This window comes from Gordonia sp. LMA484, from assembly GCF_058129505.1.
Window position 1 is genome coordinate 1,952,587 of the sequence record NZ_CM176700.1, and the last position, 57,671, is coordinate 2,010,257.

Annotated in this window: 48 protein-coding genes and 1 riboswitch (2 of these 49 only partly in view); of the genes, 23 read left to right on the forward strand and 25 right to left on the reverse strand. The window is 67.7% G+C overall.

Annotated features, from left to right (window positions below):
* The 3 genes from AC4AMJ_RS08470 to AC4AMJ_RS08480 form a co-directional block, all read right to left on the reverse strand.
* On the reverse strand, positions 1–675 hold the 5' end (the start) of the coding sequence (locus AC4AMJ_RS08470) for a UvrD-helicase domain-containing protein (RefSeq protein ID WP_489917787.1). 2,778 nt of this gene lie to the left of the window's left edge; the window shows 675 of its 3,453 coding nt (coding positions 1–675); the start codon lies at positions 673–675; its stop codon lies off the left edge, out of view.
* Complete coding sequence (recC, locus tag AC4AMJ_RS08475) at positions 672–4,082, reverse strand: exodeoxyribonuclease V subunit gamma (protein ID WP_489917788.1); 3,411 nt, start codon at positions 4,080–4,082, stop codon at positions 672–674. The genes AC4AMJ_RS08470 and recC overlap by 4 nt, the downstream gene beginning before the upstream one ends.
* 71 nt (positions 4,083–4,153) lie before the next feature.
* The gene (locus AC4AMJ_RS08480) at positions 4,154–4,585 is read right to left on the reverse strand and encodes an acyl-CoA thioesterase (protein ID WP_489917789.1); all 432 of its coding nucleotides are present in this window, start codon (positions 4,583–4,585) and stop codon (positions 4,154–4,156) included.
* 167 nt (positions 4,586–4,752) lie between these two features.
* On the opposite strand from AC4AMJ_RS08480, the gene AC4AMJ_RS08485 reads away from it, so the two are divergent.
* The gene (locus AC4AMJ_RS08485) at positions 4,753–5,394 is read left to right on the forward strand and encodes a GNAT family N-acetyltransferase (RefSeq protein WP_489895864.1); all 642 of its coding nucleotides are present in this window, start codon (positions 4,753–4,755) and stop codon (positions 5,392–5,394) included.
* 222 nt (positions 5,395–5,616) lie between these two features.
* Positions 5,617–7,059 carry an NAD(P)/FAD-dependent oxidoreductase gene (locus tag AC4AMJ_RS08490; RefSeq protein ID WP_489917790.1) on the forward strand — a complete coding sequence of 481 codons (1,443 nt, stop codon included), beginning with the start codon at positions 5,617–5,619 and terminating at the stop codon, positions 7,057–7,059.
* Positions 7,060–7,067: 8 nt separating this feature from the next.
* On the opposite strand, the gene AC4AMJ_RS08495 is transcribed toward AC4AMJ_RS08490, so the two are convergent.
* From AC4AMJ_RS08495 to AC4AMJ_RS08530, 8 genes are all read right to left on the reverse strand, one after another.
* Positions 7,068–7,781, reverse strand: coding sequence for an urease accessory protein UreD (locus AC4AMJ_RS08495; protein WP_489917791.1), 714 nt, complete (start codon positions 7,779–7,781; stop codon positions 7,068–7,070).
* 4 nt (positions 7,782–7,785) lie between these two features.
* The gene (ureG, locus tag AC4AMJ_RS08500; protein ID WP_489917792.1) at positions 7,786–8,472 is read right to left on the reverse strand and encodes an urease accessory protein UreG; all 687 of its coding nucleotides are present in this window, start codon (positions 8,470–8,472) and stop codon (positions 7,786–7,788) included.
* 61 nt (positions 8,473–8,533) lie between these two features.
* Positions 8,534–9,190: an urease accessory protein UreF gene (locus AC4AMJ_RS08505; protein ID WP_489895872.1), complete on the reverse strand. Its 657-nt coding sequence runs from the start codon at positions 9,188–9,190 to the stop codon at positions 8,534–8,536.
* A 28-nt stretch (positions 9,191–9,218) separates the two neighbouring features.
* Positions 9,219–10,940, reverse strand: coding sequence for an urease subunit alpha (locus AC4AMJ_RS08510; RefSeq protein ID WP_489917793.1), 1,722 nt, complete (start codon positions 10,938–10,940; stop codon positions 9,219–9,221).
* Positions 10,940–11,269: an urease subunit beta gene (locus AC4AMJ_RS08515; protein ID WP_489917794.1), complete on the reverse strand. Its 330-nt coding sequence runs from the start codon at positions 11,267–11,269 to the stop codon at positions 10,940–10,942. The genes AC4AMJ_RS08510 and AC4AMJ_RS08515 overlap by 1 nt, the downstream gene beginning before the upstream one ends.
* Before the next feature lie 20 nt (positions 11,270–11,289).
* A complete protein-coding gene (locus AC4AMJ_RS08520; RefSeq protein WP_489895878.1) occupies positions 11,290–11,592 on the reverse strand; it encodes an urease subunit gamma in 303 nt (100 codons plus the stop codon).
* A gap of 150 nt (positions 11,593–11,742) precedes the next feature.
* Positions 11,743–12,990 (reverse strand): DUF6986 family protein, encoded by a 1,248-nt coding sequence (locus AC4AMJ_RS08525; protein WP_489917795.1) that lies wholly within the window; start codon positions 12,988–12,990, stop codon positions 11,743–11,745.
* Positions 12,987–13,442, reverse strand: a complete 456-nt coding sequence (locus tag AC4AMJ_RS08530) for a PaaI family thioesterase (protein ID WP_489917796.1) — start codon at positions 13,440–13,442, stop codon at positions 12,987–12,989. Before AC4AMJ_RS08530 ends, AC4AMJ_RS08525 begins: the two co-directional genes overlap by 4 nt.
* A gap of 388 nt (positions 13,443–13,830) precedes the next feature.
* Between AC4AMJ_RS08530 and AC4AMJ_RS08535 the strand changes: the two genes are divergently transcribed.
* From AC4AMJ_RS08535 to AC4AMJ_RS08575, 9 genes are all read left to right on the forward strand, one after another.
* On the forward strand, positions 13,831–14,229 hold the full coding sequence (locus AC4AMJ_RS08535) for a BlaI/MecI/CopY family transcriptional regulator (RefSeq protein WP_489895884.1): 399 nt from the start codon (positions 13,831–13,833) through the stop codon (positions 14,227–14,229).
* An 86-nt stretch (positions 14,230–14,315) separates the two neighbouring features.
* The gene (locus AC4AMJ_RS08540; protein WP_489917797.1) at positions 14,316–15,275 is read left to right on the forward strand and encodes a M56 family metallopeptidase; all 960 of its coding nucleotides are present in this window, start codon (positions 14,316–14,318) and stop codon (positions 15,273–15,275) included.
* A gap of 54 nt (positions 15,276–15,329) precedes the next feature.
* Positions 15,330–16,799, forward strand: coding sequence for an NADP-dependent phosphogluconate dehydrogenase (gene gndA, locus AC4AMJ_RS08545; protein WP_489895888.1), 1,470 nt, complete (start codon positions 15,330–15,332; stop codon positions 16,797–16,799).
* Positions 16,800–16,818: 19 nt separating this feature from the next.
* Entirely contained in the window at positions 16,819–18,252 is a 1,434-nt protein-coding gene (gene guaB1 / locus AC4AMJ_RS08550; protein ID WP_489895890.1) for a GMP reductase, read from the forward strand.
* A gap of 3 nt (positions 18,253–18,255) precedes the next feature.
* On the forward strand, positions 18,256–19,650 hold the full coding sequence (locus tag AC4AMJ_RS08555) for a hemolysin family protein (protein ID WP_489895892.1): 1,395 nt from the start codon (positions 18,256–18,258) through the stop codon (positions 19,648–19,650).
* Positions 19,643–20,719, forward strand: a complete 1,077-nt coding sequence (locus tag AC4AMJ_RS08560; protein ID WP_489895894.1) for a hemolysin family protein — start codon at positions 19,643–19,645, stop codon at positions 20,717–20,719. The genes AC4AMJ_RS08555 and AC4AMJ_RS08560 overlap by 8 nt, the downstream gene beginning before the upstream one ends.
* Before the next feature lie 4 nt (positions 20,720–20,723).
* On the forward strand, positions 20,724–21,629 hold the full coding sequence (locus AC4AMJ_RS08565) for a 3-methyladenine DNA glycosylase (RefSeq protein WP_489895896.1): 906 nt from the start codon (positions 20,724–20,726) through the stop codon (positions 21,627–21,629).
* Positions 21,630–21,748: 119 nt separating this feature from the next.
* Positions 21,749–23,953: a malate synthase G gene (locus tag AC4AMJ_RS08570; RefSeq protein WP_489895898.1), complete on the forward strand. Its 2,205-nt coding sequence runs from the start codon at positions 21,749–21,751 to the stop codon at positions 23,951–23,953.
* A 148-nt stretch (positions 23,954–24,101) separates the two neighbouring features.
* Complete coding sequence (locus AC4AMJ_RS08575) at positions 24,102–25,367, forward strand: hypothetical protein (RefSeq protein ID WP_489900911.1); 1,266 nt, start codon at positions 24,102–24,104, stop codon at positions 25,365–25,367.
* Here AC4AMJ_RS08575 and gcvP read toward each other — a convergent pair.
* The 8 genes from gcvP to secA2 form a co-directional block, all read right to left on the reverse strand.
* Positions 25,364–28,234, reverse strand: a complete 2,871-nt coding sequence (gcvP, locus tag AC4AMJ_RS08580; RefSeq protein ID WP_489917798.1) for an aminomethyl-transferring glycine dehydrogenase — start codon at positions 28,232–28,234, stop codon at positions 25,364–25,366. The genes AC4AMJ_RS08575 and gcvP overlap by 4 nt on opposite strands.
* A 160-nt stretch (positions 28,235–28,394) precedes the next feature.
* Positions 28,395–28,496: riboswitch (glycine riboswitch) on the reverse strand.
* A 64-nt stretch (positions 28,497–28,560) separates the two neighbouring features.
* A complete protein-coding gene (locus AC4AMJ_RS08585; RefSeq protein WP_489895902.1) occupies positions 28,561–29,223 on the reverse strand; it encodes a MerR family transcriptional regulator in 663 nt (220 codons plus the stop codon).
* A 247-nt stretch (positions 29,224–29,470) separates the two neighbouring features.
* A complete protein-coding gene (locus tag AC4AMJ_RS08590) occupies positions 29,471–29,977 on the reverse strand; it encodes a bifunctional nuclease family protein (RefSeq protein WP_489895904.1) in 507 nt (168 codons plus the stop codon).
* Between the two features lie 117 nt (positions 29,978–30,094).
* Positions 30,095–30,820, reverse strand: coding sequence for a transcriptional regulator FtsR (ftsR, locus tag AC4AMJ_RS08595; RefSeq protein WP_489900913.1), 726 nt, complete (start codon positions 30,818–30,820; stop codon positions 30,095–30,097).
* A gap of 4 nt (positions 30,821–30,824) precedes the next feature.
* Positions 30,825–31,280: a glycogen accumulation regulator GarA gene (gene garA / locus AC4AMJ_RS08600; protein ID WP_489895906.1), complete on the reverse strand. Its 456-nt coding sequence runs from the start codon at positions 31,278–31,280 to the stop codon at positions 30,825–30,827.
* A gap of 318 nt (positions 31,281–31,598) precedes the next feature.
* On the reverse strand, positions 31,599–32,003 hold the full coding sequence (gene gcvH / locus AC4AMJ_RS08605) for a glycine cleavage system protein GcvH (protein ID WP_489895908.1): 405 nt from the start codon (positions 32,001–32,003) through the stop codon (positions 31,599–31,601).
* A gap of 118 nt (positions 32,004–32,121) precedes the next feature.
* On the reverse strand, positions 32,122–32,736 hold the full coding sequence (locus tag AC4AMJ_RS08610) for a CDP-alcohol phosphatidyltransferase family protein (protein ID WP_489917799.1): 615 nt from the start codon (positions 32,734–32,736) through the stop codon (positions 32,122–32,124).
* A gap of 23 nt (positions 32,737–32,759) precedes the next feature.
* Entirely contained in the window at positions 32,760–35,234 is a 2,475-nt protein-coding gene (gene secA2, locus AC4AMJ_RS08615; RefSeq protein WP_489917800.1) for an accessory Sec system translocase SecA2, read from the reverse strand.
* A 271-nt stretch (positions 35,235–35,505) separates the two neighbouring features.
* On the opposite strand from secA2, the gene AC4AMJ_RS08620 reads away from it, so the two are divergent.
* Positions 35,506–37,023 carry a hypothetical protein gene (locus AC4AMJ_RS08620; RefSeq protein ID WP_489895913.1) on the forward strand — a complete coding sequence of 506 codons (1,518 nt, stop codon included), beginning with the start codon at positions 35,506–35,508 and terminating at the stop codon, positions 37,021–37,023.
* Here AC4AMJ_RS08620 and AC4AMJ_RS08625 read toward each other — a convergent pair.
* Positions 37,017–38,201, reverse strand: coding sequence for a hypothetical protein (locus AC4AMJ_RS08625; protein ID WP_489917801.1), 1,185 nt, complete (start codon positions 38,199–38,201; stop codon positions 37,017–37,019). The genes AC4AMJ_RS08620 and AC4AMJ_RS08625 overlap by 7 nt on opposite strands.
* A 41-nt stretch (positions 38,202–38,242) precedes the next feature.
* Between AC4AMJ_RS08625 and AC4AMJ_RS08630 the strand changes: the two genes are divergently transcribed.
* The 5 genes from AC4AMJ_RS08630 to AC4AMJ_RS08650 all read left to right on the forward strand — a co-directional run bounded on the left by AC4AMJ_RS08630 (position 38,243) and on the right by AC4AMJ_RS08650 (position 42,947).
* Positions 38,243–38,842 (forward strand): META domain-containing protein, encoded by a 600-nt coding sequence (locus tag AC4AMJ_RS08630; protein ID WP_489895915.1) that lies wholly within the window; start codon positions 38,243–38,245, stop codon positions 38,840–38,842.
* A gap of 30 nt (positions 38,843–38,872) precedes the next feature.
* The gene (locus AC4AMJ_RS08635; RefSeq protein WP_489895916.1) at positions 38,873–39,865 is read left to right on the forward strand and encodes a malate dehydrogenase; all 993 of its coding nucleotides are present in this window, start codon (positions 38,873–38,875) and stop codon (positions 39,863–39,865) included.
* Between the two features lie 26 nt (positions 39,866–39,891).
* Positions 39,892–40,728, forward strand: coding sequence for a polyphosphate kinase 2 (gene ppk2 / locus AC4AMJ_RS08640; protein WP_489895917.1), 837 nt, complete (start codon positions 39,892–39,894; stop codon positions 40,726–40,728).
* Between the two features lie 43 nt (positions 40,729–40,771).
* Positions 40,772–42,019: a polysaccharide pyruvyl transferase family protein gene (locus tag AC4AMJ_RS08645; RefSeq protein ID WP_489917802.1), complete on the forward strand. Its 1,248-nt coding sequence runs from the start codon at positions 40,772–40,774 to the stop codon at positions 42,017–42,019.
* A gap of 631 nt (positions 42,020–42,650) precedes the next feature.
* Entirely contained in the window at positions 42,651–42,947 is a 297-nt protein-coding gene (locus AC4AMJ_RS08650) for a DUF503 domain-containing protein (protein WP_489895919.1), read from the forward strand.
* A 4-nt stretch (positions 42,948–42,951) separates the two neighbouring features.
* Here AC4AMJ_RS08650 and AC4AMJ_RS08655 read toward each other — a convergent pair whose 3' ends face one another.
* Positions 42,952–43,518 carry a mismatch-specific DNA-glycosylase gene (locus tag AC4AMJ_RS08655; protein ID WP_489917803.1) on the reverse strand — a complete coding sequence of 189 codons (567 nt, stop codon included), beginning with the start codon at positions 43,516–43,518 and terminating at the stop codon, positions 42,952–42,954.
* Between the two features lie 113 nt (positions 43,519–43,631).
* Between AC4AMJ_RS08655 and AC4AMJ_RS08660 the strand changes: the two genes are divergently transcribed.
* From AC4AMJ_RS08660 to AC4AMJ_RS08670, 3 genes are all read left to right on the forward strand, one after another.
* Positions 43,632–46,832: an ATP-binding protein gene (locus tag AC4AMJ_RS08660; RefSeq protein WP_489917804.1), complete on the forward strand. Its 3,201-nt coding sequence runs from the start codon at positions 43,632–43,634 to the stop codon at positions 46,830–46,832.
* A gap of 154 nt (positions 46,833–46,986) precedes the next feature.
* Positions 46,987–48,420 (forward strand): FAD-binding oxidoreductase, encoded by a 1,434-nt coding sequence (locus AC4AMJ_RS08665; RefSeq protein ID WP_489917805.1) that lies wholly within the window; start codon positions 46,987–46,989, stop codon positions 48,418–48,420.
* Positions 48,421–48,600: 180 nt separating this feature from the next.
* Positions 48,601–49,011 (forward strand): PIN domain-containing protein, encoded by a 411-nt coding sequence (locus tag AC4AMJ_RS08670; RefSeq protein WP_489895923.1) that lies wholly within the window; start codon positions 48,601–48,603, stop codon positions 49,009–49,011.
* Positions 49,012–49,254: 243 nt separating this feature from the next.
* On the opposite strand, the gene AC4AMJ_RS08675 is transcribed toward AC4AMJ_RS08670, so the two are convergent.
* From AC4AMJ_RS08675 to AC4AMJ_RS08685, 3 genes are all read right to left on the reverse strand, one after another.
* Positions 49,255–50,319 (reverse strand): fatty acid desaturase family protein, encoded by a 1,065-nt coding sequence (locus tag AC4AMJ_RS08675; protein WP_489895924.1) that lies wholly within the window; start codon positions 50,317–50,319, stop codon positions 49,255–49,257.
* A gap of 158 nt (positions 50,320–50,477) precedes the next feature.
* Complete coding sequence (locus AC4AMJ_RS08680; RefSeq protein ID WP_489917806.1) at positions 50,478–51,344, reverse strand: alpha/beta fold hydrolase; 867 nt, start codon at positions 51,342–51,344, stop codon at positions 50,478–50,480.
* A 219-nt stretch (positions 51,345–51,563) separates the two neighbouring features.
* A complete protein-coding gene (locus AC4AMJ_RS08685) occupies positions 51,564–52,379 on the reverse strand; it encodes a shikimate 5-dehydrogenase (protein WP_489917807.1) in 816 nt (271 codons plus the stop codon).
* 57 nt (positions 52,380–52,436) lie between these two features.
* Here AC4AMJ_RS08685 and AC4AMJ_RS08690 point away from each other — a divergent pair, with 57 nt between their 5' ends.
* Both AC4AMJ_RS08690 and AC4AMJ_RS08695 read left to right on the forward strand, forming a co-directional pair.
* The gene (locus AC4AMJ_RS08690; RefSeq protein WP_489900914.1) at positions 52,437–52,832 is read left to right on the forward strand and encodes an SRPBCC family protein; all 396 of its coding nucleotides are present in this window, start codon (positions 52,437–52,439) and stop codon (positions 52,830–52,832) included.
* Between the two features lie 150 nt (positions 52,833–52,982).
* Entirely contained in the window at positions 52,983–54,353 is a 1,371-nt protein-coding gene (locus AC4AMJ_RS08695) for a glycoside hydrolase family 183 protein (protein WP_489918399.1), read from the forward strand.
* A 19-nt stretch (positions 54,354–54,372) separates the two neighbouring features.
* Here the strand turns inward: AC4AMJ_RS08695 and AC4AMJ_RS08700 are convergent, their stop codons facing one another.
* On the reverse strand, positions 54,373–56,727 hold the full coding sequence (locus AC4AMJ_RS08700; protein WP_489900918.1) for a Tex family protein: 2,355 nt from the start codon (positions 56,725–56,727) through the stop codon (positions 54,373–54,375).
* 168 nt (positions 56,728–56,895) lie between these two features.
* Between AC4AMJ_RS08700 and AC4AMJ_RS08705 the strand changes: the two genes are divergently transcribed.
* A protein-coding gene (locus tag AC4AMJ_RS08705; RefSeq protein WP_489917808.1) for an FAD-dependent monooxygenase crosses the window boundary here: on the forward strand, positions 56,896–57,671 show its 5' portion. It continues 838 nt past the right edge of the window; 776 of the gene's 1,614 nt are visible here — the first part of the coding sequence; it begins with the start codon at positions 56,896–56,898; its stop codon lies off the right edge, out of view.

Sequence of the window (57,671 nt, forward strand, 5' to 3'; positions counted from 1 at the left end):
GGCTGCTCCGCCTGTCGAATCGAGATCGATGTCGGTGGGCGCCAACCGGGCCCCCGGTTGCCGCACGGCGTCCCGGGCGATCGACGTCGCGTCGGCCAGCGAGATGTCGGGCCGGTCGGCGCCCGCGTAACCACGCAGATAGAGATCGAGGGCGGCCTCGTCGACGAGATCGTCCACGTCCTCGACGATCTCGTAGATCAGTTCCCGCTCCCCCAGGAATCCGAGAGCGTCGAGCATGCGATTGCAGAACGTGTGCGTGGTCGCGATCGTGGAGGCGTCGAAATCGGACAGCGCACGCACGAGCCGCTCCCGACGACGCGTGACCTCCGCGGCGTCGCCGCCGGCGAGATGGCGGACGAGCGGGTCGTCGTGCGTTGTGCATTCGGTTGGATCAGAGAGCGCGGCAACGAGTTCGGACACGCGATCGCGCATGCGCTCGCGAAGTTCGGCCGTGGCGGCGCGGCTGAACGTGACCAGCAGCAGTTTGTCGATCGGCACGCCGTCGGCGATGAAGCGCGCGCCCAGACCGACGATCGCATACGTCTTGCCGGTGCCTGCGCTCGCCTCGAGCACCGTGGTGCCGGTGGGCAACGGGGCCGTGATATCGAATGCGACGGGTACGGTGGTCTCCTCGACCCGGGGCGCGCGCGTTCGCGCCTGATCGCGCGCCGTCATGTCACGGTCTCGTGATCCATCAGCGGTTCCCACACCAGCCGCGCCAATCCGGCGAACACCGCATCGCCGGCCTCGCCTGGTAGTTCGAGCCCACACCACGTCCGATCGGGCCCGACGGTCTCCGTGAGCAGCATGTCGAAGCCCGTCGGCGCGGTCACATCACCACCGAACGCCAGCCGTAGATAACGATCCCGGCCGGCTCCGAAATCGCCGTCGAATGCGCGTCGCGCCGCCGGCAGCGCCCGATCGATCCGGCCGCTGCGTCGGTGGTGATCGGTGAACTCGGCCGCCGGGTCGGACGGTAGCGGCAGTGCCCGGCGGAGTCCGGTGTCGCGCAGTGCGATCAGTTGCATGAGGACCGCGAGCGGGTCGTCCGGGACGGCGAACAGCGCGCGGGCCACACCTCCGGACCGGCCGGGTCGTCGGGCGACGACCGCCGCGGCCCGGATGTCGGTGGACATCGCGTTGCCGTGCTGCGCGGCCGCAGCCAGCGCCAACAACCGTATCCAGGCGACGACACGCTGCTTGGCCCGCAACTTCGAGTAGGTCGCGGTGACGACGGTGCCCGCGTGGATGTCTCCGATAGTTCCGAAGAGCCGGCGCCCGTCCGGCAGCGGGACCACGATGTCCACGGTCTGAGGTGATCCCACCCGCGCCGCAGCCGCCGCTTCGAATACCGCGCGAACGTCGCGGGAGATGTCCTGAAGTTCGCGGGTGCCGAATGCGAACGGGGGCAGCGTGCCCCGCCGGAGCTCGGCGGCCTGGCATGCCTCGAGGTCGGTGCCGCCCAGCATCCGGGACAGGAAGCGGTCGCCGATCGCCCAGCGGTCCAGCGGCGGGAGTTCGACATCGAGTTGGTCGGGGTGCGGACGTTCGTCATCGGGGATGCGCGCTCCGAGCCGCTGACGGACGAACCCCTCGATGGGGTTGGTCACAAAGCTCACCAACGTCGCGAGGTCGATGTCCCCGGGCTCGGGCGGGTCGAGAACGATATCGGCGATCCGCGCAGTCGTCACCGCTGCCGTCCCCAGCGCACGCGCCCCGGCCAGCAGTGCGGTGTCGTAGGAGAAGGGACCAGCGACGCCCGCAACCGCGTCGGGCCGGAAGTTGGTGTCGTCGAACGCGTGCAGGGTGTGCTGCCGGGTGCACACACCGCCACCGGCGTCACCACCGGTCAGACCGTGCACCGTGTCGACGAGTTCGCTGACCACCACGGCCGGCGGAACCCGTTGGCCGGACACGGGATCGGCACCGCTGTAGTAGACGTGCAGGTTCTCCTCCGCGGCGCCGATCGCGTCGAGGAAGAGTTGTCGATCCTCGTCGCGTGGATTTCGCTCCCCGATCAGCGGGGAACGGCCGAGGATGTCGTCGCCGTCGGTGCGCTGGGCCCGGGGAAACGCGTCGCCGTCGACGCCCAGCAGCACGATGACCCGATGCGGCACCGAGCGCATCGGCACCATCGAACACACGGTCAGCTCGCCGGTGCGAAAGTTGGCGCGCGTCGGCGACGCGGCGACCAGACCGGCGATCAGATCGCGGATGTCCCCCAGCCGCAGGGTCAGCGGTTCGCCGTCCGGATCGTCGGCGTCGTCGGGAAAGACCGCGACGATCGATCGGATCGCCTGTGCCCGTTGCCATTCCTCGTCAATTCCGGGTCGTGCCAGCGCATCGACCGCGCCGACGACCACGTCGATCCAGTGGTGAACGGGATGCGCGCCGGTCAGCGTGTCGAGTGTCACCGACAGACGTTCGACGAACTCGGCGAACCGGCCCGCCAGGTCGATCTCGGTGCTCTCCACCCCGGCCAGTGGTAGTGCCGTGTCGAGCCACTCCCCGTCGGATTCCTCGGCGACGGCACCGAGCAGGATTCGATCCAGGCCGGCATCGAACGTGCCCTGGCCGAAGCCGGACAACCCGAACCTGGATCGCTGCGCATCGTTGATGCCCCACCGGATGTTGCTGCCCGTGAGCCATTCCCGCACGATGTCGAGATCGTCGTCGGTCATGTCGAAGCGCTGCCGCACCGGTGCGCGGCCGAGTAGGTCGAGGACGGCGCCCGCCGACACGCGTCCGGCGGCGAGTTCGACCACCGCCGCCACCACGTCGAGCACCGGATTGGTGTGCCGCAGCCCGCGGTCGGCGAGGCGGACCCGGAGTTCGAACGCGGGGTGCCCGAGGCCGGGTTGTCCGAAAGCACCGCGGATGAGCGGGGCGAATGTCTCGACATCCGGGCACATGATCAGCACATCGCGGGGTTGCAGTGTCGGGTCGTCAGCGAACAGGTGCAGGAGGCGGTCACGCATCACCTCCACCTGGCGTTCGGGCCCATGACACGAGTGGATCTCGACCGACGAGTCGGCTGCCACCACAGCGGTGTCGAGTCGGTCGTCGCGCAGGCCGGACTGCAGTGCGGCCAGCACCGACGGCGCTTTTGTGCCGGCGGGCGGATGATGCACGACGCGGTCCGCAACGGTTTCGACGCGACGTTGCAGTTCCTGCACATCTCGGGACAACCCGGCCAGCAGCGGATGGGCGAGGGCGGGCGGCGGGTGATCCACTCGCCGGCCACCAGGTGTCGGCACGGTGTCGGCCACCGCGTCCCACAACGCCGGACTCGGGTGCGGCACGAACAGGTGGACGTCGCGGTGCACCGATACCGCCGCCAGGACGGCAAGCAACGATTCGGTGACACGGGTCGGCCCGAAGACCGAGAGCCGCTCCGGCAGGTCGGTGACCGTCGGGTCTTCGCGCAACGTCTCACAACATCCCGCCAACAGCTCGGCCGGGTGGGGCCGGCCGATCTCGCGGCGTACAGCCCGCCAGACGTCGGGCTGCCAGAGGAGATCGTCGGGAACGGCTGCCCCGGCCCCGTCGGTGTCGTCGCCGATCGCCCAGGCGGCGAGCATGGCGGGTCGCTGCCGCCCATAGCCGTCGAACAGCTCCGCGACCTGGCGTGCGGTGGCGAATCGGCGTCCGCGGCGATGTTCGTCGGTGCCGTCGCCGTCGGCCCCCACGTGCCGGGCGAGCACGGCCAGTCGCGGATCCCCGATCATGCCGTCGAGCACGCGCAGGACCGCCCAGGTCATCGCGGCCGGTCGCCACCGTTCGCCGGCCGCCGCGGGGTGTTTCGCATCGCCGGGGCGCCGGTGCTCGGACCCGGCAACGTCGGCGATGATGCGGTCGGTCAGGGCCGCCGGAGAGGCGAAATCGAGGTTCGCGGCCACCCCGTCACCGTCACGCGTGGCACCGAGCCGGGTGGCCAGCCGCTGCTGTAACCAGCGTTCCACGCCGGGGGCGGGAACCGCCACGATCTCGGTCGTCATCGGGTCCGTGAGCGGCACCGCCAGCAGATCCGCCAGGGCGTCGGCGAGAGTGTCCGTCCGTTCGGCCCGGTGGAGGTGGAACATGTGATGCCGCCCTTACAGAGTGTCCGTGTCGGGGTGTCCTCGTCATGGTGTCCGCGACGTACCGGCGATGGTCAGGAACGTACCGGCAATGTGGCCTCGGCGATGAGGTGTGATTCCAGGATCGCGCGGACCTCGTCCGGGATCGGCGTCGGCCGACCGGTCTCCGTGTTCACCGACACCATCGTCGTCGCGGCGACCGCGCACGTGGTTCCGGTGGGATCCATCAAGGTGAGCGAGAGGTGGAAGGACGTGTTGCCGATCCGGCTGACGCATGACCGGACGGTGACCGGCTCGAGCGAGTACTCGAGCACCGCGGTGAACACGATCTCCTGACGGGCCACCAGCACCGAGAACCCGGCCGGCCGTTCGGGCAACCACGTCGCGAAGGATCGAACCCGGGACTCCTCGAAGATCCGCGCGAACTGCACATTGTTGATGTGGTTGTTGATGTCCATGTCGCCCCAGCGCAGCTGGATCGACAGATCGAGGTGTACGTCTGCCACGATCGGCAACCCTAGCGCCTGCCGCCGACATCGGGCCGACCGGACGAGTCGGCCGTCGCGACCTCCGGGCCCGGACCCCACCGGAGGAACACACGACTCGGGGCTCCCCGTGTTCCGGGCCGCGGGACCGTACACTCACCGCAGGCAGTACAGGCGAGGGGGAGATCGTGATCCTGGAGACCGTTCGGTTACGGCTACGTCCGGTCGCGATGTCCGACGTCGACGCACTCGTGGAACTCGACAGCGATCCGGCGGTGATGCGGTTCGTGACCGGCGGCGCGCCGACGTCGCGTGAGGTGATCGAGGAGTGGGTGCTGCCCCGCGCCGAGGCCGAGCGACGGGCCCACCGCACCGGGATGTGGACGGCGCTCGACCGCCGCACCGCCGACTTCCAGGGCTGGTTCGCGCTGCGCACACCCCGGCACAGCCATCGGTCCGAACTCGAACTCAGCTACCGGCTGCGCCGGGAGACATGGGGTCGCGGGCTGGCGACCGAAGCCGCACGGGCCTTGCTGTCGACCTCTTTCCGGGACATCGGCGCCGATCGGGTGTTCGCCAGCACCATGTCCGCGAACACCGCTTCTCGCCGGGTGATGGAGAAGATCGGCATGCGGCTGTCCGCGATCCGCATGTGCGACGACGAGCTCATCTCCGGTTCCGGGGCCGGAGAGGTCGAGTACGAGTTGCTGCGCAGTCATTGGGAGACGATGACGATGAGCTGGTCGCAGGCGCCCGGCCGGCCCTGGACACCGATCCCGACCGCGTCGTGGTCGCCTCGCCATCAGCGCGTGCCCGACCTCACGGCCTGAGTGATCGGGCGGGCGGCTGAAATGCGCCCCTGAGGAGTCCGACGGCGGCGAATCGCCGACGTCGGGCCGGACGTGGGCGGTTTTCAGTGGCCGGCGGATTCGGACAGATCCGGCGGTGGGAAACCCGGGTGGGGTCCCTCGTCCGGAGGTTTCGTCGTTGATTGACTACCGTGAGTGGTGCGAGGCCCGCAGCCCCCTCCCACGACAGGAGATGTTCTTCAGATGAGCAGCCCCACTCCGACCACATCGCGCCCTCATGTCGTCATCGTCGGATCCGGTTTCGGCGGACTCTTCGCGGCACAGCGCCTGGCCAAATCCGATGTCGACGTCACCCTGATCGCGAAGACGACCCACCATCTGTTCCAGCCGATGCTGTACCAGGTGGCGACGGGCATCATCGCCGAAGGCGAGATCGCGCCGGCGACCCGGATCGTGCTGCGCAAACAGAAGAACGCGAAGGTCCTGCTCGGCGATGTGTTCGACATCGATCTCGAGGGCAAGAAGGTGACGTCGCGACTGCTCGAACGGGTCACGGTCACCCCGTACGACAGCCTCGTCATCGCGGCAGGCGCCGACCAGTCCTACTTCGGCAACGATCACTTCGCCGAATACGCACCCGGCATGAAGACCATCGACCATGCGCTCGAGCTGCGTGGTCGCATCCTCGGCGCATTCGAGCAGGCCGAACTCTCCGACGACCCCGAGGAGCGGGCCAAGCTGCTCACCTTCGTCGTCGTGGGTGCCGGCCCGACCGGTGTCGAACTGGCCGGCCAGATCGCCGAGATGAGCGACAAGACGCTCAAGGGCACCTTCCGCAACATCGATCCGACCGAGGCCCGGGTCATCCTGCTCGACGCCGCACCTGCCGTGTTGCCGCCGTTCGGCCCCAAGCTGGGCTCGAAGGCCGCCAAGCGGTTGGAGGGCATGGGGGTCGAGATCCAGCTGAACGCCATGGTCGTCGATCTCGATTACGACGGGTTGGTGGTCAAGGATTCCGACGGCAGCACCCGCCGGATCGAATCCCAGTGCAAGGTGTGGTCCGCCGGTGTCCAGGCGAGCCCGCTGGGCAAGCAGCTCGCCGAACAGTCCGGGGTGGAACTCGATCGCGCCGGTCGCGTGAAGGTGCTGCCGGATCTGACCATCCCGGGCAATCCCTACGTGTTCGTCGTCGGCGACATGATGGCCGTCGACGGGGTGCCCGGCGTCGCCCAGGGCGCGATCCAGGGTGGCCGCTATGCGGCGGACGCCATCAAGGCCGGTCTACACGGGCAGACCCAGGAACAGCGCAAACCGTTCCACTATCACGACAAGGGATCGATGGCCACGATCTCGCGGTTCAGTGCGGTCATGCAGGTGCCGATCCCGGGCTTCAAGAAGAAGTTCGAGACCGAGGGCTACTTCGCGTGGCTGGGCTGGCTGGCGTTGCACCTGGTGTACATCGTCGGGTTCCGCAACCGTCTCAACACCCTGATGAACTGGTTCTTCGCGTTCACCACGCGTGGCCGCACACAGCTGGCGGTCACCGAGCAGCAGGTCTACGCGCGGACCGCGCTCGGCGCTCTGTCCGAATTGGAGAACAAGCCGGCCCCCGAGGTCGTGGCACAGGTCGCCCAAGGCGACTCCCCACCGTCGGACGGCGAGAAGGCCGAAGCCGAGGCCAGCTGAGCGACGTCTCAGCCGGGCGTCGTGGCCAGCTCCAGATCGTCACACAGCACGCGAGCGGCGTGCGTGGAGTCGGCGAGCGCCGTGGTGAGCGTGGCCCCGGCGATTCCCTCGGGGCGGGCGAGTTCCAGCCGGGAGGCATACGCCGTCGACGACACCTCGGCCGGGCGGGCGTCGGGGTAGCGCAGAATGCTGCTGACGGCGCGGTGGCCGGTGCTCGCGCGCCCGCCCAGACCGAGCCGATGACGCAGGACGGGCGATCCATCGACATCGAGGTGCAGCTGGCCCTGCCAGCGGGCCCGCGCGATGTGCTCGGCCGACTCCTCGGATCTGCCCAGTTGGGCGTGTTCGGCGATGATCACGGTGCCGGTCCGGTCGCAGCGCACTCGCGTCGACGTGTGGTGTGCTGCGCCACCGGCCACCACCGTGGGTTGCGGATCGACGTGGAGGCGCGCACCGGCGGCGACCTCGATGGTCCAGTCCATTCGCGAGTCGATCCGTTGCCGCGACGGCAGGGCGAGTGTCGCGGCCACGGTCTTGAGGTGCAGGGTCGCACCGGGTTCGACGATCACACGGACGTCGATCGTGTCCCCGCCCAGGGGCGTGGCGGCGGTGCTGATCAGGTGGACGGTGTCGGCGCCGGTCTGGCGCGCGGCGAGGCCGCCGATCGCTCGCACGCGCGGCGAGCGACCGACGGCCGCCACGATCTCGATCTCGGTGCGCACCGGGTCAGCCGGCCACCGAGATCTCGGCCAGCTGAGTACGCACCCAGGCGAGCACGTCGGTGGCCGTCGGATCGTCGTTCAGGGAGATCATCGCCGTCGGACGTCCCTCGCGAACCCGCTCGGCGTCACGGCGCATGACGTCGAGGTCGGCGTGCACCCGCTCCGCCAGGTCCGTCTTGTTGATCACCAGCAGATCCGAGTAGGTCACACCGGGCCCCCCCTTGCGCGGCACCTTGTCCCCGCCTGCGACGTCGATCACGAAGATCTGGACGTCGATCAGCCCGGTGGAGAACGTCGCGGTGAGGTTGTCACCCCCCGACTCGACCAGGATCAGGTCCAGCGGCGGGTTGGCCGCGACGAGATCGTCGATGGCGTCGAGATTGGCGGTGATGTCATCGCGGATCGCGGTGTGCGGGCACCCGCCGGTCTGCACGGCGGTGATCCGCTCGTCGGGCAGCACCGCGTTCCGTCGGAGGAAGTCGGCGTCCTCGGTCGTGTAGATGTCGTTGGTCAGCACCGCGACGGAGAGTTCGTCGCGCAGCTGCCGGCACAACGCGGCCACGAGTGCGGTCTTGCCCGAGCCGACGGGACCGCCGACACCGATGCGCAGGGCCTCACCGGGTTCGCGGCGCCGGCGCGGTCGGCCGTGGTCGTGGCCGTGGGGTTGTCCGTCGATGAGATGCGGGGACATGTCGTCCTCTCGGATTCGGGTGCATTTTCCTCAGAGTGGGCGCCACCATCGGCGCCCCGCGTCAGGACATGAACAAAGGCATGTCGCGGCGCTCGTGACGTTCGGCGAAGACGTCGAACGTCGGGTCGGACAGGTCGGCGAGTTCCACTGCCGCCGCCGCGGCGACACGTTCGCAGTCGACACCGAGGTCGGCGATGACGACGGCGACGTCGGCGGGATCGAGGGCCAGTAGCCGCTGACCTGCGGTCGCCGCCCCACTCATGGTCGTGTAGGCGAGGATCAACGCCGTGTGGAACCCGGACAGGCGGCACACCCGACCGACCGCACCGACGATGACCGGCTGGTGTGTCTGCGGGGCGTGTTCGGACCAGTCGACATCCGGCCACATGCGGCGGGCGAGCCGCAGCATGCCCCTCCCCTGTGCCAGCGACGCCCGCCGTGCCGCGGCCGACGGTGTGCGCGCATCGGTCTCCCGTTGCGCAGCCGGAACCTGCAGGGTGTCGTCGGCGACCGCAGCCGCGATCGACGCGGCCACCAGCCCGGTGGTCGCGACACGTCGGTGCAGGAACTCGGCCAGACTGCCGGCGTCGGTGACCACGCGGTCGGCGATGGCCTGCTCGACCCCGCCGGAGTGGACATGACCGCCGACCGGCAGGCGGGAGTCGGCCAAGGTCAGCATCATCGCCAACTGCGACCGGGATTCGGGTGCGGGGTCCATGGGTTCGACCAACTTCTCGACACGTACCTCAGAAGAGGAAATACCGTTGCGCCATCGGCAGTTCCGAGACCGGCTCGCTGTCCCAGATCTCGCCGTCGACGCGCACTGTGAACGTGTCGGGTTCCACCAAGATAACCGGGGTCGCAGAGTTGTTGGGCATGTCGGCCTTACCGATGCCGCGGGTGTCGCGGACCGCGACGAGCCGACGGTCGAGTCCGAGCGTCTCGTCGAGTCCTGCGTCGAGTCCGCCCTGGGCGACGAAACTCACCGACGTCGCGGCGGCGGTCTTCGGCGCCGCACCGAACATCGGACGTGGCAACACCGGTTGCGGCGTCGGGATGCTCGCGTTCGCGTCACCCATCGCCGCCCAGGCGATGGCCCCGCCCTTGATGACCAGGTCGGGCCGCACACCGAAATATGCGGGGTCCCACAGGACGAGGTCGGCGAGTTTGCCGGTCTCGATTGAGCCGATCTCGTGATCGAAACCGTGGGCGATGGCCGGGCAGATCGTGTACTTCGCGATGTAGCGACGCGCCCGGTTGTTGTCCGCGGCACCGTCCCCGGGCAGTGCACCGCGTTTGGTCTTCATCACGTGCGCGGTCTGCCAGGTACGCAGCACCACCTCGCCGATCCGGCCCATCGCCTGGGAGTCCGAACCGATCATCGAGATCGCGCCGAGATCGTGCAGCAGATCCTCGGCCGCGATCGTGGACGGCCGGATCCGGCTCTCCGCGAACGCCAGGTCCTCGGGAACGGTCGGATTGAGGTGGTGGCACACCATCAGCATGTCGAGATGCTCGTCGAGCGTGTTGACGGTGTGCGGCCGGGTCGGGTTGGTGGAACTCGGCAGCACGTTGGGATGCGATGCGACGGTGATGATGTCGGGTGCGTGGCCGCCACCCGCGCCTTCGGTGTGGTAGGCGTGGATGCTGCGTCCGGCGATGGCTCCGATGGTCTGCTCGACGAAGCCCGCCTCGTTCAGGGTGTCCGAGTGCAGCGCCACCTGGACGCCGGTCTCGTCGGCCACCCGCAGGCACGCGTCGATCGCGGCCGGGGTGCTGCCCCAGTCCTCGTGGAGTTTGAAACCCGATGCACCGGCGACGATCTGCTCGTGCATGGCCTCGGCCGAGACGGTGTTGCCCTTGCCGAGGAGGGCGATGTTCATCGGCCAGTGGTCGGTGGCGGCGAGGATGGAGGCCAGGTGCCAGGCACCGGGGGTGACCGTGGTGGCCTTGCTCCCCTCGGCCGGACCGGTGCCGCCGCCGATGAGTGTGGTGATGCCGTTGCCCAGCGCCTCGTCCATGATCTGCGGGCAGATGAAGTGGACGTGGCAGTCGATTCCGCCGGCCGTCAGGATCTTGCCGTTGCCGGCGATGATCTCGGTGGATGGGCCGATCACGAGGTCGGGATGGACCCCGTCCATGGTGTCCGGGTTGCCCGCCTTGCCCATCGCGGTGATTCGGCCGTCCCGAATGCCGATGTCGGCCTTGATGATCCCCCAGTGGTCGAGGACGACCACACCGGTGATCACCGTGTCCGGCGCCCCCTGCGCACGCGTCGCGCGGCTCTGGCCCATCGACTCTCGGATGACCTTGCCGCCTCCGAAGACAGCCTCGTCGCCGGCGAGACCCGGCCCTCCGCAACGATCTTCGGTGACCTCGATCAGCAGATCGGTGTCCGCCAGACGAATACGGTCACCGGTGGTGGGGCCGAAGAGTTGCGCATAACGGTCGCGCCCGAGAGTTGCCATCAGTCGATCACCCCTGGTGCGTCGAGCGAGATACCGTGGACCTCGCGGGTGCCGCCGAGCGGGACGAGGGAGACCGACATCTCGATACCCGGCTCGAATCGGACGGCGGTGCCGGCCGGGATGTCGAGCCGGCGCCCGCGAGCAGCCGCACGGTCGAAATCCAACGCGGCGTTGGCCTGTGGGAAGTGGACGTGGCTACCGACCTGCACCGGACGGTCCCCGGTGTTGACGACGGCGAGCGTGACGACCTCGGCACCCTCGTTGAGTTCGATGGTGCCCTCGGCGGGCAGGACCTCGCCGGGCACGACCGACGACTGTGTTCGCGACATCTGCAGGGCCTCTCGCCGGGCTAATCGATCGGATTGTGCACGGTGACCAGCTTGGTCCCGTCCGGGAAGGTGGCCTCGACCTGCACGTCGTGCAGCATCTCCGGGATGCCGTCCATCACCTCGTCGCGCGTGAGGACCTCGCGTCCCGAGGTCATCAGCTCGGCGACGGTGCGGCCGTCACGGGCGCCCTCGAGGACGTGATCGGTGATGATCGCGACCGCCTCCGGGTGATTGAGTTTCAGACCCCGACCCTGGCGGCGACGTGCCAACTCGGCGGCGTAAGAGATGAGCAGTCGCTCCTGCTCATGCGGCGACAGACGCACCAGATCCTCTCCTAGCGACACGGATCCGGTCCACGACCCGAATCCACCCGGGACAGCGACACGGCGTGACCCGGCGCTGTCGTAGATGACATCCTGCCACGCAACCCACGCCGCGGCTCGACGAGCGACACTCCCGGCCCGCAACCACGGTCAGGTCGGCAGACCGCCGCCGCTCGCGCGCAGTTCCGCCAGCCGCACCGGTGTGCACAGTGGTGCGATCGCGACGACTTCGTCGATACCGAACGCTCCGGCGGCCGCGCCGCGCTCGAGGACCAGGGCCAGCGACAGGGCCGTCGCGGGCTCGTCGACGACATCGCCGGACTGTCGATCGAAATACGATTGCAGCCGCTGCGCCGCGGTCGGCATCGCCGACCGGAAGAATCCGATCACGGCAAGCCAGCGGGTCACCAGATGGCCCGGATGCATGTCCCAACCCTGGTAGATCCCGCGCTCGAGCGAACGCACCACCAGCCCGTGGTGCCGCCGCAGGGCCGAGTCGATCTGCTCCGGCGAGCCTGACGGCACGACCTGGGTGGATCCATCGCTGATCCAGACGCCGGTCTGTGCGGCCGCGGCCTGCATCACCGATTTCGCATGGTCGGCGACGGGGTGTGTCAAGGACTGCTGCGCCGACACGATCCCGCAGGCGGCACTGTAGTCGTAGGTTCCGTAGTGCAAGCCGGTCAGACGGGGCGTGCCGCGGTGGATCGCCTCGGCGACGGTCGCCCGACCGTCGGGCCCGAGCACCGCCTGGGGGATCTCGACCTGCAGCTCATAGCGCAGCTGACCGTCGGGGAGGCCATGGGCGCGTTCGAATGCCGCACACAGGTGGTTGACCGCGTCGACCTGCCGTGGGTCTCGCAACTTGGGCACCGTGAACACGAATCCGTCCGGGACACCGCCGGCAGCCTCCAGAACCAGTTCCAGCGAGCGCAGGCCGCGGGCGCGTTCACGCTCCCCCAGGCCTTTCGCCCGCACCCCGGCGCTGCGCGGCGCATGCGGTCGCATCTGCGTCCATCCGGCGAGGATCTCACCCGCGCGTCGTGCGTGCGCATCCTCGGTGGCGTCGTCGCGCCAGCCGTAGCCGTCCTCGAGGTCGATGCGCAGATCCTCGATAGGGTTGTCCTGCAGCCGCTTTCGGGCCAGCCCCACCACCTCGGAGCCATCTGGGGACAGTTCGGTGAGCAGGTCGAGCGTCGAGGTCGCCAGCACGCCGGCGGCCTCGCCCCACACGGTGGGCGTGGCGGACTCGACATCGGCCGCACTCACGTAGACGGTGTGCGCAGGCTGCGCGGAAGCGCGGTCTCCCGGATACCCCGCGGCCAGGTCGGCGTCGACGGGACGCAGGATCGCTTCCAGCTCTGCCCGTTCCCTGGCCGAGAGCGTGCCGCCCGTCATGGAGCGGGAGGGAAGGTCGGTACCTCGACCCCCTCGGGAAGTTCGATGTTCTGCAGCCGCACCTGAGACGCGGCGACCAGACGACCCTGATCGTCGGTCATAGTGACACGCCACAGTTGCTGCCGACGTCCACGGTGAATCGGTGTCGCGGCGACCGTCACCGTGCCCGAACTGACCGACTTGATGAAGTCGGTGTTGTTGTTGACGCCCACCGCGGTGCCGCCGATCCCGGTCGTCTGCAGCCAGGTGAAGGCGCTGCAACTGGCGACGCTCTCGGCCACCGCGCAGTAGACACCGCCGTGCACGATGCCGAAGGGCTGGTGATGCTTCTCGGACAGTTCGAGCGACGCGGTCACCCCGTCCGGCCCGACGTCGGTGAGTCGGAGCCCGAGTGAGGTGTCGAACCCGCGTTCGAAGGTGTCCTTGATCATCTGTTCACTGTCCACGCTCATACCCATGAGATTGTCACGGAAGCGCGACGGGGGCGTGTTCAGGTGGCGGGACCCGGTCTGCCGGCGGGCTGCCGGGTTCCTCCCCCGGGTATCACCAAACTCTCCACAAACATGTGGAGGAAGTGACGACGCCCGGAGGAGGAACCGAGCTGGGCTCGGCCCGAAACGGGGTCCGGGAACGGATGTGCCCCACGCCTCGTTGAGGAAGCGTGGGGCACATCCGTCGTGGACCGGGGGTCTCTGCAGCCCTCAGGACTCTCGCGCGGTCCGACGTGCCATCAACGTAGGGTAGCCTTACCAATATTGTCAAGCCGTGGCGCAGGCGAAGCGGAACCGGTCGGCGACGTAACGACGGTCGGCATGCACGGGTAGGAGAAGCAGAAGTAAAATGCGAAGAATGAATGGGCTGGGCGACCTCGAACGCGCTGTCATGGACACCTTGTGGGCGAGTTCGACGCCGCAGACGGTGCGACAGGTCCACGAAACGCTGTCACATGACCGTTCGCTGGCCTACACCACCGTCATGACGGTGCTGCAGCGGCTCGCGAAGAAGAATCTGGTCACCCAGATCCGTGACGACCGCGCTCACAAGTACGTGCCCACCCACCCTCGCGAGGACCTCGTGGCCAGCCTCATGGTCGATGCCCTGAGTGAAGCCGAGGCGCCGGGATCGCGGCATGCTGCGCTCGTCTCGTTCGTCGGGCGGGTCGGTGCCGACGAGGCCGCGGCTCTGCGTCACGCGCTCGATGAGCTCGAAGCGGCCCGCGGGACGCACGAGACAAGCTAGATTCGGCCCCACGACAAGTTCCACACAGAACCAGATCACCCCACCATCAGCAGCGATACCAGACAGCCCACTCAAGGACGTTTTCGATGACCGCGCTCTTCTTCGGCATCCTGACCTTGGCGCTGGTCGGCCCTGCCGCGGAGTCGTTGTCCCGCGCGTCCTGGCCGGTCAAGGCACCTCGGGCGGCGATGACGTTGTGGCAGGCGATAGCTCTTGCCGGCGTGCTGTCCGCGTTCAGTTGTGGCCTCGCCATCGCGTCGAACCTGCTCGCACCTGGTGAGGACGGCGCTCCCACCACCAACCCGCTGCACGAGATCGAGCGACTCGGTCTGCCGATGTGGCTCACCCTGGTCGGTGTGTTCGCGCTCACGCTCATGGTCGGCGCGCGCCTCATGTACACCGTGATCCGCGTGGGTGTCCGCACCAGGGCCCGCCGCTACGCCCACCGACAGCTCATCGACATCCTCGATCGCTGCGATCGCAGCGCGACGAGTGACAGGTCGCACCCGCTGTTCGCCAGCGACGTCCGCATGATCGACGTCGAGCAACCCCTCGCCTATTGCCTGCCCGGCCTGCGGCAGCGCGTGGTCATCAGCGAAGGCGTCGTCGCCCGCCTCTCCCGGGAGGAACTGACCGCCGTACTGACGCATGAACGTGCTCATCTCCGGGCGCGTCATGACCTCGTCCTCGAGGCGTTCATCGCGCTGCACGAGGCTTTCCCCCGGTTCGTCCGGAGCCGCTCGGCGCTCGGGGCCGTCGAACTTCTGGTCGAAGCCCTCGCCGACGATCAGGCCGTCCGGGCGACGGCCCCGACGACGCTGGGTCGCGCGCTCGTCGCATGTGCCGACGCGGTCGCCCCCCGCGGCGCGATGGCGGTCGGCGGACCAACGACGCTGGCCCGGATCCACCGACTCCGCGACGAGCAGCCCACCCGCGTGATCGCGCTGACCGCCTATGCCGCCGCCGCCGCGATCCTCGTCGTCCCGACGCTGGCGGTGGCGATTCCGTGGCTGACCGAACTCAGTCGACTGATCTCGGCGACATGAGTCGCGCCACCCTCCGGGTCGTGGGGCGATCGTCCACACAATAGGCTTGGTGCCATGACCACTCCCGCCTCATCCGGCTCTGCTTCCACCGACCCGACAAAGGCCCAGATCGGCGTGACCGGCCTCGCCGTCATGGGTTCGAACATTGCCCGCAACTTCGCCCGCAACGGCTACACGGTCGCCCTGCACAACCGGAGCATCGCCAAGACCGACGCGCTGCTCGAGAAGCACGGCGGGGACGGTTCCTTCATCCGCACCGAATCGATGGCGGAGTTCGTCGCCGCGCTCGAGCGACCGCGGCGGGTCCTGATCATGGTGAAGGCCGGTGACCCGACCGATGCGGTGATCGAGGAACTCGCCGACCTCATGGAGGACGGCGACATCATCATCGACGGCGGGAACTCGCTGTACACCGACACCATCCGCCGCGAGGCCGCGATGTCCAAGCGCGGACTCAACTTCGTCGGCGCAGGTATCTCCGGTGGTGAGGAGGGCGCTCTGAACGGTCCGTCGATCATGCCGGGCGGGCCCAAGGAGTCCTACGAGTCGCTCGGCCCGCTGCTGGAGCAGATCTCCGCGCACGTCGACGGTGAACCGTGCTGCACCCACATCGGCCCGGACGGTTCGGGACACTTCGTGAAGATGGTCCACAACGGCATCGAGTATGCCGACATGCAGCTCATCGGCGAGGCCTACGACCTCATGCGCAAGGCCCTGGACCTGCCCGTCTCGGAGATCGCCGACGTGTTCCGCGAGTGGAACTCCGGCGACCTCGACAGCTACCTGGTCGAGATCACCGCAGAGGTGCTCTCCCAGGTCGACGCCGAGACCGGCAAGCCGCTCGTCGATGTGATCGTCGACGCCGCGGGCCAGAAGGGCACCGGCCGCTGGACCGTGAAATCGGCCTTGGACCTGGGTATCCCGACAACCGGTATCGCGGAGGCCGTGTTCGCGCGGGCACTGTCCAGCGCCACCGATCAGCGCAAGCAGGCGCAAGGTCTCGAGTCGGGCACCCTCGCGGCCGCGCCCACCGACAAGAAGACCTTCATCGACGACATCAACAAGGCGCTCTACGCGTCCAAGGTGGTCGCCTACGCCCAGGGCTTCGACCAGATCGCCGCCGGCAGCGCCGAGTACGACTGGGACGTCCACCCCGGTGACCTCGCCACCATCTGGCGGGGCGGCTGCATCATCCGGGCCAAGTTCCTCAATCGCATCCGGGACGCCTATGCCGAGAACCCGGACCTGCCGAGCCTGCTGCTCGCCCCGTACTTCCGCAGCGCCGTCGAGGACGCGGTGGACAGCTGGCGGCGAGTGGTCGCGACGGCCACCACGATGGGCATCCCGGTTCCCGCGTTCGCATCGTCACTCGCCTACTATGACGCGCTGCGCAGCGAGCGGCTCCCCGCCGCCCTCACCCAGGGACTGCGCGACTTCTTCGGCGCGCACACCTATCAGCGCATCGACAAGCCGGGCACCTTCCACACATTGTGGAGTGACGACCGGTCCGAAGTGACTGCGTGAGAGGAGCGCTCGAAACATCGTGCAATTCCTGGAAGGCCATGCGCCCACCCACGATCTGACCTACGACGACCTGTTCATCGTGCCGAACCGGTCGGATGTCGCCTCGCGATTCGACGTCGACATGTCCACGAGTGACGGTAGCGGCACGACGATCCCGATCGTGGTGGCCAACATGACCGCCGTCGCGGGCAAACGCATGGCCGAGACGGTGGCACGACGGGGCGGATTGGTCGTTCTGCCCCAGGACCTGCCGATCTCGGCGGTCGCCGCGTCGATCGACTACGTCAAGACACGGCACCTCGTCGCCGACACCCCGGTGACGCTGACCGCCGAGGACTCCGTGTCGGACGCGCTGGCGCTGATACCCAAGCGTGCGCACGGTGCGGCCGTCGTCGTCGACGACGGCCGTCCGATCGGCGTCGTGACCGAGAAGCGCTGCCGCGACGTCGATCGTTTCGCCCGGGTGCGCGATGTCCTCGATCCCGACATCGTCACGCTGCCGGCCGACACCGCACCCCGCGAGGTCTTCGACGCCCTGGGTGACCTGCATCTCGGTCTGGCCGTGCTGGTCGACGACACCGGGCGGCTGGCCGGGGTGGTGACACGCCTCGGCGCGCTGCGGCAGGGTATCTATCGCCCGAACACCGACGCCGACAACCGGTTGCGCATCGCGACCGCCGTCGGTATCAACGGCGACGTCGTCGGCAAGGCCAAGGCGCTGGCCGCCGCGGGTGCAGATCTACTCGTGATCGACACCGCCCACGGCCATCAGGAGAAGATGCTCACGGCACTCGAGGCGGTGGCGGCCGCCGATCCCGGCGTGCCCATCGCCGCAGGCAACGTCGTGTCCGCGCAGGGCACCCTCGACCTGATCAACGCAGGTGCCTCGATCATCAAGGTCGGCGTCGGTCCGGGCGCGATGTGCACCACGCGGATGATGACCGGTGTCGGGCGGCCACAGTTCTCCGCGGTCGCCGAGTGTTCGGCGGTGGCCCGTGAACACGGGGCACACGTCTGGGCCGACGGTGGCGTCCGGCATCCGCGCGACGTGGCGCTGGCCATCGCGGCCGGTGCGTCCAACGTGATGATCGGCTCGTGGTTCGCGGGCACCTACGAATCGCCCGGCGACCTGCAACAGGATGCGGACGGGCGTTACAAGGTGAGCTTCGGGATGGCGTCCAAGCGAGCCGTCGCCGCCCGGTCCGCCACCGACAGCGCCTACGACCTCGCACGCAAGTCGCTGTTCGAGGAAGGGATATCGAGTTCGCGAATCCGCATCGATCCCGAGCGGCCCAGCGTCGAGGACCTCATCGACCACATCTGTTCGGGTGTTCGCAGCACCGCGACCTACACCGGCGCCCGGACGCTGGGCGAACTCCATGACAAGGTCGTGCTCGGCATCCAGTCGGCAGCCGGATTCGCCGAAGGACGACCCCTGCCGGGTGGGTGGTGACGGGTGGAGACCCTCCTCCTCGTCGCCAGCCTCATCGGTTTCATCGCGCTCACCCTGGGCACCGCGGTCTTCGTCGCCGCAGAATTCTCGCTGACCGCGCTCGAACGGTCCACGATCTCCGACGACGTGGCCACCCGGGCCGACCGTCGGTCCCGCCTCGTCCAACGTGCGCATTCGACCCTGTCGTTCCAGCTGTCCGGCGCCCAGCTCGGCATCACCATCACCACCCTGATCACCGGCTACATCGCCGAACCGGTCCTCGCGCGGATCTTCAACCCGGCCCTGACCGGGCTCGGCCTCAGCGATTCGGCCGCGTCGGGCGTGTCACTGGCACTCGCCCTGATCCTCGCGACGTCGTTGTCGATGGTGCTCGGCGAGTTGATCCCCAAGAACCTCGCGATCGCCAAGCCGCTCGCGGTGGCCCGCGCCACCGCCGGCGTCATGACGATCTTCTCCGCCGCGTTCCGGTGGGCGATCAACGGGCTCAACGGCTCGGCCAACTGGCTGGTCCGCCGGTTGGGCATCGAACCGGCCGAGGAGTTGCGATCTGCGCGATCCCCGCAGGAACTCGTCTCGCTGGTACGGAATTCGGCCCGTCAGGGCTCCATCGACCCCGGCACCGCCGCACTCGTCGACCGATCGCTCAAGTTCGGCGAACTCACCGCCGAGGATCTGATGACGCCGCGGGTGACCGTCGAATGCCTCGACCGCGAGGACAACATCCGCGACCTCGTCATGGCGTCGTCGCGGACCGGTCATTCCCGGTTTCCGGTCGTCGTCGATGGCGACCTCGACGACCTGGTCGGCGTCGTCCACATCAAACAGGCATTCACGGTTGCACCCGAACGCGCCGCCGACACCACGGTCGCGTCGATCGCGCGCAACGTGCCGCGGGTACCGGCGAGCCTCGACGGCGATGCCCTGATGGAACGTATCCGCGCGGACGGGATGGAGCTGTGTGTGGTGATCGACGAGTACGGCGGGACCGCCGGCATCGTCACCACCGAGGATCTGATCGAGGAGATCCTCGGTGATGTCGTCGACGAGCACGACCACGAACGCGCCGACATCGCCGAGGACGGCGACGGCTACCTGTGCTCCGGACTGCTGCGCATCGACGAGGTCTTCGAGGCGACCGGCTATCGGGCCCCGGAGGGTTCCTACGACACGCTCGGCGGACTGGTCATGTTCTGCCTGGGCCGGATCCCCTCGGCCGGCGACACCGTGGATCTGCCGAATCGTTCGTCGGTCGGCGACGGAGACGACGACGAAGAGGACACGCCCATGCCGGGCACGGAGACCGTCTGGCGCGCGACCGTGACGCAGATGGACGGCAGGCGCGTCGACGTGGTGTCACTGCGACCGGTCACCGATCCGGCGGGACCCGCGGATGAGTGATGTCTGGGCCGTACTGCTGACCGTCGTGCTGCTGGGCGGCAACGCCTTCTTCGTCGGCGCCGAGTTCTCCCTGATCTCCGCACGCCGCGATCGTCTCGAGGCACTCGAGGACGCCGGCAAGAAGCGCGCACGAACCGTGATCCGGGCCAGTGAACGTCTGTCGCTGATGCTGGCCGGGGCGCAACTGGGCATCACCATCTGTTCGATCCTGCTCGGCCGCGTCGGTGAACCCGCGGTGGCACATCTGATCGAGAAACCGCTGGACCTCGCTCATGTGCCGGAGGCCCTGTTACATCCGATCTCCTTCGCCATCGCGCTGTCGCTGGTCGTGGTGCTGCACATCCTGATCGGCGAGATGGTGCCGAAGAACATCGCGCTCGCCGGGCCGGAGCGGTCGGCCATGCTGCTGGTCCCCGCTCACCTCATGTTCCTCCGGCTGGCCCGACCGCTGATCGCCTTCTACAACTGGCTCGCCAACATCTCGCTGCGTCTGATGCGGGTGGAACCCAAGGACGAACTCGCCTCGAGCGTGTCACCGGGCGAGTTGGCGCAGATGCTCGGCGAATCGAAGCAGGAGGGTCTCATCGACGCCGAGGAACACGAACGGCTGACGCGTGCCCTGCAGTCGGTGAGCCGGATGGTGAGCGAGGTGATGATCCCGCTCGACCAGCTGCACAGTGTCGCCGTCGAGGTCGACGCGGCGACAGGCGGCACCGGCCCCACCCTCGGCTCCGTCGAACATGCGGTCAGCGACACCGGGTTCTCCCGCTTCCCGGTGCGCGGACCCGACGGCACGTTCACCGGCTACCTGCACCTCAAGGACATCCTCGACGACATCCTCGACGAGCGGATCGGCCCCGACACCATCATCGGTATCGACAAGGTGCGCACCCTGCCGGTCATCGCGTCGACGACCCCACTCGACGAGGCGACCGCGGCGCTGCGCCGGACCACCGCACACCTCGGAGCGGTGGTCGACGACAGCGGCCGTACCGTCGGCATCGTCGCGATGGCCGATCTGGTCGAAGAGTTCGTCGGCACCGTCCGCGACGAGACGCACCGGGTGTGAGCTCATGACCGCCTCCACCGCCTCCCGAGAAGTGCAGCGCCGACTGCACCGGTCCGAGTGGCACGCCCTGCGTGACGCTCACCGTGCCCGCGTGGACGAGCTGATCGGACCTTATCTGCGCGCCCGGCGAACCGGCGTGAAACATCCGGTGATCGACTTCCTGTTCACCTACTACGCATCCCGACCGGGCCACGTCCGCCGGTGGCATCCCGGGTACGGCGTCGCCCTCGACGGCGGGGATGAGTACCTGAGCCTGCGCGGGTACCGGCGGGTCGAGACGGGGACCGATCACCACGGTGTGAGCGTCGACCCGGCATACCTGCGGCGTCGCGTCGGCGCGCTCGAGGCCACATCGGCGCTGCTGCGGGCCACCGCGTCGCGTCCCGCTCATCTGAGCTGCTTCGGTCTGCATGAATGGGCGATGGTCTATCGGACCGCGGACACCCGCCATCAGATCCCACTGCGCCTCGGTCCCACCGGCACCGACGCGGTCGTCGAGGACATGTCGTTGCGGTGCACGCACTTCGACGCATTCCGTTTCTTCACTCCGCAGGCGCGCGGGCGCAACTCCGACGAACTGTCCCGGGAACGCCAACTCGCCGATGAACAGCCCGGCTGTCTGCACGCGACGATGGATCTCTACCGAGTCTGCTTCACACTGGCGCCGCTGCTCGAATCCGACCTGACCCTCGCCTGTTTCGAATTGGCGCTGCGGGCACGCGAACTCGACATGAGGGCGAGCCCGTACGACCTGCGCGACCTCGGCTATGAACCCGTCGCGATCGAGACCCCGGCCGGCCGTGCACACTACGTCCGTGAGCAGGTGGCGATCGCAGCAGACGGCGCGGTCCTGCGCGAGGCGATCATTCACCGTTGTACCGAGCTGTCGAGCCTCCCGCTGGTCGAGTAGCCGACGAGCGTAGCGAGGAGATGTATCGAGACCCTCCCGACCCGAGCCACCACCTGCCGAAGCGCTGATTACCGGCGAGTAGCATGTAGGGGTCGATTCATCGCTGGAGAAAGGCTGTCATGTCTGACCGGATCAACGTCAACGGGCTACAGGTCGCTTCCGTCCTGTACGACTTCATCAACAACGAGGCGTTGCCCGGCACCGGTGTAGACCAGGACGCCTTCTGGGCCGGTGCGGCATCGGTCATCTCCGATCTCGCACCCCGCAACCGCGAGCTCCTCGGGGTCCGCGACGACCTGCAGGCCAAGATCGATCAGTGGCACCGTGACAACAAGGGCGAGTTCGACTTCGACGCCTACAAGTCGTTCCTGACCGAGATCGGATATCTGGCCGAGGTTCCCGCCGATTTCCAGGTCGGCACCGAGAACGTCGACCGGGAGATCTCCGAGACCGCCGGACCGCAGCTCGTCGTCCCCGTGCTCAATGCGCGCTTCGCCCTCAACGCGTCGAATGCGCGCTGGGGTTCGCTGTACGACGCGCTCTACGGCACCGACGCGATCCCGGAAACCGACGGCGCCGAGAAGGGCACCTCGTACAACAAGGTGCGCGGTGACAAGGTGATCGCCTACGCCAAGGACTTCCTGGACAAGGCGGTCCCGCTCGAACAGTGCAGCTACTCCGACGTCACCGCCTTCGCGGTGGTCGACTCGGCGTTGCAGGTCACCCTCGCCGAGGGCAAGACATCGTCGTTGGCCGACCCGTCAGCGTTCGCCGGATACCGCGGCGAGCCGAGCGCACCGACGTCGATCCTGTTGCGCAACAACGGTCTTCATCTCGACATCGAGATCGACGCCGAGTCGCCCATCGGCACGACCGACCCGGCAGGCATCAAGGATGTGGTCGTCGAGTCGGCGATCACCACGATCATGGACTTCGAGGACTCGGTGGCCGCCGTCGATGCCGACGACAAGGTCCTCGGCTATCGCAACTGGCTCGGCCTGAACAGAGGGGATCTCGCCGAAGAGGTCACCAAGGGCGGCAAGACGTTCACGCGTGTGCTCAACCCCAACCGCGACTACCTCGCGCCGGACGGATCGTCGTTCGACCTGCACGGCCGTTCCCTGCTGTTCGTCCGCAACGTGGGTCACCTGATGACCAACCCGGCCGTCCTCGACGCCGACGGCAACGAGGTGCCCGAGGGCATCCTCGACGGCCTGTTCACCTCGCTGATCGGCATCCATGGGATGAACGGTGCCGGAAGCGAAGCGACCGGGCCGGGTGTCTCCGCCGAGGGGCTGCAGAACTCCCGCACCGGCTCGATCTACATCGTGAAGCCGAAGATGCACGGCCCCGACGAGGTCGCCTTCACCGTCGAGCTCTTCGACCGCGTCGAGAAGGTCCTCGGCCTGCCGGAGAACACGCTCAAGGTCGGCATCATGGACGAGGAGCGCCGGACCACCGTCAACCTCAAGGCCTGCATCAAGGCCGCTGAGGATCGCGTGGTGTTCATCAACACGGGCTTCCTCGACCGCACCGGCGACGAGATCCACACCTCCATGGAAGCCGGCGCGATGATCCGCAAGGGCGAGATGAAGCAGCAGAAGTGGATCGCGGCCTACGAGGATTTCAACGTCGACACCGGTCTGGCCGCCGGCCTGCAGCACAAGGCGCAGATCGGCAAGGGCATGTGGGCCATGCCCGACCTGATGGCCGACATGCTCGAGCAGAAGATCGGTCATCCCAAGGCCGGCGCGACCACCGCCTGGGTGCCGTCGCCGACCGCGGCGACGCTGCACGCCCTGCACTATCACCTCGTCGACGTGTTCGAAAGGCAGGACGAGATCGCCAAGCGCGACCCGGCGTCCGTCGACGACATCCTGACCATCCCGCTCGCACCGAAGACCGACTGGTCGGCCGAGGAGAAGAAGGAGGAACTGGACAACAACTGCCAGTCCATCCTCGGCTACGTGGTGCGCTGGATCGATCAGGGCGTCGGCTGCTCCAAGGTCCCCGACATCCACGACATCGCGTTGATGGAAGACCGCGCGACGCTGCGGATCTCCAGCCAGCTCCTGGCGAACTGGCTGCACCACGGGATCGTCACCACCGAGGACATCGTCGCCGCGCTCGAGCGGATGGCACCGGTCGTCGACCGGCAGAACTCGGGGGATGCGTCCTATCGGCCGATGGCCCCGGACTTCGACTCGAGCATCGCCTTCCAGGCGGCCAAGGAGCTGATCCTCGAAGGCGCCAAGCAGCCCAGTGGCTACACCGAGCCGATCCTGCATCGCAAGCGGCGGGAATTCAAAGCCGCCAACGCCTGATCGGCCGGTGTTCCGCGCTGCGCAGCGGTGCGCATTGTCGCCACCATGGTGTCGTCGGTCCTGATGTCCGCTATCGTCGTCGTTTGTCACCCCGGTCACAACCGGACCGGGGTGACAGATGACGGACCGAGCTGCGGAAGGCGGGGGGTTGGCACACCATCGGAGTACTGACGGCCGCTCATCGGGGCGTGGACGCGGAGTCAGTCGAGGTCTGGTCGGCTCCCTGTTGGGGGTGGTGCTCGTCGCCGCCCTCGTCGTGGTGTGGGTTCAGCTCGGCGACCACATCGACCGGCAGGGTGATCAGGCCGCGGCGAACTGCGTGGAAGGCAGGACCACGGTGCCCGTCATCGCCGACCCCGACATCGCCGCTGCACTGGGCACCATCGCTCAGGAATACTCGAAGACCGATCCCGTCGTGCGCGATCATTGCATCGCCGTCGAGGTGCGCCCTGGTGACGCCAAGATCACCCTCGACGGCCTCGCCGGCACGTGGGACACCGCCTCACTCGGCGCGTACCCGGCGGCGTGGATGCCACAGTCCTCGATCTGGGCGGCCGACCTCATGACCGCACGGCCCGACATCGTCGACGGCGATCCCAGATCGCTGGTCAGCTCGCCGGTCGTGCTGGCCACGGCGCCACAACTGGCTTCCGCCTTCGACGGCAATCTCGATTGGCGCCAACTACCGACCCTGCAGCAACGCGATTCGAGCCTGGGCGACGTCGGACTCGGCAGCTGGGGATCGATTCGCCTCTCGATGCCCACCGGGGCGCAATCCGACGCGACTGCCCTCGCCGCCCAGGCGGTGGCGATGCAGGTCACCCGAACCACCGGGACGCTCACCGAACAGGACGCGAGTTCACCCCGGGTGGAATCCAGTGTCGAGGCCATGCTCTCGGGTGCCCCGCAGTCGCCCGACGGCTCGCCGGTCGGGGCGGCCCGGTTGATCGCCGACGCCGACGACCCGGCCACCGCGTCCATCCATGCGGTCGCCATCACCGAACAGTCCCTGTACCAGCTCACCCGCGCCGACACGACGCAGCGGCTCGCCGAGGTCATCCCGGGCGGTCCGACGCCCATCGCCGACTACCCCATCATCCGGCTCACCGGACCCGACGTGGCGCCCGAGCAGACCGACGCCGTCGCCGAGTTCGTCGAGTTCGCGAGTCAGCCGGAGCAGCTGAAGAAACTCACCGGGCTCGGGTTCCGCGGCGACGCGCCGATGCCGGCGAAGACCGCGACTGTCGGGTTCCCGGTCACCGACGACCCGATGCCCAACCCCGAGACCGCCGCCACCGTCACGATCAATCGACTCGTGTACGGCCCCGACAGCGGCCCGCCCATTGCGCCGAAACCGTCGGCCCCGGCATCCTCGACCGAACCCGCCGCGACGAGCCCCGCGGCCGGAGGCTAGTCGCTGAACGCCTCGATCGGCGGGCAGCTGCAGACCAGGTTCCGGTCGCCGTAGGTGCCGTCGATGCGTCGCACCGCCGGCCACACCTTGGCCCGCGCGCCCGCCGACGGCAATCCCTGCGGATACACCGCGACCTCCCGCGAGTAAAGGTGATCCCAGTCCGCGACGAGAGCCTCCGCGGTGTGCGGTGCATTGCGCAGCGGGTTGTCGTCGGCCGGCCACTCCCCGGCCCCGACCCGATCGATCTCGGCGCGGATGGCGATCATCGCCTCGCAGAAGGCGTCGAGCTCATCGAGGTTCTCACTCTCGGTGGGTTCGACCATCAACGTGCCGGCCACCGGGAAACTCATCGTCGGGGCGTGGAACCCATAGTCCGCCAAGCGCTTTGCCACGTCGTCCACCGTGACACCGGTGGCCTTGGTCAACGGCCGCAGATCGAGGATGCACTCGTGGGCCACGAATCCGTTCTCGCCCGCATACAGCACCGGAAAATGATCGGCCAGTCGCCGGGCGATGTAGTTGGCCGACGCGATCGCGGTCAGCGTCGCCCGACGCAGGCCGTCTGCGCCCATCATGGCGATGTAGGCGTACGTGATCGGCAGGATCGAGGCCGACCCGTACGGGGCGGCCGAGATCGTTCCCTCATCGGGCAGGTCGTCGGCCAACGGATGTCCGGGCAGGAATGGCGCGAGGTGTTCACCGACGGCGACCGGTCCGACGCCCGGGCCGCCCCCACCGTGTGGGATGCAGAACGTCTTGTGCAGGTTCAGATGGCTGACGTCGCCGCCGAAGCGTCCAGGTCGGGCCACGCCGACCAGCGCGTTCAGGTTCGCGCCGTCGACGTAGACCTGGCCGCCGGCGTCATGGACCGCGGCGCAGATCTCCTCGATGTCATGCTCGAACACACCGTGCGTCGACGGGTAGGTGATCATGATGGCCGCCAGCGCATCCCTGTGCTTGCCGATCTTGGCGCGCAGGTCATCGACGTCGACGTCACCGTTCTCCCGGCAGGCGACCACGACGACCCGCAGACCGGCCATCACAGCTGACGCGGCGTTGGTTCCGTGGGCGCTCGAGGGGATCAGACACACGTCACGTTCGACGTCCCCACGGCTGACGTGGTAGCGCCGGATGGCGAGCAGGCCCGCATACTCGCCCTGCGAGCCGGCATTCGGCTGGACGCTGACGCGGTCGTATCCGGTGATGGCGACCAGCCAGTCCTCGAGGGTCGAGATGAGTTCACGGATGCCGACCGTATCCGACGACGGAGCGAACGGGTGCAGACGCGCGAAACCGGGCCAGGTGATCGGCTCCATCTCCGCCGTGGCGTTGAGCTTCATCGTGCACGACCCCAGAGGAATCATGCTGCGGTCCAGGGCGATGTCCTTGTCCGAGAGCCCGCGTAGGTACCGGAGCATCGCGGTCTCGGTGCGGTAGCGGTTGAACGCCGGATGCGTGAGGAACTCGCTGCGGCGGGTCTCGATCGGCTGGGAGAACGCATGGCTCCGCACACCTTCCGCGCTGAAGGCGCGCAGAACCGCTGCGAGGTCGTCTCCCGATGTCGTCTCGTCGCAGGCGATGCCGATGGTGTCGGCGTCGATCAGCCGGAGATTGATGTTGCCGTCGCGCTTGGCGTGGGCCACCACAGCCGCGGCCTGACCCGGCGCCCGAACCACGATGGTGTCGAAGAACGAGGAGTGTGCCACGGAGAACCCTGCGACCGTCAGGCGATCCGCCAGGAACACCGCGGCGTCGTGAACGCGTCGTGCGATGGCACGCAGACCGTCGGCGCCGTGATAGGACGCGTACATCGCGGCGACGATCGCCAGCAAGACCTGCGCAGTGCAGATGTTGCTGGTCGCCTTCTCCCGACGGATGTGCTGTTCGCGGGTCTGCAGCGCGAGCCGGTAGGCGAGGTTGCCGTCGGCGTCCTTGGAGACGCCGACCAATCGGCCCGGCAGCTGCCGCGCGTGCGCGGAGTGGACCGACAGAAAGCCGGCGTGCGGTCCGCCGAATCCCATCGGCACCCCGAACCGCTGCGTGGTGCCGAAACAGACGTCGGCGCCGGCCTCGCCCGGTGGGGTGATTAGGGTGAGCGCCAACAGATCCGCGCCGACGGCGACGAGAGCGCCGGCCTCGTGCGCCGCGGCGATGATCGGCGCGACACCGAGGATGCGGCCGGAGGCGCCGGGCGTCTGCAGCACCACACCGAAAAAGTCACCGTCGGGCAGACCACACCCGGGCATCGCGGGATGCAACGACGCCTCGACCACCTCGATGCCGAGTGGTTCTGCGCGCGTCTCGATCAGCGCGCGGGTCTGCGGGAACAGATCGGTGTCGACCACCAAGCGGGACGAACGCGACTTGCCGGCGCGACGCATCAAGGTCATCGCCTCGGCCGCCGCGGTCGCCTCGTCCAGCATCGACGCGTTGGCCACCTCCATGGCGGTCAGATCGGCGACCATCGTCTGGAAATTGAGCAGCGCCTCGAGGCGCCCCTGACTGATCTCGGGCTGGTACGGCGTATATGCGGTGTACCAGGCTGGGTTCTCCAGCACGTTGCGCAGGATCACCGGTGGCGTGAACGTGTCGTAGTAGCCCAACCCGATCATCGACCGCGCCACCACGTTCCGTGCGGCGAGTTCGGCGAGTCGGTCATGGACGCTCTGCTCGGAGATGGCGTCGGGCAGCGCGGCCAGCCCGTTGGCGCCCGGGTCGTCGGCGATCACGGCCGGCACGACTTGCCGGGCCAGATCGTCGAGGGTGGGCACGCCGATTTCGGCGAGGATGCGCTCGGTCTCGTCGGCGTCGGGTCCGACGTGGCGGTCGACGAACTCGGCCGGCTCGGTGTGGGGAGTGGCGGACATGACGGGCTACCTCTCGGCGGTCTGCGGCCCTCCCCCTCTGTCATGTTCGTCGGTCCGCTCGCGGACACCGAAACGCCTGAGAGATTCGGTCGGCCCGCTGTGGGCCGACCTTTCACCGTGGGCGGACCCGGGTCACCCCGGGTCACTTTCCAGAGACGCCGTCAACATCACGGTCCTGGGTGCCTGAGAGTTTGACGAGGAGGTGTTGCTCCTTCGGCGGCCACCTCGAACCCGATCGGTGGCTCTCTCCCGCAACGCAGCGACGTCCAGCCAGTATACGTCGATGCCCGGGCACCGCAGTGCACGCGGGAGGTGAGCGGGCTGCCTCAGCCGGTACGGCGGGTGCGGCTCTTGCGACGTGCGGCCAGTTCGTCCTCCGGAGCGGTTTCGGTCACACCTCCGTCGGCGCGCTCGCCCGGGAAATCTGCGATGGTGCCGGTCAATTCGCGCATGGCTCCGCTGACCGCGATGCCGAAAACGCCCTGACCGCCCTGAAGCAGGTCGACGACCTCCTCGGCCGACGTGCACTCGTAGACGGTGGTGCCATCGGAGAAGAGGGTGATGCGGGCGAGGTCCTCGACGCCACGCTTGCGCAGATGGTCCACCGCCACGCGGATGTTCTGCAGCGAGATCCCGGTGTCGAGCAGTCGCTTCACGATCTTGAGGACGAGGATGTCCTTGAACGAGTAGAGACGCTGGCTCCCCGAGCCGGCCGCACCACGGATCGACGGCACGACGAGTGAGGTCCGGGCCCAATAGTCGAGCTGGCGGTAGGTGATGCCGGCGATCTGACACGCGCTCGGCACCCGGTAGCCGATGAGTTCATCCGGCACGGTGTCGTTCGGGAACAGTCCCGGCGCGATGTCGTCGAGGCTGCCCTGGGTTGCCGTACCGGGACGGACATCGCGGCTGTCACCATCGCGGGTATCACTGCCAGGCGACCCCTCCGTCGGTGACGTCACCTCGTCGTCGAACGGCTCATCGCCCACTGCAGACTCCCTCGCAACGCCTGGATCGACTCGACAGACACCGAACCCCGGGCGTGAGCCTCGAGGACTGGTTCAACAGTACGCGCCTGACGGACGATCATCCTCCGTCCCCGCTGAAATCGGGAGACGTGTCGACGGTAGGTGGCTCTCGAGAACCAATCAACGCGACGCGCCCGCGAGCCTCAACCTCAACTTGAGATCGAGCAAACGGTGACCTCGCGGTGCCCATTCCGTGACCATTCGCGGCTCATGCGCCGCCACTGGCCTTGAAATCGTCCGGGGACACGTTGTCGAGGAATTCCTTGAACTTCTCGACCTCGTCTTCCTTGGCATCCGCCGGTGCGCCCGCGTCACCGTCCTCGTCGGGGATCAACAATCCTGCTTCGGTGAGGACGTCCTCATCGGCGATGATGGGCACCCCGGCCCGCATGGCGACGGCGATCGAATCAGACGGTCGCGCCGACACACGTAGATCGTCGCCGAAGACCATCTCCGCGTAGAAGGTGCCTTCCTGCATGTCGACGATCCGAACCTCGCGCAGGGTCTGGCCGAACTCGACGATCAGATTCACGATCAGGTCATGTGTCAGCGGCCGAGGCGGCTCGATCCCCTTTTGCTGCAGCGCAATCGACGCGGCTTCACTCTGCCCGATCCAGATCGGCAGATAGCGTTCGCCCTCGACCTCGCGCAGTAACAGCACGGGCTGGCTCTGCGGCGGCTCGACCCGAATGCCCACGACTCGCATCTCGCCCATCTGGCACCCGCCTCCTCATGATCGCCGGATAGTTGACGTCGGCCGACTCGCTGCGGCCGAACCGCTGATCACGACGCTACACCGCATCGGGACCCCACGAGGGCCGCCGAATACCGATCAGTCGAGCACTCCCCGAACCGCAGCCTTGACCAATTGCGTGTGCAGTGTGACCGACAATGCGGCGATCTCGCGAACCAGCTCTTCGGCCCGATCGCGGGCCCCGGTGCCCTTGCCCTTGGCGATCGGGCTGGCGATCTGGGCGACCAGTCCGGCCTCACGATCCGCGGACACCTTGAACGCTCTCAGGTGCCGAGTCTCCACCCCATAGTTCGCCAGGGCGGCAGCGGCCTCGACCAGTCGCACCGCATCCTCGTCGTAAAAACCGGCGGGTCCCGAGATCAGCAACCCATTACGCTGCAGTTCGGTGACGAAGGCCGAGTCGACACCCGTCCGCTCGATGAGCGCCTCGCGGGAGACCCGTCCACCCCGGGCGCCGAAGTCGGTGGCCGGCGCGACCGCGGTCCGGGCGGATGACAGCAACCGGGTGCCGCCGGCACCCGCACCACCGTCGCCACCGTCGATCGCGTCGAGCTGCTCTTTGATCACTTTGAGCGGCAGATAGCGATCACGCTGAGCGGTCAGCACGAACCGCAGTCGTTCGACGTCGGACGAACTGAACCGGCGATACCCCGACGGCGCCCGCTCGGGCGTGATCAACCCCTCGGATTCCAGGAATCGGATCTTCGAGATCGTGACGTCCGGGAAGTCCTCCCGCAGCAGCGCGAGGACCGACCCGATGGACATCGATCCTTCGCCGCGCTGCCCCGCCGACGACGCCGTCACGGGGTCAGGCGCCCGCTTGGCCGTCGCGCGGGCCACTCAGGAAGACGAGGCGGAACTTGCCGATCTGCACCTCGTCGCCGTTGCTCAGCTGGGCCGTGTCGACCGGTTCGCGGTTCACGTAGGTCCCGTTGAGGCTGCCCACGTCGACGACCTGGAACTCGTTGTCGCCAAGCCGGAATTCCGCGTGACGTCGGCTGACGGTCACATCGTCGAGGAAGATGTCGCTGTCCGGGTGCCGGCCGGCCGAGGTCGTCGCCTGATCGAGCAGGAAGCGCGATCCCGCATTGGGACCACGCTTGACGACAAGCAGCGCCGTGCCGGGCGAGAGCCTCTCCACCCCGGTGTCGGCGGGTTCACTCGAGGCGACGGCTCCGGAATCGAGTTCGGAGATGAACTCCTCCCGGAAAACCGATGTGGTCTCCACCGGCGCCTCAAGGTCCTTGTCGTTATCGCTCACCACTTCTCCTTCGTCTGTCTCTGTGCCCGAGAGCCTCGGCGTCCCCACATCCGGCGGTCCCGGACGGACACGCGAACCGCGTGACCATGCGCTGGCGGTGCCGGTGCATCTTCATCGTGCTCGGGCCTCCGGCTCGCCGACTTCGTCGGACATCGAACCGGACCTGCTGTGAGTAACCGTACCGTGTCGCGGTTGCCACACGGGTGATCGAGTCGACCAGAACACCGACGATCATAGTCGCTGCGCCCTGCTCGACATTCCGCTTACGGGTCGGGCGTTGTCGGCTTGTTACTCCCCGGTCCGACCGGGCAGCGACAAGCGTCAGGCGTCGATGACCCCGCGATAGCCGTCCGCGTCGAGAGTCTCCGCGAGCGCCGCATCCAGGGCCCCCTCGTCTGCCATGCTGATCACGACCAGCCAGCCTGATCCGTAGGGATCAGAGTTCACCAGTTCCGGTGACGACTCGAGCTCTCCGTTGATCTCCGACACCGTACCGTCGAGTGGGCCGTAGATGTCCGAGACACTCTTGGTGGATTCCACCTCGGCGAACGACTCGCCGTGCTCGACGGCGTCGTCGACGGCCGGGAGTTGGACGAAGACGACGTCTCCGAGCGCGTCCTGGGCGAAGTCGGTGATGCCCACTCGCACCGTTGTGGGGCCCGTTCTCTCCACCCATTCGTGCTCTGCCGTGTAGCGCAGCGTTGCGGGCACATCGGTTTCGGTCACTGTCGCACCTTTCTGGTCGGAGGCGACAAAACTGCGAACTTCTTCAAACGCAGGACTTTAGGTCATCTGTACCCGGATCGTCGGGCGGGTCGCCCGATTGCCCCGAATCCGTCGGCGATCACGAGCCGGCAGCCACCCGCGGCATACGACGGACGACCAACAGCGTCTGGTAGGCGTACAGCAGGAACGACCAGAGGTACAGGCCCACACCCCAGATCATGAACGCCCACCCGACCGGGTATGCGATCGTGCCCACCACCGAATCGAGTTGTCCCGCAAGCAACCACGGGAACGCGCTCATCAGGGCAAAGGTTGCGGCCTTGCCGATGTAGAGCACCGGCAGCGCCACCAGTCCACGAGAGCGCAGCAGTGGGGCGGTCGCGAACAACGCGAGATCTCTGCCGATGATCACCGCGATCAACCACCACGGCACGAACTCGCGGATCCCGAACGCGATCGGGATGATGACGATGTAGAGCCGGTCCGCCGCCGGGTCCAGCAGCGCCCCGATCTTCGACGACTGGTTCAGCCATCGTGCGAGCTTTCCGTCCGCCCAGTCGGAGAACCCGGAGAACACCAGGATCGCGAACGCCCACCCGTCGGACTTCTGCACCAGCAACAACCAGAGAAACACCGGGATCAGGGCCAGACGCAGCACGCTCAGCGCGTTGGGCACCGTCAGCAACCCGCTGTCGCGGGGCGTCGGCCCCGACTGGCTGTCGACCGGTTCCACGGCCTCGGCTCCCCCGCCGGAACTCACCGGAAGATGCCGATGATGCCCTGCAAGGTCTTCGCCCCACCCGACGAGAACAGATTGTCGTGAACCATGTACGTCCACGTGGTCGTCGACCGATGCAGATCCGCGGTACCGAGGTCCACACCGTCATTCGTGATCGATGCCTCGCGGAACGTCTCGCACGCCTTGTCGAGCGCGTGGCCCGGGAGGGTGGCGAACTCGTCCAGGATCAGCTTGTGGAACTCGTCGAGCGGGCTCTGCTTGCCCAACGACCGCAGGTGGATGCTCGCGCGTACGTCGGAGACGAAGGCGAGGTGGTCGGCCCACGCCCGGTCGAGGTGATACAGCATGATCTCGCGGGCCGCCTGCGCCAACACGTCCTTCTCGACGGGCTCGGTCGGGGCGACCGGTTCGGTCTGAGTCTGTTCGGTCTGGGCCGGTCCGGTCTCGGCCTGTGTGGTTGTCTCGCCAGCGCCGTCGGTCGGACCACTCTCGTCCATCGACGCCTCGGCGTCATCGGCCGAGCCGTGGTCGGTGGATTCGGATTCGACCGCGGGCGATGTCGCCGTCCCGATCAGTTGCGCGTAGCGCTCGGGTTCACGCTCTTGCAATTCGTCGAGTGCGAGGTCGGTGATGAGGATCTGCATCCGGCGGGCGACGATGATGTCGCGCTGCTGGTTCACCAGCTTGTTGTACCGCCAGGTGTTGGCATGCAACTCGAGCATGACGCCCTCGGCGACGCGCTGGGCCTGCTCGATCAGGTCGATGCCCTTGGCACCCATCGACCCGTCGTCGGCCTGCGACACCGGGTCGCGCTTGAAGGCGAGGTTCTTGGTGACGACCGGGTCCTCGACGCTGGAGAAGAAGACCGACCGGCCCGGATCACCCTGCCGGCCCGCACGGCCTCGCAGCTGATTGTCGAGGCGTTCGGTGTCATGCCGGCCGGTGCCGATCACGCAGAGCCCGCCGAGTTCCACGACGTCGGTGCGCGCGTCGTCATCGTCGGCGGAACCGCCGAGCCGGATATCCGTTCCGCGGCCCGCCATCTGGGTCGAGACGGTCACCGCACCACGCACGCCCGCCTCAGCGATGATCTTGGCCTCTTCGGCGTCGTTCTTCGCGTTGAGCACCACCGGTGGGACGCCGGCCTTGTCCAGGAAGTAGGCGAGCTCCTCGGACTCGGCCACGTCGTGCGTGCCGATCAGGATCGGCTGTCCGGTCTCATGGATCTCCTTGACGTAGGCGACGATACCCTCGACCTTGTTGGCCTTCGTGTCATAGACCCGATCTGCCTCGTCCTCACGGATGTTGGCCGTGTTCGGCGGGATCTGCGAGACGAGCAGGTCGTAGAACTGCCGGAACTGTTCGCCGGCGGCGAGCGCGGTGCCGGTCATGCCGCACACCTTGGGATACCGACCGATCAGAGCCTGCACGGTGATCGTGTCGATCACCTCGCCCGAATCGGTCTGGCTGAGTCCCTCCTTGATCTCAACCGCGGCCTGTACGCCGTCCGGCCAACGCTGCAGCTGGGCCACCCGTCCGCGCGACGCGTTGATCAGGTGCACGCCGCCGTCGCGAACGATGTAGTGGACGTCGCGCTCGAGCAGGTAGTGCGCGTGCATCGCGATGTTGATGTGCACGAGGGTCGTGCCGACATGCTCTTCGTCGTAGAGGTCGATCCCGCCGAGTTCCTCCTCGACGAACGCTGCGCCCTCCTCGGTGAGGGTCACGTTGCGGCCGTCGGTGTCGACCTCGTAGTGCTTGTTCTTCATCCGCGCGACGACGTCGTGGATGGCCTGATCGGGAACCTCGGCCTCGGTCGACCCGGCGAGAACCAGCGGCACGAGCGCCTCGTCGACCAGCACCGAATCGGCCTCGTCGATGATCGCCACGTCGGGTGTCGGTGACACCAGATCGTCCGCGGAGAGCGCCAGCTGATCGCGCAGCACGTCGAACCCGATCTCGTTGACCGACCCATAGGTGATGTCGGCGGCGTAGGCCGCCTTGCGGTCGCCACGATCGGAATTCTCCGACACCGCTTTCGCGGTCAGACCGAACGCCGCGAACAATGGCGCCATCCACTCGGCATCGCGCGTGGCGAGGTAGTCGTTCACCGAGATGACGTGGACCCGATGTCCCTGCAGCACATATCCGATGGCCGCGATCGCACCCGAGAGGGTCTTGCCCTCACCGGTCGCCATCTCGACGATGTCGCCCTCGAGCAGACGGAGTGCGCCTTGTAGCTGCACATCGAACGGGCGCATGTCCAGTGTCCGGTCGGCGGCCTCACGAACCAGGGCGAGAAACCTTGCTCGATCGCCATGGTCGGAACCGATGTCGAGTTTCTGCGCCTCCGCCCCGAACGCGTCGTCGTCGAGACCGGTCGCCCAGGTGGTGTGCCGATCGGCTTCCTTGATCAACGCAACCGACTTCGATTGGTTGCGGGACGACTGAGAACCCAGGAGTCGCCACATACTGTTGCTCAGCTTGCCCACCGAAACACTTCTCCTCCACTTGTGCGTGTCGCGCATGTGTACTGGTCGCGGCACCGATCTCACGGCGACGGGCGTGGCTGCGCGGCCTGCCGGAACCGACCGCGGGTGCCCCGAGGTCGCCGTCCACGGTACGCGTCACGAGACCGCTGTCCGCGCGAACCACCCGGCCGGACCGAAGATCGCCGCGAGCACGACCATCCGCGGCCAGGTGCTCCTATGATCACCTCGACTGCTGTGAGCGACGACGGTCCCACCCGGGGAGGACACCAGGATGAGCTCGACCGGCGTGCGTGTTCTCCGAGCCGGGGTGTCCGGCTGCCTGATCGCCGTCGGTATCGGCGTGGGTGCATTCAATCCGTGGTGGGTGGCCCTGGCCATCGGTGTACCCGCGGTCTTTGTCGGCATGGCCCTCATGCCGCGCCCGTCACGGATCTCCGAGCTGTCCGAGTTCCGCCGGGGCACGTCGAACCGGGCGGTCCCCATCGAGGTGAACGCGATCACGCGGAGCAGCCTCACCGCCTCGGACCTACAACCGACGATGCTCACCGCGACCCTGCGGCCACCCGATGACACCGCATATGACGCACGCTGGATCACCGCCATGAGCCGGGGCCATTTCCAGAGCCTCGTCGAGCGGCCGTTCGGTACGGTCCCGCCCGACGCGCTCCCGCCGCGAGAGACGAGCGAGGTCCCGGAGTTCGGTGACCAGCCGGGGCGTCGGGCCCTGCTCTATCCCGCCGTCACGATCGCGACTGCGGGCGCCGTGCTGTTCGGCGTTCCCGGCACGGTGTGGGACGTCGACCTCTCGATGCCGTCGATGACCGGCGGCGTCGCAGATACCCCGACGTCCGATCGCATCGTCAAGGACCTCACGGGTCGCCTGCAGGACGTGCTCGGGCAGATCTCCGAGCTCGGATCGTCGGCATCGGACAACATCCTCGGCATCTCGCTCGGTGCCGATCAGACATCGCGCGCCGAGGTCTATGACCCGACCACGGGGCAGTCGGTCAACCTGTGGAAGTACGGCGATCGCGGGTGGCAGGAGCCACAACGCACCGAGACCACAAAACGTCGGCCGGACACCTTCCGCGCCGCCGAGATCGCGACCACCGACATCTCCGCGATGGCGTCCACGATGCAATCGCGGGTGGCCGCCGAGGGCGAGGATCTGGCGCCGGCGGGATTCACCGTCGGTCGGCCGGTGCGTGGTCAACCCGTTCTCCTGGTCGGCGGATTCGGAGAGCACGGCATCACCGACGTCGAGATACAGGGCCGCGCCGACGGCACGGTCGCAGCATTCTTCGATCCCGGCGACTTCGACGCCTCGTTCGGCCTGGCCCGCGCCGCACTGACCGACGCGGGGCTCTCGACAGATCAGAAGATCCTGCGCCGCTTCGAGATCCGCGGGACCGCGAACAACACCCCGACGATGTATGCAGGGCAGATCCAGAACAGTGGCGGAGTCCTGATGGAGTTCAGCGACGACAGACGATACGGCACGCTCACCGTCGTACCCGGAGCCTTCCCGGAGTTCTCGACCTATGCGGGTACCGGCGGCGCGGGGTCGTTCTCCTTCGAGGACGTGTCGCCGGAGGTGTTCGCTTCGGTACGTCGCGACGCCATGGCGCGAGGCGTCGTCGAACGTTTCGATGCCGACGCGGTGGACATCCAGATGTCGTCGATCTTCCAACCCGACGGACAGCCGGTCATCCAGGTGGAGTTGGCCCGAGAATCAGCGTCTGCGGGGACGTATTCGCCGGATGGCCGATTCCTCGAAGAGGGCTACTGACCCGGTCCCGCGTCGATCGCACGTCGAGTCGCCGCGGCCAGCTCGGCGATCGCCGGTTCGGGCGGGTGCAGGGTGCCGCGATCGGTGAGTGTGGTGACGATGTCGTGCACCTTCGTGTAGTAGGTCACCTGCTCGGCAGGCGTGGCGCCGCTACGGGCGTGGTCGTACAGCTTCAGTGCGCGGCGTAGGTCGTCCCGATCCTCGGACGCGAGGTAGCCCGTCCCCAGCCGACGGCCGTTCGTCTCACACGCGATCCACGCCCGGCGCAAGGTGTTCACCGCTTGCTGATAGGCGTCGGCACGCGCCCGATCGCCCGGGTAGCGCTCGGTTCGCAGCGCGGTCGCCTCGTCGAGCGCGATGTGGAAGTCCTGCACGGACGTCAACGTGACGTCGGTGACCGCGGGGAATTGCAGCAGCATCTGTGGCGCCATCTCATAGGTCCCGTAGTCACGCAGCACCCCGTCGTGTCGACGAGTCGCGTCCTCCCACAGTCGTTCGGCCGCTTCGTCGCTGCCGGCGTCCGCCACGCGCGGTGTGGTCGATCGAGCCGGACCCGGTTCACCGAGAACAGCAGTCGATGTCGTGTCGACGAGCGGTTCCGTCCTCGGAGGATGCTGTGCCGGAGGGTGCTGTGCCGGAGGGTGGTGTGCAGGAACCTGCCTGCGCAGTCGGGCGATCACCTCGATCGCGGCCGGATCGCTCTCCACGACCCCGATCCGCCATCGGGAGATCTCCTCGTGGCCATCGCCGGTGGAGTGCGCGAACTCCAGGGTCAGTGTCCGACGCCCGGTGATGGTGAGGTCTTCGACCACCGTCCCGGCCGCCCCGGTCGTCTCCGCCATCGACCCGAGCGACACCGAATGCAATTCGGCCAGCGGACGACTGACGATGCCGCGCACCTCGTCGCCGAGATACACCGAGTCGGAATCCACCGCGAGCACGACCGCTCCCCGCGGACTCAGGTGTCCGACCGCGGCCGCCGCCAACGACAGCACCAGCAGACCCGCGACCGCTCCCGCGGTCGTGTGCCCGTCGACTCCGACCGCATTGAGAACGACGAGTGCAAGCAACCCGGACGCGGTGCATACCCAAGCCACCTGCGCCGCCATCAGGTGGCGTCGACGCAGATACTCGGTCCGGCAGGTCACCGCGACCGCGGACACGTTCGATTGCGTCATCGTTCATCGCCTGTTCGGTCGGTTCGGCTACCGTAGGCTGCATGGCTTCCATCGGCGAGGGAACAGCCACGAACCGGAACGATCATCGCATCCCACAACGGCCGGCGGCGATCGGAACAGGCACCCGTCCGCGGAGCACCACGGCCGCGGCCGGTGCGTCGCTGCTCGGTGCGATCGTCAGCGCGATCGTCATGGTGCTCGCCATCGGGACCGGAACCGCGGCGGCGCTTCCCGCGCCCCGTCCGCCCGCGCCCATCAGACCCGCGCCGGCACCACCCGTCCTCCCCGATGACCCGTACTCCCTGTTCGTCGGCCGCAGCTACGCATCGGTGGCCGACATCGGCGGCGCCATCCCCGGCGGCGGGCCGATGCGTATCGTGTTCGGACCGGGCCATCGCGTCGGCCTCTATGCCGGGTGCAATCGCCACGTCGGCACCGCTACGATCACCGGCGACCAGATGCGCATCGGCCCGCTCGCATCGACGAGGATGGCGTGCCCGCCGCCGCGATCGGAGTCCGACCGCTGGCTCGCCTCATTCACCTCTGTGCCCCTGACCTGGCATGTGCTGGGGCCGGTGCTGACGCTGTCGAGCCCGATCCAGACCGTGCTGCTCACCGAGACCACCGTGCGCACCGGCTGACGACCCGGACGCAACCGTCGAAAGGATCCGATGTCCTCGATCACTCCCGCCGTGGTGACCGTCACCGGCGCAGCCGGCCACATCGGCTACGCGGCACTGTTCCGGATCGCGGCAGGCGCGATGCTCGGCCACGACCAGCCTGTCCGATTGCGATTGCTCGAACTGCCTCACGCGGTATCGGCTGCCGTCGGCACCGCGATGGAACTCGACGACGGCGCGTACGAACAGCTGTCCTCGGTGGACATCTACGATGATCCGCGGGCAGCGTTCGACGGCACCGACTTCGCGTTGTTGGTCGGGGCGCAGCCGCGCAGCAAGGGAATGGAACGTGCGGACCTGCTGCAGGCCAATGCGGCCATCTTCGCCGAGCAGGGTGCAACCCTCAACGAGGTTGCCGCAGAGGATCTCCGGGTCATCGTGGTGGGTAACCCGGCCAACACCAACGCTGCGATCGCTGCTGCACACGCACCCGACATCCCGTCGGAACGATTCACCGCGTTGACCCGCCTCGATCACAACCGGGCGATCGCGCAGCTCTCCCATCGGGCACACTGCGCTGCCCGCGAGATCAGTCGGGTCTCGGTGTGGGGCAACCACTCCCCGACCCAGTATCCCGACATCTTCCATGCCCGTGTGGCCGGGCGCAGCGGCGCCGAACTCGCCGAGGACCGCGCCTGGCTGGAAGACGACTTCATCCCGACGGTTGCGAAACGTGGGACAGCGATCATCGAGACCCGCGGCGCTTCGTCGGCGGCGTCGGCGGCCAGCGCGACCATCGACCACGTTCATGACTGGGTCCTCGGCACGCCCGACGGCGACTGGACGTCGGCCGCTCTCCCATCGCCGGGCAGCTACGGTGTGCCCGAGGGACTCGTCTGCTCGTTCCCGGTGCGTTCGGTGAACGGTCGCTGGGAGATCGTGGAGGGACTCGACATCAACGAGTTCTCCCGGGCACGGATCGACGCGTCCGTGGCCGAACTGGCCGACGAGATCGCGGCGGTGGGCGACCTCCTCCCCGCCTGAGGGTTCAGAACGTAAGCTCTGTCCTCATGGCGAAGAAGTCGCACGGTGACAAGAGTCCCAAGAAGATCTCCGGCAAGGTCTACGACGCCGAGATCTTCCGACTGCAGACCGAGTTGGTGAAGCTGCAGGAATGGGTGCGCACCACGGGTTCCCGTGTGGTGGTGATCTTCGAGGGACGCGACGCCGCGGGCAAGGGCGGGACGATCAAGCGGATCAGCGAGTATCTCAGTCCGCGCGTCACCCGCGTGGCCGCGCTGCCCGCGCCCACCGATCGTGAGCGTGGACAGTGGTACTACCAGCGCTATGTGGCGCACCTGCCGGCACCGGGCGAGATCGTCCTGTTCGACAGGTCCTGGTACAACCGTGCCGGTGTCGAGAAGGTGATGGGTTTCTGCACCCCCGAGGAACACACCCGCTTTCTGCGCCAGACCCCGATCTTCGAGCAGATGCTCATCGACGACGGAATCCTGTTGCGCAAGTACTGGTTCTCGGTCTCTGACGAGGAACAGCTCAAACGGTTCCGCTCACGCCTGAACGATCCGGTGCGCCAGTGGAAACTCAGCCCGATGGACCTCGAGGCCGTCTACCGCTGGGAGGACTACTCGCGAGCCAAGGACGAGATGATGGTCCACACCGACACAGCGCTGAGTCCGTGGTTCGTCGTCGAGTCGGACGTGAAGAAGCACGCGCGACTGAACATGATCGCTCATCTCCTGTCCACCATCGAATACGAAGACGTTCCGAGGAACAAGGTCGATCTACCCAAGAAACCGATCGACTCGGGCAACTACCGACGACCTCCTCGGTCCCTGTCCAAGTACGTCCCGGATCACGTCGCCACACTCCTCGGCAGCGATCACTGACGACGGCGTCGGCCCACCCGCCGAAGTGGGTAACATCCCGTGGGTGCCTGCGCCCGGTCTGCCCGCCAACGCCATCGCCCGTATCCGCAAACGACTGAGTTCACGGGAGATCATCTACCTCATCGGCCCGTCAGGGTTTCCGAACTACGGTGACGAGGTGATCGCCAGGGCATGGCTGCGGCACCTGGCCCGCGCCCGCCCACGCGCGATGGTGGTCCTCGACTGCCACAGTCCGGGCCAGGCGTCATTGCTGCTCCGGGGCATTCACCCCGGCGCCGTATTCGTCGACACGTTGTGGCAGCTGACCAACTACGCGGCCGACCGTACCCGCACCGACGGTCCGGACCCGGACATCCCGTGGACCTGGGTCGCCGAGGCGGCGACCCGCTTCGGCCCCGCACCGCGACTCGCCGAAGGAGTCGACGTCTTCCGGCGCGCCTCGTCGGTGCATCTCCTGGGTGGCGGATACCTCAATCAGGTCTGGCCACACCATGTCTCGCTGGTGGCTGCCGCGGCCGAACTGGTCCGCACCACCGGTGCCGTCGCATACGCCACCGGTCAGGGGCTGCTCCCCCGTTTGGACGGACCGGGATGGTCGGTCCTTCGTGACGCGGCCGACGTGTTCGCCGTGTTCGACGTGCGCGACGCCGCCTCAGCCGATGCTCTCGACGGCGCGACGGCCCGGCGGCGGACCGGCGACGACGCCTGGCTGGCGGTGGATGAACTGACTGCCCCGCCGTCCCGGGACATGGGATCTCCACGAGACGGCGTGACATTGTGCCTGCAGTCCGACCTGACCGAGGAGTTCGCCGCGAACGGGACCACGGGGCTCGACGCTCTCACCCGCTTCGTCCACGACACCCTCGACGCGTGGCAGGTCCCGGGCGAGGCCGTGACGGTCGTCGAGGGAATTCCTGGGCGAGACCTGGAGATCCCAACCCGGTTGGCCGACCGCCTGCAGGGGTCCACCCGGATACCGTTCCTCGATGTGTGGCGTTCCGGGTTACCGGTAGGGCGGGGCGACACCTGGATCAGCACGCGTTTCCATCCACATCTGATCGCCGCCGCCGCCGGTGACTCGGGCGTGGCCATCATCGGCCGCCCCGATTACTACGCCACCAAGCACCATTCGCTCACGGCGTCCGGTTCACGCTGGACCGTCGTCGACGATCCTGATCAGATCCCGCAACGCCCCACCGCCGGCGGCTTCTCACCACAGGACCGGGCCCGCGCCGTCGCCGCCAAGAAGGATCTGGCGCATCTGCTCTATCCACGTCGACTGACTCGTTGACGGCGTACTCACCCGGCCCCAGACAAGCCACACCAGGACAAACCACACGTCACCACCCGGCCCCTGAGGAGCCTCGCGAGGAACGAGCGACGCGTCCCACCCGATCCCCGAGGAGCCTCGCGAGGAACGAACCACCCGCACCACCCGATCCCTGGGGAGCCTCGCGAGGAACGAGCGACACGTCCCACCCGATCCCCGAGGAGCCTCGCGAGGAACAAGCGACGCGTCCCACCCGATCCCTGAGGAGCCTCGCGAGGAACGAGCGACGCGTCACGAAGGGCACCCGACAAACCCACACGAGGAACGAACCACCCGCACCCCCCGATCCCTGAGGAGCCTCGCGAGGAACGAGCGACGCGTCCCACCCGATCCCCGAGGAGCCTCGCGAGGAACGAGCGACGCGTCACGAAGGGCGCCCTTCGTGACGGCCCTCCGCTAGCGCTCCGGGCCTCCTCAGGGATCGGGGCCTCCCCAGCGAACGGGGCCTCCCCAGCGAACGGGGCCTCCCCAGGGATCGGGGCCTCCCCAGCGAACGGGGCCTCCCCAGGGATCGGGGGTCGCCCCAACGGCCCGGACCACAAGTGGAGCTGTTCCTGTCCCACAGCGGCCGGCCGATACAATCGGCACCACGATGTGGATCGGTTTCGCAGAACTCGACTACCTGCTCGGCGATGTGCATTCGCTGAAGCACAAGCGGTCCGTCGTCCGGCCGATCGTCGCCGAGGTTCGGCGACGGTTCGCTGTCTCGACCGCCGAGGTCGGCTTTCTCGACGTACACCGGCGCACGGTGATCGGGGTCGGCGTGGTGGCCGCCGACCGGGCGCATGTCATCGACGTTCTCGACGCGGTCGAGCGTTTCGCCGGTGGCCGTCCCGAGGTGGAGCTGCTCTCCGTGCGTCGTCGAATCATCTCGTCGACCGACATGTGACAGCTCACCCCAGAACTCCGGCAGCCCGCGCCGCCCGCGCATAGGCCGCGGCGAGCGATTCGACGGTTTCGTGTGCGTTGAGGCCACTGGGGTTGGGCACCACCCACACCGCGGCACCGTGCCACTCTTCGGACTGAGGTCCGACGACGGCGCGAGGTAGGTCGAACGCCGAGCGATAGGCCGTGATCCCAGCGATCGCCACCACCCGAGGCGCGACGCGTTCGACCGTCTCGCGAAGCCGCCGACCGCCGGTACGCAGCTCGTCGGCCGACAGTTCAGCGGCAGTCGCCGTTGCCCGCGCCACCACGTTCGTGATGCCGATACCACGGCTGCACAACAGGTCCCGGTCCTCGTTGGACATGCCGTCGGACGCGTCGATAAGCCGGTCGACGATGCCCGATCGGTACAGAGCCGGATAGAACCGGTTGCCTGGCCGTGCGAAGTGCGCCCCGACCGCCGCCGTCCAGAGACCGGGATTGATGCCCACGAACAGCAAGCGACAGTCGTCGCCGATCAGATCGGCCACCTCGACGCCGCGGTACGACAGGAGTTGCTCGCGGGTGAAACCCATCACGAATCGCCGTCGACGTCGCAAACGGTACCCGCATCGGCGGAGGCGAACATGTCGTCAGGCTACGCGTCCGATCCGGGGCGACCCAGGACGATCCGGACTAAACTCTCGCTGTGGCTCGGCTCGCGTACACCGTCCTGGGCGGCCTCGGCGCGCAGATCGATTCCGAGACCGTCGAACTCGGCACGCGCAAGCAACGCGCGGTTCTCGCACAGCTGATCCTCGCGGACGGTGATCCGGTCAGCGTTGGCCGACTGATCGACGGCATCTGGGGTTCGAGCGCGCCCGACCGGGCCGAGGTCTCCGTGCAGGCCTACATCTCCGGCCTCCGCAAGGCTCTGGAGCCCGACCGCAAACCACGGAGCCCGTCGACGGTCCTCGTCACCCGTGGGGCCGGCTACGCGCTGGTCGCCGACGTCGCGCAGGTGGACGTACGCCGACTCGTCGGTGCGATCGCCGACGCGCACGATCTCCATCGGAACGGCGGCGCAGACGCGGCAGCGAGAACCCTGCAGACCGCGCTCGCGACCTATCGGCCCCTGCTGCCGGAGTTCGAGGGTCTGGCATTCCGGGACGAAGCCGCAGCGCATCTGGATCGCACCATCACCGAGGCGAGGGAGTTCTCCTTCGAGGTCCGGCTGGAGCTGGGCGAGCACCGGGCCCTCGTCGCCGAACTCGAGGAAGCGGTACGTCGGTCGCCGCTGGACGAGGGTCTCTGGGTTCTGCTGGCAACGGCACGGTATCGTCTCGGTCGCCAATCGGACGCCCTCGCCGCGATCGCCGACGCGCGCCGGATTCTCGCCGATGAGATCGGCGTGGATCCCGGACCACGACTGCGCGCGGTGGAACGGGACATCCTCGACCATTCCCCGACGCTCGAGACACCACATCGCCCGGGCGCCGCGTCTGTCGGCCGGCCCTCTCCCGCAGTCGATCAGGCCTCACCAACGCCCCGAGCCCGAGAAATCCGAGTCCCCGAGACCAACGCCTCGACCGATGAGAAGCACGCCCCGACGCTGATCGGCAGAACAGACGAGCTGGCCGTACTGCACCGTGCTGTGCTCGCGTCCCTGCACGGCCCTGGCGGGATCGTCATCGTCGAAGGTGACCCGGGCGCCGGAAAGACGGCACTGCTCGACGAGGCCACACGACGCGCGGCCGCCGCAGCGGATCTCACCGTCCTCTGGGGACGCTGCGTCGAAGACGCTGCCGCGCCGTCGATGTGGCCGTGGGTTCAGGTGCTCGGATCGGTGCTACCGGAGATACATCCCGATCATCGCTCGGACCTGCTCGACAACGACCTGGGCCGGATGGTCACCCAGGGCACCACCGTCATTCCTCCCCCGCGCGAGATGCCCGATTCCACCGCGCGATTCCGTTTCTACGACGAGGCCGCGAACCTCCTGGAAGGCGTCGCGGCAGCACACCTGCTGGTCATCGTGCTCGATGACCTGCAGTGGGCGGACAGTGCGTCGCTGGAACTCCTCGTCCACATGGCAAGCCGTCGTGCTCCCGGTGTCACCTTCTTCGCCACGCTGCGTACACGGTCCCGTCGATCGGCCGTCACGAACACCCTCGCCGCCCTCGCCCGCCTTCCCGAACATCGACGCATCGAGGTGGGACCGCTGTCCGACGACGACATCGCCGAACTGGTCCGCCGGGAGACCCACGAGTGGCCTGCGGTGGGCACCACCGCCTCGATCGCCCGACGTACGCGTGGAAACGCCTTCTTCGTCCGTGAACTGGCCCGCATCCTGGCTGATCGTGGCAGCATCCCCGACAACTCGGTACCGGCGGGGGTACGCGATGTGGTCCGCGAGCGGCTTCGCCCACTCCCCGACGCCACGGTCGAGTTACTCGAGGTCGCCTCCCTGATCGGCAGTCGTGTGGACATCTCCCTGCTGGCCGGGGCGACCGGACGGCCGGTGGACGAGGTCCTCGAAACGCTCGAGCCCGCGGAGACCGCCGGACTGATCGGGACCGAGCGGGACGATCCGTTCGCCTTCGGCTTCGATCACGACCTCATCCGGGAGGCGATCCTCGGCCGCGTCCGGGCTGCTCGGGCGTACCGAATACACCTGGCGCTCGCCGACCAGTTCGAGGACTCGAGCACGGCCGCCGCGGCCACACAACGGGCCCGTCATCTCTGGGCGGCCGGCCCACTCGCCGATCGTGCCCGAACTGCCCGGGCCCTGCTCGATGCCGGCCGAATCGCACTGCGCAGCTACAGTTTCGACACCGCGGCCCGTCAATTGACCGATGCCTCGGGTCTCGCGAAAGCCATCGGAGAGCGCGACATCGAGCTGCAGGCGATCCGTACTCTGCTGGCGAGCGACGTCGCACGCAACGGCTATTTCGCGGCCGATCGTGATCTGTTGCGGCGCGCCCGGGAACTCGGCGAGGCGACCGAGAACCAGGAGTTGCTCGCGCAGCTGGATTACGCACGCTTCGCCGCGCACTCACAGGTCGCCGAGATCCGCATGTCTCATCGCTACGCCGACGAATTGTCCGCGCGTGCAGAACCTTCCGAGAACCCTGTGGTCGTTCATCTCGGGATGCAGGCCGCCGGAATCGATTTGTTCGACCGCGGCCGGATCGGTGAGGCATCTCGACTGCTCGACCAGTACGCGCCACTCGGTGCCACGATCGAGGGGCTGCAGAACGACCAATTGATGATCGCCCGCGGCTTCCGGGCGCTCGCGGCGACCCTGCATACCGGGACAGCCGTCGGACGGGAACTCTTCGAACGGATCGACGCCGGGCCCGACGAGCCGATGTCGTACCTCGGTACCGCGATCTTCTCCGTCACCGCGGCCGCGATCGCAGGCGACGTCGGCTGGGCGCGCGAGGTGGGTGGACGACTGGTGTCCGATTCCGGCCACACCGCCCTGGAGTATCTGCGTCGCGGCGGCGAGCGAATCTACTGGTGGGCACGTGCACTGGCGGGATCTGCGGACGAAGCGCTCGAGAACATCGACCGGTTGGAGCACCCGGGAAATCCGCAGCGGACGGGTGTGGGACTGTGGTTTGCCCTGCACGCGGAGGCGATGATCGCGGCCGGCCGTCTCGATGCGGTCCCGGCGCTGCTCGAGAAGGCACACTCGTTCGCCGAGCGCACCGGGCAGCGGTACCCCGATGCTCATCGGCTGCTGGTCTGCGCCGAGTTCCAGCACGCCACCGAACAGCCCGGCGCAGTGGTTCTCGACACCCTGCGTGAGGCCAGGCGGGTCGCGGCCCGCCAGGAGGCGATGGCCGTCCATGCGCGGGTCGAGGCCTTCGCGATCGATCACGGCTATGCCCCCGACCTGCCCTGATCCGTCGGCCTGACCAACCCGCTCGCGACTTGGACCGCACCTCCAAGTCGCTTCCAAGTAGCCCTCAAGCGTGGTGGACGAGAGTTCTTCACATCCGGGACAGCCGGAGAGAACGGACCCGCCGGAGACACCGGCCCACAGTGAGGAACCATCGATGACCATCCAATACACGCGCCCCGCCGAATCCGAGAACCCCGACCTGGCGGTACGTCCCGGCAGCTCGGTGCTGGCCGAACTCGCCGACCGCATCGCCGGCGACGTCTTCGGACCGGGCGACCCCGGATACGACGCGGCACGTGCCGGATTCAATCTGCTCGCCGATCAGCGCCCGGCGGTGATCGCAGTCCCCGTCAACCATTTCGACGTCGTCGAGGCGGTTCGGTTCGCTGCCGAGGAGAACCTGCGGGTGGCCATCCAGGCAACCGGTCACGGCCCCGGTTCGTCGACCGCCGGTGCGCTGCTGATCAACACCTCGGCGATGACCGACGTCACCGTCGATCCGATCACACGCACCGCCACGGTCGGCGCCGGCGCGAAGTGGGCACCGGTGCTCGAGCAGGCCCAACGACACGGGCTGGCACCGCTTCTCGGATCGACCACCGATGTGGGCGTCGTCGGCTACACGCTCGGCGGCGGATTCGGCTGGCTCGGCCGCAAATACGGCCTCTCGTCGGACGCGGTCCGCTCCTTCGACCTGGTCACTCCCGACGGCAACCCGTTGCGGGTCAGCGCGACCAGCCATCCCGACATCTTCTGGGCACTGCGCGGCGGCGGCGCCGGCAGTCTGGGAGTCGTCACCGATGTCGTCATCGACCTCTTCCCGGTGAGCACGGTCTACGCCGGGAACCTGATCTACCCCGCCCAGTACGCGACGGAGATCCTGCAGCGATTCGCCCAGTGGGCACCGGAGCAGTCCGAAGACCTGACCTCGGCGGTGACACTGATGAACTTCCCGCCGCTGGAGTTCGTGCCCGAACCCTTCCGCGGGAAGAGCTTCGTCATGGTACGCGGCTGCTGGTCCGGGGACATCGCCACCGGCAAGGCGGTCATCGACGAGTGGCGCGAGTGGAAGGCACCAGAGCTCGACATGTGGGTCGAGATGCCGTTCGCGGCCGCCGATGCGATCAGCATGGACCCGACGGATCCGATGCCCGCGATGATCACCACCGAATGGATGAACGAGATCCCTGATGCGGCGATCGACATCCTGACCTCGCGCGTTCTTCCGGCGGCAGGCGCCATGCCGCTGATCCTGTTCGCGGAGATCCGCCACGCGGGCGGCGCTGTGGCCCGGGGTGCTGCGGGGTCGCCGAATGACACCGGACGAGACGGAACGTTCCTGCTCGAGATGGGCGCGGTGGTGCCCGATCCGCACGTCGGACTCGCCATCGAGTCGGCGATGCGGTTGACCCGAGAAGCGCTGGCGCCGTATGTGACCGGAGCCGCCTATCTGAACTTTCTGGAGGGAGAGGAGAAGACGGCCCGATCGGCGACCGCGTTCAGTGACACCAATCGCCGTCGACTGGCAGCCATCAAGGCCGCGCTCGACCCACAGAACCGCTTCTGCCACGGTGTCGCCTTCGGCTGAGCCGACCCGGATGATTTCGGCCCCGACCGCATGATGCGGCCGGGGCCGTCTCCTGTCCACAGTCCACCGCGAACACCCTCGGGCTCAGGTCTGCATCGGCGCATGACCCGGTGCCCGGTAGGCTCGCCCCGACAACACGAGGAGGACTCCGATGCAGTCAATCGACCGACGTCTGCGGCCGTGACACCCGACGCGAACCCACTCGTCGTGGTCGACGCGGCCAATGTCGTGGGCTCGGTACCGGATGGCTGGTGGCGCGATCGCAAAGGCGCCACCGAACGCCTCCGTGATCGTCTGGCAGGCCTCGTCGAAAATGGCCTGACCGCTATCGACGGTCCAGCCGACGTGGTCATGGTCGTCGAAGGACAGGCCCGAACGGTCGAGTCCACCGCGTCGGTCGCCACGATCGCCGCGACAGGGTCCGGTGACGACCGGATCGTCGAACTCGTCGCCGAACATCCCGGCCGGCGCCGGATCGTCGTCACCGCCGATCGAGAACTGCGTCGGCGGGTGGTCGCGCTCGGTGCCGAGGTACTCGGTCCGTCGACACTGACGCACGGAGCGAACCACCCGGGACCGAAAACGGACTAACGGGCTCGTCGATCCGGGTCACTCGAGGGTGCGGGGGCCCGGTCGGCGGGTCGCCACGTGAACCGGCGGTCGAGTCCCGTCACCCGCACCTTCCCGGTGACCCGTAGCTTGCCGGTGACCCGGATTCTGCCCATCACACACCACCCTTCGTCCCTGTGCGGGACACGAGGCCTTGACGACGCCAGGTTACCCGGTGAGGTGGGCCCGCCGAAGCGGCGCGAATCCCGCTGTGCAGGATCGAGGTCAGCGGTACATCCGGACCAGCGGGCACGTGAACGGATCACGCTCGCCGAGACCGGCCTGATTCAGGTAAGCGATCACGATCCGATACGACCCGATCAACGAGGTCTCCGTGTACGACACGCCGTATCGGGCGCAGTGCGCGCGCACCAGCGGTTGCACCTTCACGAGGTTCGGGCGGGGCATGCTCGGGAACAGGTGGTGCTCGATCTGGTAGTTCAGTCCACCCATCATGAAGTCGGTGAATCGCCCGCCCCGGATGTTGCGCGACATCAGCACCTGGCGGCGGAGGAAGTCGACGCGCATCCCCTTGGGCACCAGAGGCATTCCCTTGTGATTCGGAGCGAACGAACCGCCGAGGAGCAGACCGAACAACGCCAGGTGCACGACGATGAACACGGCCGCGATATGCACCGGCATGACCACCAGGGGCAGGATGAGCCCGAACAACAGCCGGGCCACGATCAGGGCGAGTTCGAGGAGGCGATGGGCCACGGGCGCTTTCCCCACCAGGCCTTGGACACTGGCGATGTGCAGAGCGACACCTTCGAGGGTCACCAGCGGGAAGAACAGCCATCCCTGACGCCGGGTGAACCATTTGTAGAATCCGGAGCGGTCGTTGGCATCGGCAGGAACGAATGCCAGCGGCCCCGGCGCGATATCGGGATCTTCGTCGATCATGTTGGGCGCCTTGTGATGCCGATTGTGCTTGGCGCGCCACCAATGGAGGGACAGGCCTGCGAAAGCGCCGGCCAGGATGCGCGCGGTCCACTCGTTGGCGGCCGACGAGGCGAACATCTGTCGGTGCGCTCCGTCGTGGCCGAGAAACCCGAATTGGGTACTGATCACGGCGAGGATCGCGGCGAGGCCGACCTGCCACCACGAGTCCCCGACCACCAGGACGCCGGCCCACACTGCCACGAACGCCGCGACCGTGACTGCGATCCGGCTGATGTAGAAACCGCGCCGGCGGTCGAGGAGACCGGACGCGCGAACCTCTGCGACGAGTTCGGAGTACGAACTGACGAATCGGTCGCGGACAAGCGTGGGACTGTTCTGGTCGGGCACGGAGGAGCCTCGTTGCTTTCTGCTCTGGCCTGGCGCCACGGACTCGATCCGTGAAGGGCGCCCTACGAGACTCAAGACCTTTGGGACAGCAATGCATCGCGTCGGCGCCCTCCAGTGTGCCAGATACCCCGGCCCCTGGCACCCCTCGACGCCGCGGGTCAGCCCATCCGTCGGACACGAGCCGGGGAGGTGTCGAGGAAATCCTCGAGTATCTGCACGACCTCGTCCGGCGATTCGGCGTGCGGATAATGACCGACGCCGGGCAGCACGGCGAGGCGGCTGTCGGGGATCGCCTCGTGTGCCGCCTCGCCGTGTGCGACCGGGATGATGTTGTCGCGCTCACCCCAGATCAGCTGGGTGGGCAGGGACGCGTTGAGATAGAGCCGGTTGAGCGCGCTGACGGCCTGCCCGCGATGATCGACCACGGATCGCAGGGTCCGCAGGAACGCCTGCCGCGTGGCACCATCCGAGAGCGATGAGTAGGCGCGCCAGGTCTGATCGGCCCGTGGCGAGTGAATCCCCGCCGCCGACGCCCACGAGCGCAGCTTGTCACCCACCCGCAGAACCGGTTTCGGCGCGATGATCGGCAACAGTAGCTCGGCGCCGGGTGCCGCCAGCAGACGTAGCATCCAGCTGACGTCCGGCCCAAGTCCACCGCTGCTGATCAGCACCAGACGCTCGCAGCGATCGGGATGCTGATAGCTGAACTGCATCGCGATTCCGCCACCCAGCGACTGGCCCACCACGGTCACCCGCTCGACCTCCAACTCGTAGAGCAGATCACGGAGAAAAGCGGCGAACGCGCCCAACGAGTAATCGCCGCGAGGTTTGGCCGATTCGCCGTGCCCGGGGAGGTCGGGAGCAATGACCCGGTAGCGGCGCGACAACGCAGGCAGGATCGCGTCCCAGGTGGTCGCGCTCCCGGCCATGCCGTGGATCAGGAGAATCGCGTCCCCGGAGCCGGCGTCGCGGTATGCAACCCGGTCGCCGTGCAGGTCCAGGTGGTGGTAAGAGGTCACTGACATCACTCCCAGGCGGTTTGGTCAGAGTCGAGATCGGTCAGGCCACGCCCTGGGGACCGATGAAACCACGAACATCGGATCTCGGCTCTGCCCCCCGAACGAGACGTCGTCGCCATGAGACGGGATGCACCGATTGTCATCGTGAGTACGGACGCGGTCAACGTGAACCGCGTCGCCGCACGTCACCAGGGGTCTGGCGGCGCGCCCGGCGCCCGGGCGCAGTCACTCGGAGCGCGAGAACTCCGACGCTCGGGTCACCTGGTCGGCGGTGATGGCGACCCCGGTGTAACGCTCGAACTGGCGTGCCGCCTGTAGCGCGATGACCTCGGCGCCGGTGATCACGCGCTTGCCCGCGTCCCGGCCGGCCCGGATCAACGGCGTCTCACTCGGAAAGGCGACGACGTCGAAGACGACGTCGGCGGCCGAGATCTGCGATCGGTCGAATGCCAGGGCACCCTCATCGGCTCCGCGCATCCCCAGCGGAGTGACGTTCACCAGAATCGATGTGGCCGCTTCCGGCGCCGTGGACGCCCAGACATATCCGTACTTCGCCGCCAACGCCGATCCCGCGTCGGCATTACGCGCGACGACTGTCACCTGATCGAAGCCGGCACCGCGAAAGGCGGCGACGACGGCCTTGGCCATGCCGCCGGATCCGCGGATCGCCACCGATGCCGACAGGTCGAGGTCGTGCTCGGCGATCAGCTGTGCGACCGCCTCGTAGTCGGTGTTCGATGCGGTGAGCCGTCCGGCATCATTGACGATCGTGTTCACCGATTCGATGGCCGACGCAGACGGCTCCATCTCGTCGACGAGCGGGATCACCGCCTCCTTGAACGGCATCGACACCGAACAGCCCCGAATCCCCAACGCACGCACCCCACGGATGGCGCCGTCGATGTCGTCGGTGCCGAACGCCTTGTAGATGAAGTTCAACCCGAGTTCGTCGTAGAGATAGTTGTGGAACCGGGTGCCGATGTTCGACGGGCGTCCCGACAGCGAGATGCACAGGGTCATGTCCTTGTTCAGGATGGGCATGCGGCAACCCTAACCGCCGCGGCGCCCGACACAACTACGCTCGCCGTCATGAGTGAGATGCGCAGTCGTCATATTTCCGTCGTCATCGGCGCCGCCCCGGACGATGTCTACACGTTTGCCGCTGATCCGCAGAATCTGCCGACGTGGGCATCGGGATTGGCCTCCGGCGTCCGGGTCGATGGCGATGACCTGATCACGGAATCGCCGATGGGCCGGGTACGGGTCCGATTCGCGCCGCCGAATCCGTTCGGAATCCTCGACCACGATGTGACCCTTCCCAACGGTGCCGTCGTCGCCAATCCGCTCCGCGTCATGGCGCATCCCGACGGCTCCGAGGTCGTGTTCACCGTCCGCCAACGCGACCTCGCCGACGACGAGTTCGATGCCGACTGTGCTGCGGTGGCGCACGACCTCGCAGCGCTGAGGGATGCGGTGGTGGCCGGCCTGCACTGACGCTCAGATCGTCGCGCCCCGGCGCGAAGCCCGTGAGACCAGATCGTGACGTCGTCGTGCGCCAAAACACGATACCAATGATTCACAATTACCCCATTGGTCACATTGGTAACATCCGTCACAGTCGGAGGTCATGTGCGGCGACGATTCATGCACGGCGCTCATCTCTCGCTCGTGGGTGTCCTCGCGATATCCGCGTGCCTGCTGGCGACGACGCACGGGGCGGGCTACGCCGACGCGGCCCCGTGCGGCAATGGGGGCTTCGGTTCCAGCATCCCCGACACCGGATCGTTGGGCTCCAGTGGTTCGCTGGGGTCCAGCGGCTCATCGGGGTCCAGCGGCTCGAGTGGTTCGAGCGGTTCCCTGGGTAGTTCGGGCATACCGAACATCGGTCCGCAGGGCCCGTTGCCGCCGTACGTCGGCTTCAGCACCCGTTCGGTCGCGTGGGTCACGGGCCCCCTCAGCATCAACAGGACGTTCAGCCGTTTCGCCATCAGCGGCACCGACCTCGGCGTCAGCTGGGACAACGGCCGTGGGCAGACCCTCATGGCCTTCGGCGACACCTTCGGCAACTGCAATGCCGTCGGCCAGCAATGGCGCCACAATGTCCTGCTACGGACCGATGACGACCGCCTCGCGGACGGGATCCGGGTACCGGACGGAATCGCCGGTGACGTCCGCTCGGGGTCGGTCATCGCGCCCGGAGAGCCGAACTATGCCCAGGAACTCATCCCGGCGCTGGGAATCTCCGCCATCGAGGTCACCACGATCCCGACCGCCGCAATCTCGCTTCCCTGGGGATCCGGCTTCCGGCAGTTCATCAACTACATGTCCGTGCGCTCCTGGGGATCCGCGGGCAACTGGGTGACCAACTTCTCTGCGATCGCCTATTCGGACGACAACGGCCAGACGTGGCAGACCGACCAGAGCACGATCCTGATCAACGCGCCCGTCGCGCTGAACCTGCCGACGGCGATGCCACCGATCGAGTACAACAACGGAAAATACCAGCAGAACGCCTACGTCAAGGGGCGCGCCGACTCTACCGTGGACAAGGACTACATCTACCAATTCGGCACGCCGAACGGACGATTCGGCGCCGCGTTCCTGGCACGCTTCAAGCCCGCGGACATCTTGTCGCTCGATCGATATCAGTACTGGGCCGGCAAGGGCCTCGGATGGGTCGACGACATCACGCAGATCCCCGACGACGGTTCGGCGATCGTCGTGCCCCAACCCGTGACCGAGTTGTCGGTGGCATTCAGTCCCTACCTCGGCAAGTACGTGATGCTCGACGGCGACAACGGCATCCGCCTACGCACCGCCGAGCACCCCGAAGGACCGTGGAGCGCGCCGACCTACATCGTGACGCCCGGCGCCCTCGTGGTGTACGGCCCGATGATGCTCCCCAATTCTCCTGCACTCCAGGGAAGTTCGAAGGACCTCTACTTCAACGCATCTCGGTGGAGCGACTACAACGTCCTGCTGATGCACACCGATCTCAGCCGCGTACCGAAGTAGCGACAGCACTCGCCACGGCCTACTTCCCGAAACCGGCGTCGCGCAGGGCCTGTGCCATCGATCCGCTCGGCTGAGTGCGATTGCCACCTCGTCCACCGTCACGTCGCCCCTTGGCGCCTCCCTGCCGTTGGTTCGACCGTTGTCCACGGCCCTGTCCGCGATCGCCTGCCGCCACCTTCGACGGGCCCTTGCCGGCGCCGCCACGAGGCTCGTCGTCCAGACGCAGACTCAGACCGATGCGCTGCCGTTCCACATCGACGTCGACGACCTTGACGCGAACCACCTGACCCGATCGGACCACCTCATGCGGATCGGACACGAACTTGTCCGACATGGCCGAGACATGGACCAGGCCGTCCTGGTGCACGCCGACGTCGACGAACGCGCCGAACGCGGCAACGTTGGTCACGACGCCTTCGAGCACCATGCCGGCCCGCAGGTCGGCGACCTTCTCCACTCCCGCGGCAAAGGTGGCCGTGGCGAATGCCGGACGCGGGTCACGACCCGGCTTCTCCAACTCCGCGAGGATGTCGGTCACCGTGGGGATACCGAAACGGTCGTCGGCGAACTCCGCCGGGCGGATCGCGCGCAGGGCCCGTGAATCGCCGATCAGCTCGGTGATCGCCAGACCGGAACGGTCCAGGATGCGGCGCACCACCGGATAGGCCTCGGGATGCACGCCCGACGAATCCAGCGGGTCGTCCCCCTCTCGGATGCGGAGGAATCCAGCACACTGCTCAAATGCCTTGGGCCCCAGACGCGGAACGTCGAGCAAGCTCTTTCGGCTACTGAACCGGCCGACCTTGTCGCGGTGGTCCACGATGGCCGCGGCGAGGCCCGGGGTCACCCCGGACACCCTCGACAGCAACGGGACCGACGCGGTGTTGAGGTCGACGCCGACGGCATTGACAGCGTCCTCCACGACAGCGTCGAGGCTCCGGGCCAGCGTGCCGGGCGTGACGTCGTGCTGATACTGGCCGACGCCGATGGACTTCGGGTCGATCTTCACCAGTTCGGCCAGCGGGTCCTGCAACCGTCGGGCGATCGACACCGCGCCGCGCAAGGACACATCGAGCTGCGGCAGCTCCTGTGACGCGTACTCCGACGCCGAGTACACCGAGGCGCCGGCCTCGCTGACCACCGCCTTTGCCGGCGCGGTCGCCCCGGACGTGCGGATGTCGTCGATCAGTTCGGCCGCCAGCGCATCTGTCTCCCGGGACGCGGTACCGTTGCCGATCGCGATCAGCTCGACACCGTGCCGAGCGACCAGGGCGGCCAGGGTCGCCTTGGCCTGGTCCCACTGCTTCTGTGGCTGATGCGGGAAGACCGCGCAGGTGTCCAACACCTTGCCGGTCGCATCGACGACCGCAACCTTGACCCCGGTGCGGAACCCGGGGTCAAGCCCGAGCGTGGGCCGCGTACCCGCCGGCGCCGCCAACAGCAGATCCTTGAGATTCGTCGCGAACACGGCGACGGCGTCGGCCTCGGCGCGCTGTCGCAGCCGCACCCTCGCCTCGATCGACGCCGAGACCATCAACTTGGTGCGCCAGGCCCACCGAGCGGTTGTCACCAGCCATCGTGTCGCAGCCCCGGGGTGGGAGCCGTCGATGCCCAGCGTGGCCGACACCATGGCCTCATAGCCGTCGTCATCCCCGCCATCGAGGGTCAGGGTGAGTGCCTCTTCCTTCTCACCGCGCAGAACAGCCAGCACCCGGTGTGACGGCATCGACTCGAGTGGCTCCGAGAAGTCGAAGTAGTCCCGGAACTTCTGCGCGGGAGCCGCCGTCTGAGCGGCCTCCGAGCGCGCCGCGGTGCGCATCGAACCGTCGGCCCAGAACTTCTCTCGTATCGCGCCCACCAGTTCCGCGTCCTCGGCCGCTCGTTCCACCAGGATGTGGCGAGCACCGTCGAGTGCGGCCCCCGAATCGCCGACCGCCTCGCAGACGAACTCCGCCGCCACCTCATCGGGCACCAGCGACGGATCGGCCAGCAGCCGGTCCGCCAGCGGCTCGAGACCCGCCTCGCGGGCGATCTGCGCCTTGGTGCGGCGCTTGGGTTTGTAGGGCAGGTAGATGTCCTCGACGCGAGCCTTGGTCTCGGCGGCGAGCAAGGCCGTGCGCAACTCGTCGGTGAGCTTGCCCTGTTCCTCGATGGAGGCCAGCACCGCGTCCCTGCGTTCGTCGAGCTCACGAAGATAGCGGAGTCGCTCGTCGAGTGTGCGGAGTTGCGCGTCATCGAGGCTGCCGGTGACCTCCTTGCGATACCTCGCGATGAACGGCACCGTCGAGCCGTCGTCGAGGAGCCGCACCGCGGCGGCGACCTGGCCCTCCCCGACCGACAGTTCCTCGGCAATGCGTGCGTTCACGGACTTCACAGCTGAGCTCGAATTCACCTCGTGGACCCTACCGAAGTCCGGTGACACCGGCCCGCAGGCGTCGCCGCGGCGGCGACCGCCGACTGCCGAAACGGCCGAACGCCCATGGTCACCGTCGGTGTGCGGCGATAATCGAGGGCGCCGATGGCCCGCGGAAGGGTGAAACTCATGAACGATGTCGACGTACTGGTGGCCGGTGCCGGACCGATCGGCCTCACCGCCGCGATCGAACTCCGTCGCCGCGGTGTGCGCGTACGGATCGTCGATCCGCTGATCGAGCCACCGCAGTACGCGAAGGCCGTAGGCGTGCAGCCGCGTACTCTCGAGGTCTTCGAGGGCATGGGCGTACTGCGCGACATCCTCGACGCCGGCCTCGAGATGCGCGGACAGGTCGTCTACGTCAACGGGACCGAGGTCTCCCGGATCGACCTCGAGGTGCCCGACGACGTCCCGTTCCGCTTCCACTCGATACCGCAATACGAGACCGAGCGGGTGCTGCGAGGGCGACTCGCCGACCTCGGCACCACCATCGAGCGGGGATCCGGCCTCACCGGGCTCACGCAGGACGCGGACGGTGTCACGGCGACCCTGTCCGGACCGGGCGGTGAGGAATCGCTCCGGGCCGGCTACCTCGTCGGCTGCGACGGGGCCCACAGCGTTGTCCGGAAGACGCTGGGCCTCTCCTTCGAGGGTGCGGCGTTCGAGGAGCAGTACATGCTCGGCGACGTCGCGGTGGACTGGTCGCAGCCACGTGGTTACGGGGTGCGGTCGATGCACCAGACCGAGGGGGTCACCGATGACCTGCTGGTGTGCATCCCGCTGCCCGGCCATGGCCGCTACCGCATGTCCATGCTTGTGCCCGACGACCTGGCGGCGCAGCCCACCGTCTCCCCGGACGGAATCGCCCACGGCTTCGAAGGTGCGCGCACACCGGAGCTGTCGCA

Coding starts and splice junctions, on each gene's coding strand:
- AC4AMJ_RS08685 (WP_489917807.1), bottom strand. CDS start 52,379: ATGCCCATCCTGAACAAGGACATGACCCTGTGCATCTCGCTGTCGGGA.
- AC4AMJ_RS08540 (WP_489917797.1), top strand. CDS start 14,316: ATGACCGCGCTCTTCTTCGGCATCCTGACCTTGGCGCTGGTCGGCCCT.
- AC4AMJ_RS08565 (WP_489895896.1), top strand. CDS start 20,724: ATGACCGCCTCCACCGCCTCCCGAGAAGTGCAGCGCCGACTGCACCGG.
- AC4AMJ_RS08655 (WP_489917803.1), bottom strand. CDS start 43,518: ATGGGTTTCACCCGCGAGCAACTCCTGTCGTACCGCGGCGTCGAGGTG.
- gndA (WP_489895888.1), top strand. CDS start 15,330: ATGACCACTCCCGCCTCATCCGGCTCTGCTTCCACCGACCCGACAAAG.
- AC4AMJ_RS08630 (WP_489895915.1), top strand. CDS start 38,243: ATGGCTTCCATCGGCGAGGGAACAGCCACGAACCGGAACGATCATCGC.
- AC4AMJ_RS08510 (WP_489917793.1), bottom strand. CDS start 10,940: ATGGCAACTCTCGGGCGCGACCGTTATGCGCAACTCTTCGGCCCCACC.
- AC4AMJ_RS08570 (WP_489895898.1), top strand. CDS start 21,749: ATGTCTGACCGGATCAACGTCAACGGGCTACAGGTCGCTTCCGTCCTG.
- AC4AMJ_RS08530 (WP_489917796.1), bottom strand. CDS start 13,442: ATGAGCGTGGACAGTGAACAGATGATCAAGGACACCTTCGAACGCGGG.
- AC4AMJ_RS08665 (WP_489917805.1), top strand. CDS start 46,987: ATGACCATCCAATACACGCGCCCCGCCGAATCCGAGAACCCCGACCTG.
- AC4AMJ_RS08490 (WP_489917790.1), top strand. CDS start 5,617: ATGAGCAGCCCCACTCCGACCACATCGCGCCCTCATGTCGTCATCGTC.
- gcvP (WP_489917798.1), bottom strand. CDS start 28,234: ATGTCCGCCACTCCCCACACCGAGCCGGCCGAGTTCGTCGACCGCCAC.
- AC4AMJ_RS08680 (WP_489917806.1), bottom strand. CDS start 51,344: ATGTCAGTGACCTCTTACCACCACCTGGACCTGCACGGCGACCGGGTT.
- AC4AMJ_RS08590 (WP_489895904.1), bottom strand. CDS start 29,977: ATGGGCGAGATGCGAGTCGTGGGCATTCGGGTCGAGCCGCCGCAGAGC.
- AC4AMJ_RS08695 (WP_489918399.1), top strand. CDS start 52,983: ATGCACGGCGCTCATCTCTCGCTCGTGGGTGTCCTCGCGATATCCGCG.
- AC4AMJ_RS08650 (WP_489895919.1), top strand. CDS start 42,651: ATGTGGATCGGTTTCGCAGAACTCGACTACCTGCTCGGCGATGTGCAT.
- ureG (WP_489917792.1), bottom strand. CDS start 8,472: ATGTCCCCGCATCTCATCGACGGACAACCCCACGGCCACGACCACGGC.
- AC4AMJ_RS08535 (WP_489895884.1), top strand. CDS start 13,831: ATGCGAAGAATGAATGGGCTGGGCGACCTCGAACGCGCTGTCATGGAC.
- AC4AMJ_RS08620 (WP_489895913.1), top strand. CDS start 35,506: ATGAGCTCGACCGGCGTGCGTGTTCTCCGAGCCGGGGTGTCCGGCTGC.
- recC (WP_489917788.1), bottom strand. CDS start 4,082: ATGTTCCACCTCCACCGGGCCGAACGGACGGACACTCTCGCCGACGCC.
- AC4AMJ_RS08525 (WP_489917795.1), bottom strand. CDS start 12,990: ATGACGGGCGGCACGCTCTCGGCCAGGGAACGGGCAGAGCTGGAAGCG.
- AC4AMJ_RS08635 (WP_489895916.1), top strand. CDS start 38,873: ATGTCCTCGATCACTCCCGCCGTGGTGACCGTCACCGGCGCAGCCGGC.
- ppk2 (WP_489895917.1), top strand. CDS start 39,892: ATGGCGAAGAAGTCGCACGGTGACAAGAGTCCCAAGAAGATCTCCGGC.
- AC4AMJ_RS08690 (WP_489900914.1), top strand. CDS start 52,437: ATGCGCAGTCGTCATATTTCCGTCGTCATCGGCGCCGCCCCGGACGAT.
- AC4AMJ_RS08625 (WP_489917801.1), bottom strand. CDS start 38,201: ATGACGCAATCGAACGTGTCCGCGGTCGCGGTGACCTGCCGGACCGAG.
- AC4AMJ_RS08515 (WP_489917794.1), bottom strand. CDS start 11,269: ATGTCGCGAACACAGTCGTCGGTCGTGCCCGGCGAGGTCCTGCCCGCC.
- AC4AMJ_RS08560 (WP_489895894.1), top strand. CDS start 19,643: ATGAGTGATGTCTGGGCCGTACTGCTGACCGTCGTGCTGCTGGGCGGC.
- AC4AMJ_RS08505 (WP_489895872.1), bottom strand. CDS start 9,190: ATGGACCCCGCACCCGAATCCCGGTCGCAGTTGGCGATGATGCTGACC.